Source organism: Lysinibacillus sp. RS10 (genome assembly GCF_041956855.1).
GTDB classification, from domain to species: domain Bacteria; phylum Bacillota; class Bacilli; order Bacillales_A; family Planococcaceae; genus Lysinibacillus; species Lysinibacillus xylanilyticus_A.
In genome coordinates this window covers 3455227-3512897 of the sequence record NZ_CP167122.1, presented here as the reverse complement: position 1 = coordinate 3512897, position 57671 = coordinate 3455227, and the positions used below count along the sequence as shown (strand labels likewise).

62 protein-coding genes (1 of these 62 running past the window's edge) are annotated in these 57671 nt (G+C 35.1%); 39 read left to right on the top strand and 23 right to left on the bottom strand.

Annotation, left to right across the window (positions count from 1 at the left end):
- Nucleotides 1-290: 290 nt before the first annotated feature.
- The 3 genes from ACB089_RS17970 to ACB089_RS17960 all read right to left on the bottom strand — a co-directional run bounded on the left by ACB089_RS17970 (nt 291) and on the right by ACB089_RS17960 (nt 4380).
- On the bottom strand, nt 291-1643 hold the full coding sequence (locus tag ACB089_RS17970) for a uracil-xanthine permease family protein (RefSeq protein WP_374963193.1): 1353 nt from the start codon (nt 1641-1643) through the stop codon (nt 291-293).
- A gap of 46 nt (nt 1644-1689) precedes the next feature.
- The gene (gene guaD, locus ACB089_RS17965; RefSeq protein WP_374963191.1) at nt 1690-3057 is read right to left on the bottom strand and encodes a guanine deaminase; all 1368 of its coding nucleotides are present in this window, start codon (nt 3055-3057) and stop codon (nt 1690-1692) included.
- A gap of 432 nt (nt 3058-3489) precedes the next feature.
- Entirely contained in the window at nt 3490-4380 is an 891-nt protein-coding gene (locus tag ACB089_RS17960; protein ID WP_374963189.1) for a LysR substrate-binding domain-containing protein, read from the bottom strand.
- 117 nt (nt 4381-4497) lie between these two features.
- Between ACB089_RS17960 and ACB089_RS17955 the strand changes: the two genes are divergently transcribed.
- From ACB089_RS17955 to ACB089_RS17945, 3 genes are all read left to right on the top strand, one after another.
- Nucleotides 4498-5700 carry a YbfB/YjiJ family MFS transporter gene (locus ACB089_RS17955; protein WP_374963187.1) on the top strand — a complete coding sequence of 401 codons (1203 nt, stop codon included), beginning with the start codon at nt 4498-4500 and terminating at the stop codon, nt 5698-5700.
- Between the two features lie 185 nt (nt 5701-5885).
- Entirely contained in the window at nt 5886-6647 is a 762-nt protein-coding gene (locus tag ACB089_RS17950; RefSeq protein ID WP_374963186.1) for a class I SAM-dependent methyltransferase, read from the top strand.
- 13 nt (nt 6648-6660) lie between these two features.
- Nucleotides 6661-7182, top strand: coding sequence for a DUF6886 family protein (locus ACB089_RS17945; RefSeq protein WP_374963184.1), 522 nt, complete (start codon nt 6661-6663; stop codon nt 7180-7182).
- Nucleotides 7183-7231: 49 nt separating this feature from the next.
- Here the strand turns inward: ACB089_RS17945 and ACB089_RS17940 are convergent, their stop codons facing one another.
- Nucleotides 7232-7717, bottom strand: coding sequence for an NUDIX domain-containing protein (locus ACB089_RS17940; RefSeq protein ID WP_374963183.1), 486 nt, complete (start codon nt 7715-7717; stop codon nt 7232-7234).
- 367 nt (nt 7718-8084) lie between these two features.
- On the opposite strand from ACB089_RS17940, the gene ACB089_RS17935 reads away from it, so the two are divergent.
- Complete coding sequence (locus ACB089_RS17935) at nt 8085-8543, top strand: DUF523 domain-containing protein (RefSeq protein ID WP_374963181.1); 459 nt, start codon at nt 8085-8087, stop codon at nt 8541-8543.
- 264 nt (nt 8544-8807) lie between these two features.
- On the opposite strand, the gene ACB089_RS17930 is transcribed toward ACB089_RS17935, so the two are convergent.
- The 6 genes from ACB089_RS17930 to ACB089_RS17905 all read right to left on the bottom strand — a co-directional run bounded on the left by ACB089_RS17930 (nt 8808) and on the right by ACB089_RS17905 (nt 14073).
- Nucleotides 8808-9467, bottom strand: coding sequence for a hypothetical protein (locus ACB089_RS17930; RefSeq protein WP_374963179.1), 660 nt, complete (start codon nt 9465-9467; stop codon nt 8808-8810).
- Between the two features lie 210 nt (nt 9468-9677).
- Nucleotides 9678-10385 carry an ABC transporter permease gene (locus tag ACB089_RS17925; RefSeq protein WP_374963177.1) on the bottom strand — a complete coding sequence of 236 codons (708 nt, stop codon included), beginning with the start codon at nt 10383-10385 and terminating at the stop codon, nt 9678-9680.
- 21 nt (nt 10386-10406) lie between these two features.
- Complete coding sequence (locus ACB089_RS17920) at nt 10407-11273, bottom strand: ABC transporter ATP-binding protein (RefSeq protein WP_374967590.1); 867 nt, start codon at nt 11271-11273, stop codon at nt 10407-10409.
- Nucleotides 11274-11741: 468 nt separating this feature from the next.
- Nucleotides 11742-12758: an ABC transporter permease gene (locus ACB089_RS17915; RefSeq protein WP_374963176.1), complete on the bottom strand. Its 1017-nt coding sequence runs from the start codon at nt 12756-12758 to the stop codon at nt 11742-11744.
- Nucleotides 12755-13483 (bottom strand): ABC transporter ATP-binding protein, encoded by a 729-nt coding sequence (locus ACB089_RS17910; protein WP_374963174.1) that lies wholly within the window; start codon nt 13481-13483, stop codon nt 12755-12757. Before ACB089_RS17910 ends, ACB089_RS17915 begins: the two co-directional genes overlap by 4 nt.
- 101 nt (nt 13484-13584) lie before the next feature.
- Complete coding sequence (locus ACB089_RS17905) at nt 13585-14073, bottom strand: HXXEE domain-containing protein (protein WP_374963172.1); 489 nt, start codon at nt 14071-14073, stop codon at nt 13585-13587.
- A gap of 115 nt (nt 14074-14188) precedes the next feature.
- Here ACB089_RS17905 and ACB089_RS17900 point away from each other — a divergent pair, with 115 nt between their 5' ends.
- Together ACB089_RS17900 and ACB089_RS17895 are read left to right on the top strand one after the other, a co-directional pair.
- Nucleotides 14189-14350 carry a TetR/AcrR family transcriptional regulator gene (locus ACB089_RS17900; RefSeq protein WP_374963170.1) on the top strand — a complete coding sequence of 54 codons (162 nt, stop codon included), beginning with the start codon at nt 14189-14191 and terminating at the stop codon, nt 14348-14350.
- 9 nt (nt 14351-14359) lie between these two features.
- Nucleotides 14360-14788: a TetR-like C-terminal domain-containing protein gene (locus tag ACB089_RS17895; RefSeq protein ID WP_374963168.1), complete on the top strand. Its 429-nt coding sequence runs from the start codon at nt 14360-14362 to the stop codon at nt 14786-14788.
- A 72-nt stretch (nt 14789-14860) separates the two neighbouring features.
- On the opposite strand, the gene ACB089_RS17890 is transcribed toward ACB089_RS17895, so the two are convergent.
- From ACB089_RS17890 to ACB089_RS17875, 4 genes are all read right to left on the bottom strand, one after another.
- Nucleotides 14861-15658 carry an ABC transporter permease gene (locus ACB089_RS17890; RefSeq protein ID WP_374963167.1) on the bottom strand — a complete coding sequence of 266 codons (798 nt, stop codon included), beginning with the start codon at nt 15656-15658 and terminating at the stop codon, nt 14861-14863.
- Complete coding sequence (locus ACB089_RS17885; protein WP_374967589.1) at nt 15655-16542, bottom strand: ABC transporter ATP-binding protein; 888 nt, start codon at nt 16540-16542, stop codon at nt 15655-15657. The genes ACB089_RS17890 and ACB089_RS17885 overlap by 4 nt, the downstream gene beginning before the upstream one ends.
- A gap of 11 nt (nt 16543-16553) precedes the next feature.
- The gene (locus tag ACB089_RS17880) at nt 16554-17201 is read right to left on the bottom strand and encodes a TetR/AcrR family transcriptional regulator (RefSeq protein ID WP_374963165.1); all 648 of its coding nucleotides are present in this window, start codon (nt 17199-17201) and stop codon (nt 16554-16556) included.
- A gap of 468 nt (nt 17202-17669) precedes the next feature.
- The gene (locus ACB089_RS17875; RefSeq protein WP_374963163.1) at nt 17670-18572 is read right to left on the bottom strand and encodes a hypothetical protein; all 903 of its coding nucleotides are present in this window, start codon (nt 18570-18572) and stop codon (nt 17670-17672) included.
- A gap of 220 nt (nt 18573-18792) precedes the next feature.
- On the opposite strand from ACB089_RS17875, the gene ACB089_RS17870 reads away from it, so the two are divergent.
- From ACB089_RS17870 to ACB089_RS17855, 4 genes are all read left to right on the top strand, one after another.
- Complete coding sequence (locus ACB089_RS17870) at nt 18793-19365, top strand: class I SAM-dependent methyltransferase (RefSeq protein WP_374963162.1); 573 nt, start codon at nt 18793-18795, stop codon at nt 19363-19365.
- Nucleotides 19365-19952: a DedA family protein gene (locus ACB089_RS17865; RefSeq protein WP_374963160.1), complete on the top strand. Its 588-nt coding sequence runs from the start codon at nt 19365-19367 to the stop codon at nt 19950-19952. Before ACB089_RS17870 ends, ACB089_RS17865 begins: the two co-directional genes overlap by 1 nt.
- A 142-nt stretch (nt 19953-20094) precedes the next feature.
- Nucleotides 20095-20796, top strand: coding sequence for a response regulator transcription factor (locus ACB089_RS17860; RefSeq protein ID WP_374963159.1), 702 nt, complete (start codon nt 20095-20097; stop codon nt 20794-20796).
- Nucleotides 20780-22300, top strand: a complete 1521-nt coding sequence (locus ACB089_RS17855) for a sensor histidine kinase (protein ID WP_374963158.1) — start codon at nt 20780-20782, stop codon at nt 22298-22300. The genes ACB089_RS17860 and ACB089_RS17855 overlap by 17 nt, the downstream gene beginning before the upstream one ends.
- Here the strand turns inward: ACB089_RS17855 and ACB089_RS17850 are convergent.
- Nucleotides 22284-22589, bottom strand: a complete 306-nt coding sequence (locus ACB089_RS17850) for a hypothetical protein (protein ID WP_374963157.1) — start codon at nt 22587-22589, stop codon at nt 22284-22286. The two genes, ACB089_RS17855 and ACB089_RS17850, sit on opposite strands and share 17 nt — an antisense overlap.
- A gap of 236 nt (nt 22590-22825) precedes the next feature.
- A complete protein-coding gene (locus ACB089_RS17845; protein ID WP_374963155.1) occupies nt 22826-23704 on the bottom strand; it encodes a LysR family transcriptional regulator in 879 nt (292 codons plus the stop codon).
- Between the two features lie 103 nt (nt 23705-23807).
- Between ACB089_RS17845 and ACB089_RS17840 the strand changes: the two genes are divergently transcribed.
- Nucleotides 23808-25004, top strand: a complete 1197-nt coding sequence (locus ACB089_RS17840) for a YbfB/YjiJ family MFS transporter (RefSeq protein WP_374963154.1) — start codon at nt 23808-23810, stop codon at nt 25002-25004.
- Nucleotides 25005-25283: 279 nt separating this feature from the next.
- Here ACB089_RS17840 and ACB089_RS17835 read toward each other — a convergent pair whose 3' ends face one another.
- Genes ACB089_RS17835 through ACB089_RS17825 form a run of 3 tightly spaced genes read right to left on the bottom strand, consistent with a single transcriptional unit; the run spans nt 25284 to nt 27698 of the window.
- The gene (locus ACB089_RS17835) at nt 25284-26018 is read right to left on the bottom strand and encodes an ABC transporter permease (protein ID WP_374963152.1); all 735 of its coding nucleotides are present in this window, start codon (nt 26016-26018) and stop codon (nt 25284-25286) included.
- Between the two features lie 13 nt (nt 26019-26031).
- Nucleotides 26032-26790 (bottom strand): ABC transporter permease, encoded by a 759-nt coding sequence (locus ACB089_RS17830; protein ID WP_374963150.1) that lies wholly within the window; start codon nt 26788-26790, stop codon nt 26032-26034.
- On the bottom strand, nt 26787-27698 hold the full coding sequence (locus ACB089_RS17825; RefSeq protein WP_374963148.1) for an ABC transporter ATP-binding protein: 912 nt from the start codon (nt 27696-27698) through the stop codon (nt 26787-26789). Before ACB089_RS17825 ends, ACB089_RS17830 begins: the two co-directional genes overlap by 4 nt.
- Nucleotides 27699-27974: 276 nt before the next feature.
- Between ACB089_RS17825 and ACB089_RS17820 the strand changes: the two genes are divergently transcribed.
- Nucleotides 27975-28667, top strand: coding sequence for a response regulator transcription factor (locus ACB089_RS17820; RefSeq protein WP_374967588.1), 693 nt, complete (start codon nt 27975-27977; stop codon nt 28665-28667).
- Nucleotides 28664-30109 (top strand): ATP-binding protein, encoded by a 1446-nt coding sequence (locus tag ACB089_RS17815; protein ID WP_374963146.1) that lies wholly within the window; start codon nt 28664-28666, stop codon nt 30107-30109. Before ACB089_RS17820 ends, ACB089_RS17815 begins: the two co-directional genes overlap by 4 nt.
- 148 nt (nt 30110-30257) lie before the next feature.
- Here the strand turns inward: ACB089_RS17815 and ACB089_RS17810 are convergent, their stop codons facing one another.
- Both ACB089_RS17810 and ACB089_RS17805 read right to left on the bottom strand, forming a co-directional pair.
- Nucleotides 30258-31118: a YitT family protein gene (locus ACB089_RS17810; protein ID WP_374963145.1), complete on the bottom strand. Its 861-nt coding sequence runs from the start codon at nt 31116-31118 to the stop codon at nt 30258-30260.
- Between the two features lie 33 nt (nt 31119-31151).
- Nucleotides 31152-31685 (bottom strand): transcriptional regulator, encoded by a 534-nt coding sequence (locus ACB089_RS17805; protein WP_368635248.1) that lies wholly within the window; start codon nt 31683-31685, stop codon nt 31152-31154.
- A gap of 184 nt (nt 31686-31869) precedes the next feature.
- Here ACB089_RS17805 and ACB089_RS17800 point away from each other — a divergent pair, with 184 nt between their 5' ends.
- The 5 genes from ACB089_RS17800 (at nt 31870) to ACB089_RS17780 (ending at nt 36188) form a co-directional block, all read left to right on the top strand.
- Complete coding sequence (locus tag ACB089_RS17800) at nt 31870-32121, top strand: PLD nuclease N-terminal domain-containing protein (RefSeq protein ID WP_374963144.1); 252 nt, start codon at nt 31870-31872, stop codon at nt 32119-32121.
- Nucleotides 32105-33007 carry an ABC transporter ATP-binding protein gene (locus ACB089_RS17795; protein ID WP_374963142.1) on the top strand — a complete coding sequence of 301 codons (903 nt, stop codon included), beginning with the start codon at nt 32105-32107 and terminating at the stop codon, nt 33005-33007. Before ACB089_RS17800 ends, ACB089_RS17795 begins: the two co-directional genes overlap by 17 nt.
- A gap of 4 nt (nt 33008-33011) precedes the next feature.
- Nucleotides 33012-33791 (top strand): ABC transporter permease, encoded by a 780-nt coding sequence (locus ACB089_RS17790; RefSeq protein ID WP_374963140.1) that lies wholly within the window; start codon nt 33012-33014, stop codon nt 33789-33791.
- 125 nt (nt 33792-33916) lie between these two features.
- Nucleotides 33917-34618 carry an ABC transporter ATP-binding protein gene (locus ACB089_RS17785; RefSeq protein WP_374963139.1) on the top strand — a complete coding sequence of 234 codons (702 nt, stop codon included), beginning with the start codon at nt 33917-33919 and terminating at the stop codon, nt 34616-34618.
- On the top strand, nt 34608-36188 hold the full coding sequence (locus ACB089_RS17780; protein WP_374963138.1) for a hypothetical protein: 1581 nt from the start codon (nt 34608-34610) through the stop codon (nt 36186-36188). Before ACB089_RS17785 ends, ACB089_RS17780 begins: the two co-directional genes overlap by 11 nt.
- Nucleotides 36189-36336: 148 nt before the next feature.
- Here the strand turns inward: ACB089_RS17780 and ACB089_RS17775 are convergent, their stop codons facing one another.
- On the bottom strand, nt 36337-37734 hold the full coding sequence (locus ACB089_RS17775) for a hypothetical protein (RefSeq protein ID WP_374963136.1): 1398 nt from the start codon (nt 37732-37734) through the stop codon (nt 36337-36339).
- A 394-nt stretch (nt 37735-38128) separates the two neighbouring features.
- On the opposite strand from ACB089_RS17775, the gene ACB089_RS17770 reads away from it, so the two are divergent.
- The 21 genes from ACB089_RS17770 (at nt 38129) to ACB089_RS17670 (ending at nt 57377) form a co-directional block, all read left to right on the top strand.
- Nucleotides 38129-38569: a GNAT family N-acetyltransferase gene (locus ACB089_RS17770; RefSeq protein ID WP_374963135.1), complete on the top strand. Its 441-nt coding sequence runs from the start codon at nt 38129-38131 to the stop codon at nt 38567-38569.
- 415 nt (nt 38570-38984) lie between these two features.
- The gene (locus ACB089_RS17765; RefSeq protein WP_374963133.1) at nt 38985-39410 is read left to right on the top strand and encodes a DUF4279 domain-containing protein; all 426 of its coding nucleotides are present in this window, start codon (nt 38985-38987) and stop codon (nt 39408-39410) included.
- Between the two features lie 240 nt (nt 39411-39650).
- Nucleotides 39651-39926: an inner-membrane translocator gene (locus ACB089_RS17760; protein WP_374963131.1), complete on the top strand. Its 276-nt coding sequence runs from the start codon at nt 39651-39653 to the stop codon at nt 39924-39926.
- A 67-nt stretch (nt 39927-39993) separates the two neighbouring features.
- Complete coding sequence (locus ACB089_RS17755) at nt 39994-40278, top strand: hypothetical protein (protein WP_374963130.1); 285 nt, start codon at nt 39994-39996, stop codon at nt 40276-40278.
- Nucleotides 40265-40585, top strand: a complete 321-nt coding sequence (locus tag ACB089_RS17750; RefSeq protein WP_374963128.1) for a hypothetical protein — start codon at nt 40265-40267, stop codon at nt 40583-40585. The genes ACB089_RS17755 and ACB089_RS17750 overlap by 14 nt, the downstream gene beginning before the upstream one ends.
- Before the next feature lie 261 nt (nt 40586-40846).
- Nucleotides 40847-41236 carry a GrpB family protein gene (locus ACB089_RS17745; RefSeq protein ID WP_374963127.1) on the top strand — a complete coding sequence of 130 codons (390 nt, stop codon included), beginning with the start codon at nt 40847-40849 and terminating at the stop codon, nt 41234-41236.
- A gap of 1216 nt (nt 41237-42452) precedes the next feature.
- Nucleotides 42453-42938 (top strand): hypothetical protein, encoded by a 486-nt coding sequence (locus ACB089_RS17740; protein WP_374963126.1) that lies wholly within the window; start codon nt 42453-42455, stop codon nt 42936-42938.
- Between the two features lie 209 nt (nt 42939-43147).
- A complete protein-coding gene (locus tag ACB089_RS17735) occupies nt 43148-43498 on the top strand; it encodes a 3-deoxy-8-phosphooctulonate synthase (RefSeq protein ID WP_374963124.1) in 351 nt (116 codons plus the stop codon).
- A gap of 1193 nt (nt 43499-44691) precedes the next feature.
- Complete coding sequence (ltrA, locus tag ACB089_RS17730) at nt 44692-46464, top strand: group II intron reverse transcriptase/maturase (RefSeq protein ID WP_374967547.1); 1773 nt, start codon at nt 44692-44694, stop codon at nt 46462-46464.
- 314 nt (nt 46465-46778) lie between these two features.
- Nucleotides 46779-47000: a hypothetical protein gene (locus tag ACB089_RS17725; RefSeq protein WP_374963123.1), complete on the top strand. Its 222-nt coding sequence runs from the start codon at nt 46779-46781 to the stop codon at nt 46998-47000.
- A gap of 510 nt (nt 47001-47510) precedes the next feature.
- Nucleotides 47511-47990, top strand: coding sequence for a hypothetical protein (locus ACB089_RS17720; protein WP_374963121.1), 480 nt, complete (start codon nt 47511-47513; stop codon nt 47988-47990).
- A gap of 534 nt (nt 47991-48524) precedes the next feature.
- Nucleotides 48525-50135, top strand: coding sequence for a spore germination protein (locus ACB089_RS17715; RefSeq protein ID WP_374963120.1), 1611 nt, complete (start codon nt 48525-48527; stop codon nt 50133-50135).
- A gap of 3 nt (nt 50136-50138) precedes the next feature.
- Nucleotides 50139-51329, top strand: coding sequence for a Ger(x)C family spore germination protein (locus ACB089_RS17710; protein ID WP_374963118.1), 1191 nt, complete (start codon nt 50139-50141; stop codon nt 51327-51329).
- 2 nt (nt 51330-51331) lie between these two features.
- The gene (locus tag ACB089_RS17705) at nt 51332-51568 is read left to right on the top strand and encodes a hypothetical protein (protein WP_374963117.1); all 237 of its coding nucleotides are present in this window, start codon (nt 51332-51334) and stop codon (nt 51566-51568) included.
- Nucleotides 51569-51604: 36 nt separating this feature from the next.
- Nucleotides 51605-52714 (top strand): endospore germination permease, encoded by a 1110-nt coding sequence (locus tag ACB089_RS17700; RefSeq protein WP_374963115.1) that lies wholly within the window; start codon nt 51605-51607, stop codon nt 52712-52714.
- A gap of 209 nt (nt 52715-52923) precedes the next feature.
- Nucleotides 52924-53301: an enoyl-CoA hydratase gene (locus tag ACB089_RS17695; protein ID WP_374963113.1), complete on the top strand. Its 378-nt coding sequence runs from the start codon at nt 52924-52926 to the stop codon at nt 53299-53301.
- A 20-nt stretch (nt 53302-53321) separates the two neighbouring features.
- A complete protein-coding gene (locus ACB089_RS17690) occupies nt 53322-54290 on the top strand; it encodes an MBL fold metallo-hydrolase (protein WP_374963111.1) in 969 nt (322 codons plus the stop codon).
- Nucleotides 54291-54866: 576 nt separating this feature from the next.
- Nucleotides 54867-55328, top strand: a complete 462-nt coding sequence (locus tag ACB089_RS17685) for a hypothetical protein (RefSeq protein ID WP_374963110.1) — start codon at nt 54867-54869, stop codon at nt 55326-55328.
- 16 nt (nt 55329-55344) lie between these two features.
- Nucleotides 55345-55653, top strand: a complete 309-nt coding sequence (locus tag ACB089_RS17680; protein WP_374963108.1) for a hypothetical protein — start codon at nt 55345-55347, stop codon at nt 55651-55653.
- Between the two features lie 2 nt (nt 55654-55655).
- Nucleotides 55656-56921, top strand: coding sequence for a glutathionylspermidine synthase family protein (locus tag ACB089_RS17675; RefSeq protein ID WP_374963106.1), 1266 nt, complete (start codon nt 55656-55658; stop codon nt 56919-56921).
- Between the two features lie 42 nt (nt 56922-56963).
- The gene (locus tag ACB089_RS17670) at nt 56964-57377 is read left to right on the top strand and encodes a DUF350 domain-containing protein (RefSeq protein WP_374963105.1); all 414 of its coding nucleotides are present in this window, start codon (nt 56964-56966) and stop codon (nt 57375-57377) included.
- Between the two features lie 146 nt (nt 57378-57523).
- On the opposite strand, the gene ACB089_RS17665 is transcribed toward ACB089_RS17670, so the two are convergent.
- Nucleotides 57524-57671 carry the 3' portion of an IucA/IucC family C-terminal-domain containing protein gene (locus ACB089_RS17665; protein ID WP_374963103.1) on the bottom strand. The gene runs 506 nt beyond the window's last position, so only the last 148 of its 654 coding nucleotides appear in the window; the start codon falls outside the window, past its right edge — the gene reads right to left on this strand; the stop codon is at nt 57524-57526.

The following is a 57671-nucleotide window of genomic DNA, read 5'->3' as shown; positions in this document are numbered from 1 at the left end:
ATTAAGTCAGGTGAATCCACTGAAAAGGACTTACGCATGGACAAGGTTAGGAACTTCATTTGGACAATGGTTGTCACCCATTTCTTTGTTTTGCGAAATTATAGCCCGCTACTATTCCCATTAATCTCTGCCTTATTACAATAGCGTTATATATAATTATAATCCCTACTTTTTTGCTATTGTATAACAAAACAAAAGGAAATAAGGCAGAAATTTCAGGAAATAATTTAATTAAGAAAATGCACAACTCTTCGTATAAAAATAGGAGAGTTGTGCATCGAGTTTAAAAGCTATTTCACACTAGGTAATAATTTATTCAACAATATAGCCACTATAGCAGCTGTTGCGATTGGAGAGCCGAATAAATATTGAACTGTTGTTGGTAATGAGTATAAGAAATCTTTAGGCAGTAATGTTAGGGCTAATGTTAAAATCACTGGTATTGCGATTACATACATTTCCTTTTCACCAATGTGTTCATTTTTCATTACTTGTAAACCACTGATCGCAATAATGCCACAAACGATAACGAATACACCACCGATAACTGCTGAAGGAATTGCAGAAATAAGAGCAGCTAATTTACCAGAGAAGCCGAATAAGACAAACCAAAAACCTGCAGCAATAAAAACACGGCGACTTGCGATACCTGTGATCGATATCACACCTGCATTTGTTGAATAGCCAGTGACAGGAGTTGAGCCTAGTAAGGAAGCAACGAAACAGCCAATTCCTTCCCCGATAACGCCTCGATTAATTTGTTTATCTGTTAATGGTTTGTCGATGACGTTACTCACTGCAAACCATGTACCTGTTGTTTCTGCCATTAAGACGATATAAATAATAACCATTGTAATGATGGCTGAAAAATTGAACGTAAAGCCGAAATCTGCAAATGGAATTTGAGGCATACTAAACCATTTTGCTTGTGATACCGCTGATAAATCTAAGACACCCATAAAATTCGCGGCAATACTACCTGCGATTAAAGCAATGATTACTGAAGTGATACGAAATACGCGACCTTTTTTATGAAAGACTGCACCTAACATAACGCAAACGATAAGAACGGTAGCTGAAATGAGAGCCAAATAGATGTTTTGGTTAATAGATGCACCCGCTGCGTTAAAAATGTTATTACTTAAACCTACAGGCATTAATGAAAGACCGACAACAAAGATAATTGTCCCTCCGACAAGTGGGGGAATGAAAGTATGGACGATTTTATTGAATATACCTGTATAACCTAAAATAATGACTAAAATGGCGCCGATTAAGCTTGCTCCTAGCACAGTACTCCAGCCAAGATCTCCACCACCACTTGTAGCATAAATACCTACAATGGCGCCAAGAGGAACATATGAAGGACCTTGTGCGATCGGTAGCTTCATACAAAAATGAGTTTGGATAATCGTTGCGATCCCTGCCGCAATAAATGTCGATTGAATCAATGCGCTTGATTGACCTGATTGTAAACCGATTAACATGGCAATTAAGAAAGGCACTACATAGACGTCCATTGCCATAACGTGCTGTAAACCAAGTAAGGCTGATTGACCGAATGACACCTTTTCATCTGGTAAAACTGTTAATTGCTGAGTTTTCATTTTATCGTTAGCTAATTTGTTATGTTGCGTTTCCACTAAGATGTACACCTCAAAATTGTAATTTTTTTACGCAAGAGACTATCTATGCTCTAGCGTGAACCTTATTTCCTTGTACCCAAACTTCACGGATATTTTCTGGGCGCACAAGATACATAATTTTTTGGAAGATATCCTGTAAATCTTCCTTGCTATCAAATATAGGAAGTTTTGCAGATGGTATGTTAGTATCGATGATTTGTACATCCCACGTGTAGTCTTCTTGTAATCGACCAATTGGTAGGCTCAAGCTTTCTCCGCCACCTGCTGTTGCTAAATAAAATGCTTCATTAATCGTAATACGTGAATTTGGGACACCACGTTTTTCAGTAGGAAGAGATGGATCAACACCGTCTTCTAGCATTCTAGATGACATAACTGCTTGTCTAGCATTATCGAAGAGGCTAGGGGAGAAACCGCCAGAAATATCTGACCCTAATCCGATATCAACGCCTTTTGCATGGAAGCGGGCAATTGGAATGACACTATTTGCAAAATAAGCATTGGAAATTGGACAATGACCAATTGCTGTGCCTGTTTCAGCAAATAACTGGGCATCGTCATCATTTAAGAAATTGCAATGTGCCATCACAGATTTATCGCCCAGTAGGCCAAAATCATGTAAGGCAAAGGCATCATTTTTCTTAAATCGTTCCTGTACGTAGCCATGCTCCCAATCACTTTCACTACAATGAGATTGGATATGTGTATCATATTTAGCAGCTAACTCTCCCAAACCTTTTAAAGCATCGTCTGTACAGCTTGGGATAAAGCGTGGTGTTACAACTGGATAAACACCCTGTTTCGTTGATTTGGCTAATTCTTTTACAGCTACAATAAATTCTTCTGTATCTTTTAATGCAGATTGCGTAGTTGCATCACGATAATAGTCTGGATTTTGTTCAGGATCGTCCATCACGACTTTCCCAACTAGACCTCGTTGCCCTTTTTCAGCGCAAATATTTGCTAATAGCAGGCTCGCTTCTTTATGGACTGTTGCAAAATAGAGTGATGTAGTAGTTCCATTTGCAAGAAGAGTGCTTACTAAATCTCCATAGACCTCTTGTGCAAACTCTAAATCGGAGAATTTTGATTCGATAGGGAATGTGTATGTATTTAGCCAGTCATAAAGTGGAATATCTAATGCAGTTCCAGCTTGTGCCCATTGTGGTGCATGTACATGCAAATCGATAAAGCCTGGTAAGAAATATTGACCGTCAGCTAATTGATGGAAATTTTCTTGATGTTGATATGTAGTTAGTAGATTTTGATAGTCTGCTTGCTCAGGAGCTACAGTCTTCTCAATCATCCCGTCAGCATTAATGAAGAATAGATGATCCTTTAAAATTTGTACTTCAGTAGGAGATTTACTTGAAAAAGCTGTCCCTTTGAAAATTAACGTATAATCAGTCATAAAAACCACCTTAATGTTCGTGTATTGATGTATGCATGGATTATTATAGGTCATTAAAACTGTTAAGTCTATATAAAAACGAATATTAATGAGGGTGGTTTTAGGTTTTTTAAAAAGTTTTGTCTGTTTCTACCTCTTTTTGGAATTATCGAGATGGTTCTTTTTTGTTAAAACGTATGCTTTGTATATTAGTTGATTGGAGTGGAGGCTGGGCGACTCCTTGGGGATCAGCGTCACAGATGAGACCCTGGAGCGAAGCGAAGCGGCTCATCGGACGCCCCCAGGAAAGCGCCCAGTCGGAACGGAAATCAACCACACGTTTTGGTAATGAGCAATTGAGATATAGTTAGTTACAAATTTTTGCAAAAAAAGACTACACTTCAATTCGTTGTTGTACAAATTTTGTGTAGTTCAAGCTTTAAAAAATGACTGTTATGAAATGGAGTCATTTACGATGTTAATAAAAGTATTAAAGGTCGAGGAGGTATTTTGTTCATTTTTCCGTGTGCATAGATAAATAGGACGCTGAATGTCGATGTCTTTTATAAAAACTCGGGCTACTTGCTGCCGTTGAAGAAAGCTTGAAGCTGCTATAGATGGGGCTAGCATCGTACCATATCCAGCAGCAATGGCGTGAATTGATTCATTGATACCATCCAGTTGCAGCCCTACTCTTGGTGGTGGGATTTTATGCACCTTACATAAAGCGTTTAAATATTCTTTTGTAGAGCTACCATCTTCTCGTGAAACAAATGGCTCTTGCATTAATTCCGCTAAAGTCACTTTTTGATCTGTCAACGGATGTCCATATGGGACGATAAACCAATAATCGAGATTCATGAGGAATTGATAATTAATATCTGGATGATGACCGTCCTCTTTTACGATAAAAGCAATATCAGCCTTATAGTGAAGTAATTCTTCAATAACTTGTTGGGAATTAGCCGATTTTATGTGGATATTAGTTGCCGGATAGGCATGCTTATATTTTGCGAGCCATTTCGGTAATAAAAAATGGGATGGAACATGGGTAGAAGCAATTTGTAATTCTTCATTACCGGTGTTTTTTAATTGCTCTAATTTGTGTTCAATATCCAATTCTAAATCAAATAATCGCTGAGCCTGTTGAAATAAAAACTCCCCATTTTGTGTTAAGGTAATTCCTCTACCTTTCGATTCTAAAAGAGTTAAGTCTAGTTCTTTTTCTAAATTTTTAATTTGAATGGTAACGGCAGGCTGACTAATCATTAGAGCTTGTGCTGCCTTTGAAACACTTTTGAGTTCAGCTACTTTTGTGAATAATCTAAGAGCATGTAAATTCATTAAGTATCCACCTTTTATAAAAAAATTTTATCCTTTTATATAAATTATATATTAGATTTATTAATTTTCCCTCTGTATCCTTTTAATTACAAAAAGTTTTTAGGGGGTGGGGACGAGATGAATCGACAGCATGTTGGAATTTTATTTGGAGGGGTGCTATTACTTGTAGTGGCAATGGGAATTAGCCGATTTGCATTCACACCAATTTTGCCATTTATGCGTAATGATGTCGGGTTTTCGTTTGAAGTTGCAGGATTTTTGGCATCAAGTAATTATATTGGCTATTTTATTGGCGCGTTGTGGGCAGGATTTATCAATCGCCAAAAAAAGAACTTTTTATTGTTAAGTGTTATTTTGAATGTCCTTTCTATTGTTCTTATGGGAATCATTGAAATATATAATGTTTGGCTTGCACTTCGTCTGATTGCAGGCATCACAGGGGGACTTATTTTTGTCTTAACATCGAGCATTATTATGGATTATTTAGCAAAGCATTCCCTTACACGATGGTCAGGCTATTTATTTGGTGGTATTGGATTAGGAATTGCTATTTCAGGTTTATTCGTACCTGCATTTGAAGCGCGTTTTGCTTGGCAAGGTACATGGATCGGCCTAGGGGTTTTATCTGCTGTGTTTTTAGTGATGACATTTATACTTTGGAGAGATTTGGATGTACAGGAAAGTGTGAGGACCGCAAAATCCTCCGATGCAAAAATGACAACGGGCTTTATGCCATGGCTGATTGTCGCATATGGCTTAGAGGGGTTAGGTTATATTATCACAGGTACTTTTTTAGTGGATATCATTCATAATATTCCTTCACTGCAAGAGTACTCTTCGTATAGCTGGGTCATTGTTGGGGTAGCGGCCATACCGTCAGCACCTGTTTGGACTGTATTATTAGAGAAATTCTCAGCAATTAAAATTTTGTTTGTGGCATACATATTGCAAGTTTTAGGTATCTTGTTACCAGTATTTTCACAAACAGCATGGAGCGTATTATTATCGTCCTTTTTATTCGGCTTAACATTTGTAGGAATTGTGACGTTAACGACATCTTATGCACGTCAGCTATTCCCAACGCAAAGTGGTCCAGTAGTATCATTGTTAACAACGTTTTATGCATTTGGACAAATTATTGGTCCAATCATCGCTGGTCAGCTTGTGGCCGTTTATAATAGCTATAAGGCAGCGCTTATCTTTGCAGGAGTCATTGTATTTTTTGCATTGATTGTGATGGTATGTGGAAGATGGATCACTGTTAAACGACAGGCGACTTTAGATCATGCATTGCCTATCAAAACTCAATCTAGTCCTTAAATTAGAAAAGCCAGAAATCCAATTAGGATTTCTGGCTTGAATATTTACCTAAAGATGGCGTGCCTCTATCTACATGATATAAAAAAATAAAATATAAGTCTATATCTTTTTTTACATATATGAAAAAATATTGATGTGCACAAAAGACGTAACGTTACGATCCTATAAAGAAATGAGGAAATAGAATGAAAAGAACAGTAACAACGGAAGAGGCGATTAGACGCTGGAATCAAAATGCAGAAAGGTTTACAGCAGACTATGATGAGCATGGTGGTATTCACCGTGAAGTATTATTGAACCCAGCTATTTTTTCTTTATTGGAAGAGGTGGAAGGGAAAAGTCTATTAGATGCAGGATGCGGAGAAGGTTATCTAAGTAGAATACTTGCTCAAAAAGGAGCTATTGTCACAGCTGTTGATTATTCAGAAAAAATGCTGGAAATTGCTAGGGAAAGAACACCTGGGGAAGTCACTATACAATATGAATATGGAAATTGTGAAAAACTAAATTTTTTAGCAGATGAACAGTTCGATTGTATTGTTTCCAATATGGTACTGCAAGATTTAGAGAATTATCAGGCAGCTTTGAGTGAGATGTATCGCCTGTTAAAGCCAAATAGCACATTCATCTTTTCGATTCTTCATCCTTGCTTTATTACGCCTAATAGCGGATGGATCAGAAATGAAAAACTTGACCAACAGTATTGGAAAGTTCAGCGATATTTTTATGAAGGTGTATATGATCAAAAGCTTCCGCTAGATTCTGATGAAAAAATTGTCTTTTATCATCGAACATTAACGAACTATATGAAAGCAATTATTCAAGCAGGATTTACGATAGAAGACGTTATCGAACCGATGCCTTCAAAAGAGATGCTTACAAAGTATCCACAATTCGAGGAAGATTTACATTGTGCAGATTTTATCGTATTTAAATTAAGAAAATAAAGGAGGGAAACATGTGCGCATATTTCATGTCAGTGAGGAAAATGATATTACAGTTTTTCATCCCCGATTACCTGATCGACCAGATTTAGATCCGAAAAAAGGGCTAGTATGGGCAATCAACGATACATGTTTGCCTAACTTTTTAACACCTAGAAATTGCCCGCGTGTTTGTTATCATATTGGTGCTACTACTACGGAACAGGATAAACGAGCTTTTATAGCATCGACACAATGTTCACACGTTATTGTTATTGAAAGCAAGTGGTTTGAGACGATGAAAAATACGAAACTTTACTTATATGAATTTGATCGTAATGGATTCACACTACAAGATCAAAATGCTGGCTACTATGTAAGTGAAACAACACAATTTCCTATTGTTAAATTTGAAGTGGAAAATTTATTTGAGGAACTGTTTAAGCGCAATGTTGAATTGCGGGTAGTCGATAATTTGTGGGATATTCATGATGAAATTCAAAAAACATCATTTAACTGGTCGATGTGTAGAATGCGATTTGCACAGCCAAGAAAATAACAGCCAAGCCTCGTAAACGTTACAGTCGCGTTTACGAGGCTTGTTGTATCTAAACAATAATTGTTTGTGCTAATGGAGTAGAAGTCACGTCAATCAATTTGCTTTCTTTATATGTAAATATATATTCATAGTTGTTTGTTTCTTCTAGCATTTTCGGTAAGTAATATTTAAGATCTGCTATTCCAACATTTTGAGGGTGGAAAATCCATGAGAGATCTTTCCAATCGAGAATGCCTTCTGCGACTTTAATCGGTGTCACATATGAATAGGACTCTGGTAATTCCGCAATAAAGGCATACATGCAGCCAAAGTTGATGGTACCGTCAGTCCACGTTATTTTTCCTTTGTATGTAATATCCTGAAGTGCAATGCCTGTTTCTTCTTTAATTTCTCGTAATGCACCAGCCAGTGGAGTTTCATTTTTCTCAATCTTTCCCCCTACACCATTCCAAGCTCCCATCCACTCTGGAAAATCCCTATTTAGCAATAATATTTGGTTACCCTTTTTAAGAAAACAGATTGTAAATTCAACCAAGTCTTTTTCCTCCTTTTAAAATGGCAAAGCGAAAATTTCAAGCATCTGAATTTGGCAGATTCCAGTCAGTACGCTTCCTCCATTTATCTGCTTTTAAATTAAATATATTTGCATTTTTGATAACTTCTCGTTTTTTTCATGCATGTATTACTAGTTCAAAAAATCTAGATAAAGAAATAGTAGCACAAATCTGTGAAATGAATGTGCTACTTAAATAATAAAAGTCAGTTAAAAGAATCAATATCGCTTATTAAAAATGAATAGAGGGGCAAGGAAGCAATTTAAGTCATTGTAAGAGCTGTTGACGGACTTTTCTAATGAGTTATAGTGATACTTATACGAAATTGCTAAAAAATGAGGTGCGCATATGATTTTAATAAGCTCCTGCTTAGCAGGATTAAAGGTACGTTATAACGGAACAGATAGTTTAGATGGAAGAATTCAACGGCTTGTGTTAGAAAATAGGGCAGTAACTGTGTGCCCTGAACTTATGGGCGGTTTTTCGACGCCTCGTGAGCCAGCAGAAATAGTTGGCGGAGATGGTGAAGACGTTCTTGATGGAAGAGCGAGAGTGATTGAAAAATCTGGAAGTGATGTAACGGAGCTTTATTTAAAAGGTGCATATGCAACATTACAGAAAGCACTCGAACTAGGTGCAACTAAGGTTATATTAAAAGAGTATAGTCCATCCTGTGGCAGTGCAATGATTTACAATGGAGATTTCAATGGGACAAAATTAGTTGGCGTAGGCGTAACGACTGCATTGCTCAGAAGAAATAATATTGAGGTCTTTTCTGAAGAAGATTTTTTCTCAGATATCAAATAATTTTATCATTGTAAAGTTATGAAAAGTTGAATTCCTTTCGATACAAAAAGGAATTCATTTTTTTTGAGAGAAATGCAAAGTATTTTCGTTGTATAGTTTGATCTATTGATATCGTTTGTTTTATCTCCTTACCTGTTCTTTGCTAAAAATTTTCGCTCTGTTTGATACTAGTTTTCTTAAAGAGCCTTCCAGACGAACCGAGATGGGGAATCACACGTCAACTTGATTTAAAATACGTCTGAGAGCTCGTTTAATTTTTAGTGGTTAACTAAAAAAAACTCTTGTTAAAGAGGTGAAATTTGGATTCGATTTAAAGGCGAAACCCTCACACATCGGGATGAAAGGTTTGCCAGGTGGATAGTCTTTTTCATTGGATAATAGGCTAAGCCCGTTATCGAAAATAGGCGTCAGCTCCCAAGTTTTTTCTTTTGGATCGTATAAAAATAAAATGTTATTTGTATGCCGATCTTCATTTAGAATAAGGGCATCAAAAGCAAATAGCTGTGCAATCTGATCATGTACAACGAGTCCTGTATACTGCTCAACCTGCGCCATTAATTGCTCGAATTTTTCTTTAGTAGAAAGTGTTTTGTTATTTGTAATAGGGTCCGTAGAGCTGAAATTTGCTTCAAACAAGCGCTCAAGTGTCACTTCCTGTTTTGTACCACGAAAGTCGAGTGAATTGCAGCCTTCAAATTGTTCACCGTCAGCCAACTGAATGATACATGGCTGATAGACGACATATTTAGAGCGATCAAGAGTTGAGCATTCAAGAATGAGGGAAGCTAATACTTCTGCTTGCCCCTCATAACCTCGTGCATTTTGTTTGACCCACTTGTTGCCGATACGCCATTTCGATTGATTGCCTTTGCTAGAGGTACTAATAATATGTTGAGCGTCGATAGGAATATGAACTGTTTCCATGTCATCACAACCAATCTAGTTTGAATTTCTTTTATTATATAGTGGCAACATCATTTAACGCACGAAAAATTGCCACAAACCAGTATTGTTTGAAACGTCGATCCAATTTACTGTTTGCAAATTCTGACATACCGTATTTAAATCACCTTCATCTTCTATAATTAGCACTTTAGCTTTTTTAACATAAAATGTCTCCCTTTCTTTAAAATCTTATTTCCTTTTCCGATTTGACAGGAGAAAGAACAACGCTATAACTAGGCTTGCATAGATAAATATCCAAGCAAACTGCCAATAAAAGTTGTTCGGTATTGTTTTTATAGAATCTTCTGAACTCATCATTTCCAATGACAGGTGGACAGGTGGAAACAGCCAAATCAGTCCCTTTATCTGAAGAATCGACTCTTTTAAGGTAGCGATCACAACAGAAACAATTAAGATGCTAAGTACACCCCACCAAGTATTTTGATTGTTTTTGACGAGTTCTCTTGTAAAGATAGCTGAAAGTGCAATGGCTAGTACAGATAAACTAAAATGTGAGAGGATTCCTAGTAATTGATGGATAAATCTTGGATCTTCTCCAAAGGCACCGATTAGAGTAGGGTAGATTACGGATACACAGCTTAAGCCTAAACCGATTAGGCCACAGATAATAAAAATCCCTAAATTGTACTGTTTTCGACTTTTTGCATGAAGCGTGGTAATTACTTTTTGCTCTTCATCTTCTGCGTGAAATAGTGTGATTGTAAACCATCCCATTAGAAAGAAGAGAATGATAGCTGTAAACGAATAGCTATCTAAAATTGGATTGGGGACAAAGGTATAGTTTACAACAAGACATAAAATGAAAATTGAAAAGGGTGGAACATATTTATAGGTTCTTAAATAATTGATAAATTGATAGCGTAATAAACTAGTCATGTCGGCGTCTATTCTTCCTCATTAAAAATGGGTATAGAATTGTTCCTCCTTTACGTTTATCGGGATTAATTGTTTAATTGAGGCTTTTTTATGTAGTAGCTCTAATAATACTGGGTCTGTATCCTGTGCCTTAATAAAGGTAATTACCTCAAAACAACCGTTGTTTAAAAGACTTTGTTGTTGAATTTCAAGAATAGGTAATAGGTTATCTACTAATTCCTCACTTGAAATTTCAAAAATTAATTTATTTTTCGATGTATTCCACTTATGTGTTGAATCACTTTGAATGACTTTGTTATTTTGAATAACAAGGACGGTATCAACAAGATGTTGAAGTAATTTTGTTTCATGACATGTTAAAACGATACTTAACCCTCTGTCCTTTAAAATAGAGAGAGTTTCTTCTAAATCGCTCTGTGCTTTAGGATCCAGTCCTGACAATGGTTCATCTAAGATTAGTAGATCTGTATCTTCAAGCATTGCCTGCATGATCATAACCTTTTGCTTCATACCTTTGGAAAAATTATCAATCCGGATATTCCGTGCATCCTGTAAATGAAATAATTCAAGTAAGTCATTTATTCTTTGCTGTAGTTGTTTTTTGGTCATACCTCGAATGCTGCCCATATGATAAAGATATTCTTCAGGTGTAAACAGAATATGTGAAGGCGTCACTTCTGGCACATACCCAATTTTTAATGATTGTCGATGTTTCACAATAGAACCACTGTCAGCATCGACTAATTCTGCAATGATCTTTAGAAGGGTACTCTTACCTGACCCATTCTTTCCTACAAGAGCTATTATTTGATTGGCACAAATAGAAAATGTAGCATTCTCTAAAATTTGCTTACCTCTATACTGTTTAGAGATGTTCTGGATTTCCATAATCGTATTCATCTTTACACACCTTTATTTTTAAGCATTCTTATTCTAAATCACTGCTATTTCTATATATGTATACTTACGGTTTATCACCAAAGTTGTGGGTGACTTTTTTAAAGACGTATGCTTTGTATATAAGTTGATTGGAGTGGAGGCTGGGCGACTCCTTGGGGATCAGCGGTTCATCGGAGGCCCCAGGAAGCTCTGCTCTGCGCGAAAGCGAAGTGTCAGCAACAAAATGTTTTATCTGTGCGAAAGCGAAGCGACAGCAACAAAGCGCCCGGTCGGAACGGAAATCAACCACAAGTTATGGTGATGATTCATACTTACGATGTACAAAGTCCAAGACCAGTAACTGTAAATTTAGTATAGATGAATATTAGTTCTATTGCTAATGAAAATTGGTTTAATTTCCTGTTTTTGGTTAGTTTACAATAAAGGGTCTGCCCAATTTTGAGCAGACCCTTTTGATTATAATGATCGATATTTTTTTAGACTGACAATATTTAATGTAATAAACACAAGAGCGAAGGAAGCGAGAATGGCTAAGTCCGGTAAAATGTCACTAAAGGAATATCCTTTATACATAACCCCATTCAACGCGTCAGCTGCATAATATAATGGCATGATTCGACCTATATTTTGTAGCCACTCAACCATGTTATCGAGTGGGAAAATACCTGAAAAGAAAATTTGCGGTACAATGACAAGCGGAATAAATTGCATCATTTGAAACTCTGAAGCAGCAAAACTTGATAAGAGAGCTCCTAATGATAATGAAACAAGTGCAACGATAATATTGATTAGTAGAACGAGCCAGATGGAGCCAACGTGCACGATATCCAGGACATAAATCCCGAATAGAACAATAATAGTCGTTTGAAGTAAGGCAAACAAACCATAACCAATCATATAGCCAGCAACAATTTCAGAACGTTTAATCGGCGTAGCTAGTAAACGTTCCAGTGTCCCTGAAGTTCGTTCTTTTAACAAGGCTATACCTGTGATTAAAAAGACGAAGAAGAAAACAAAGAAACCTATAAGCATCGGGCTAAAAATATCAAAAATAGCGGTATTTTCATCACCGTATACATAGTCAGTCGTCAACTTCATCTTTGAAGATTGCTCTGGCTGCAAAACCTGAGAAAGCTTCATCTTTAAAGCTTTGGCTGTAGATGGATCATCATTTAATAATGTGAGCTTCAATTGAGTTTGATCGAAAGCTAACCAGCCATCATATTCTTCTTCTTTTAAGTTGGTAATAGTAAAATCATTGTTTTCGATGACATGAAAATCTGCAGCCTCAAGTTTTTCAATTAGCTGTACAGGACCATTTGAAACAACGAGTGTTACTTCAGGCTCATCACTATTAAAAACAAAATACATTAGCGAAAGTACAAGAAGTGGTGCCAAAAATAATAAGGCAAGTGTACGTTTATCGCGAACCATTTGCTGAATAATTCTTGTAACAATTGCGCCGATTCTCATAGTGCTTCACCTCCAGCCTTTAAAAATACTTCATCAAAATCTTTTGCTTGATAATGAGCTTTCAAATCATGAGGGGTTCCATGTGCGATGATCCGGCCATTGCGTAGCATAGCCAACTGGTCGCAGCGCTCTGCCTCATCCATTGCATGTGTCGTTACTAAAATGGTTTTATGCTCATCGTTTTTTAAACGAATTAACTCCTGCCAAATTTCTTTTTTTAGTACGGGATCAATTCCAACAGTTGGTTCATCTAAAATTAACAACTTTGGATTTTGAATAAGGGCAATTGCAAGGGATAGTCTCCGTTTCATCCCTCCAGAATAATTCATCACCTTACTGTTTAAATCATCCGTTAAATGAACAAGGTTTGCAGCATAATTTACACGTTCAGCTCGCTCCTTTTTCGATAATCGATATAGCTTTGCAAAAAAATGGAGATTTTCATGACCTGTTAAGTCTAGATACAGTGCATCAGATTGTGCCATATAGCCAATATCCATCAGCAATTGCTTATGAGGAACGACTAAATCTAATACTTGAATACTACCATTATCCGGTTTGATCATGCCCATAATCATTTTAATCAATGTCGTTTTCCCACAGCCAGAAGGGCCAAGCAAGCCAATAAGTTGCCCCTTTGGAATTTCTAAGGAAAGCGGGGCAATTACTTGTTTTTGATGAAACTTTTTTTCAATCGAGTTTAGTGAAATTGCGTTGTTTCCCATGTATTCATCTCTCCTTTTACTGAACACAGTGTTGATAACTGAAATTGTAAGGCAATGATTAAGCGATTACAATAAACAGAATAACAAAAAGTGTTCATTGATTACGTTTTTGAGTTAAGAGTAATCATCCCGCCTAACTTAAACAGAAATGGAATAAGCGTTAACAAACTTAAACCTACCAGAATCGTTGAAAATACTAGCTCTGTCCATCCAATTAAATGAGTCTCGAACATCCTATGAATGATTAGGGAGTTGATTGGAATATTAAGTAGTAATGCTGTTACAAGTCCAGGTGCATATTTTTTCATTACTAATGTTGCTAGAAGATGCGGAAAAATAGCATTGATCATCATCGCGCCTAAAAATCCAATGAAAAACCATTTCGCAAAATTAGATTGGGGCAAAAAGATAAAGAAAAATGCCGATAAATAAGCTAAAGCTGTAATCACAAACACTGCGAAATGAAATTCATTTGGCGTCACAGCTTTTTGAAACTTTGAACCGTGCTTTGACCATTGAGGTAACCATATAGCTTCTTCAATATTGTGTAGGGTAATGGCTAAACAAAAGAAAACGACTAAAGCTTCCATAAATTTTCCTCTCCTTTACTGAACACAGTGTTGATACTAATGAAATTTTACGTTAGCATATTGGCAATTACAATGAACAAGTTGGTATAAAGTGTCAATAGAACGGAGGGTATACATGTCTATCCATAAAATGATGAATTTTGAAACAAAGTCAGCTATAAAAAATGCATTAATTATACAAATAGAAGAGGTAGGCTTTGAACGAGTAACCGTTAAAAATCTGGCTTCTACTGCAAACATTAATCGAGGAACGTTTTATTTACATTATAAGGATTAGTTTGAAGTAATGGAGGATTTGCAGCAGGAGCTATTAAATGAACTAGAAAGTTATGTTAAACATGTGCAACCATTAGAAGCCTTTCACATATTAAAAACGGGGCAGCTATATCAACCATTTGTTGAAGTCATTACATGCATTAAAGAGCATGCCACAGCTTTTCGAGTTATCTTAGGGGAGCAGGGAAGCCCAGCATTTAGCAAAAGGATGAAGGAAGTATTTAGTAATCAAATATTAGACAGACTATCCGTTATTGGAGAGGAATTACAAGATTCAGGTTTCCAGCAATATTTAAAGGCTTTTATAGCTTCTGCAATTTTGGGAGTTATTCAGGAGTGGCTAGACAGAGGAAATGAGGATGTAAGTGTGGAGGAATTGGCAACAATTCATTCCCGTTTAGTGCTGTTTATTTGTAATTTAACGTCTACGCAGTATTGAATGTTAACACAGGTTTCACGTGTATTAGCAATAAAAATCTGCTTGTTCAGAGAAAGCAAGCAGATTTTTACATTATAAATACAAATCCCTTTTAACAAAAACACGAATAGCCAACATATAACATAGCATCCCGATTAAAAATAATGCTCCTAGCATCCAAATGGACGAGCTATCTTGAGCCATTAATTTTTCTGGGTCAAACAACGAATAAATCGTAAAGTACTGAAGCTTTTCTAAAGAGCCCCCCATATTGCCAAGTGCCTCAATTAAGTAAAACAGTATGGGCACTCCGGTACTATACGCGTAAGTAGTTCTTAAATCCTTGCTACTGCACGAAACAAGAAAACAGTAGCCACTAATGGCAAAGTGTAAGAAAAAAAGACCGATATTTAATGTCAGAAAAGCAGTGATATCCAATTCATTTGGAAATAAAATCTCGGAAAATATAATTGTAGCCAAAGTTGTCGTCGAGAGAAGTATAAAGAGGCTAGCAACTAGAAAGAAAGCTTGTGTGAAGACAATTTTAAAACGTGTATTCGGTGTTGCAATTAAGTATGCCATAGAACCATTATCTATATAGCCCATTATGAGCTTATTTGCTAACATGATCATGAAAACTAACGGAAGAATTAGTAATAAAAATCCATACAGATAGGTAGATAAAAACTCAATTAATGAATCACCTATATTACTCATACCAAAAGCCGCCATCATTTCGGGCATCGTTTCAGTAAGTTGTTTAAGGGTATTGCTCATTTCAGGGTTATACATATAGACAATACTAATGATATATAGCATTAATACAGCGAGTATAATACTAAATAGTTTTACAGTAGCTAGCATTTCATGTTTTAGCAAAGTAAAGTTCATGATTCTGTACCTCCTTTTTCGTAGTAATGCATGAATATATCTTCAAGAGATTGAGAAATCACATCAAGGTCAATAATTTGATAGTTTGCTAATGTTGGAAGCAATGTTTGGACATTACCCTGAACTTTTACAATGGCTTGTGTTGGCCCGATTTGTTCAATTTTAAATGGTTCTTTTAGGAAACGAGATAGCTCCTGCTCGTTGTGCAATTCGATTAAAAACTTTTTTGATTTGCGTTTTTTTAAGTCAGCAATTGTTTCGGTTGCAACAATCTTCCCAGCATTAATTATGCCTACACGATCACAAGTTTTTTCGATTTCCTCAATCATATGAGAGGACATAAAGATCGTCGTTCCTTTTTCTTTTTCAGCTAAAATAAATTCAATAAATTTTGTTTGCATTAGAGGGTCTAATCCACTTGTTGGTTCATCTAGAATGACGATCTCAGGGTTATGCATAAACGCACAAACTAAGCCAACTTTTTGTTTCATCCCTTTTGACATTTTTTTTATAAGCCCTGTAGCATTTAATTCAAAGTATTGCATGAGTTCGTGTGCTCTTGTTAAATCGTTTAATCCTCGCATTTGCGCAATAAATTTAATAAATTGTTGACCCGTCATTTTATCAATAAAAGCTATTTCACCTGGTAAATAGCCAATAAATTTTTGTATTTCAGCCGTAGATTGACGACAATCTAATCCTTTAATGAAACAACGTCCTTCTGTCGGTTGTAAAAAGCCCATTAAATGCCGGATTGTTGTAGATTTACCTGCACCATTGGGACCTAAAAATCCGAACACCTCACCTTTATTAATTTGTAAGTCCACATTTTGTATGCTATAAAATTCTCCAAATTTTTTAGTCAAATTAGTGACCTCAATCATTGTCATACAATTCACCTCTTTGTGTTTTTGTATACTAATTGCTTTAAAAATTGAAAATAATCGTTTGCTTCCTCCATGCATTGTTCTAAAAGTTGGTTAAAGGCCTCACTGTTATCTACATTACTTTTTAATTGTTCTTCATATCGATCACTTATTCCATCCGTAACCCACCGAATGGTATCTATTGCTTTTTTACTATCTATATTTTTATGAAACAAATCGTAATCAATTCCTGCAAACACACTTTCATAGGAACTATTTTGTAAAGTTAAATTATATTGATCGAGCTCACTTCTTACTTCTAAACTTGTTTCGATATACGTCTTTTTAAGAAAATCAAATAAAGTATGGTACTGCATAATTAATTCCAATTTTATTTTCATGATTTGTTCATAGCGTTTAAATATGTCAGGCTCTTCTAAATCTAAGCGGCTATTGATTGCATCAATGAAAATCGTTGTAACGTATTCATATAAGTAAAGATATAAATTTTTTTTACTACCAAAATAGTGATATAAAATACCTTTTGAAATTTTGGCATCTTTAATGATCTTATTTGTTGAAGCGGTATCGTAATTATTGATGGAAAATTCTTTGAGTGCAGAGTTGATAATTTTATGTTGTTTTTCAACCTCTAAATTAAGAAATGTTCGATACAAGTTTTTTCTCCCTTCAGTTTATTATAAACACGATTATATATGAGTTGACCATGGTGGTCAATTGAAGATATGGATATTTTTTCAAAAGGGGTCAAGGAGTTATCAAGTGAATTTTAGGGTGGGGTGCCTTGTGTGTAACAGATAGGGGAGAGAGGGAAGGAAAATATCGTGATATTCTTCGGAAATAAGGAGAAATGCAGAAGGGGTGACGAGTCCTGTAGTTGAAGTAAACAATTTCCGATACAATGTTTTTCGGGTAAAAGCGGGTAATCGAGACCCCTCAGGTAGGATTAAAAGTAACTTCCTATGACAACGCCTTCGTGACCAACATCACGTTACCTGAGGAGGCTCATTATTTTCTCACGAAAAACTTCTGACTGGAATCAAATGTCTTCTAGGTCAAATGCTTTTAAGTATTTAAAGAATGATGATTTGGAAAAAATCATGTGATTTCTAAAGAACAGGTATTTAATTTCCATAATAATTATGCAGTGCTACCTCTAAACGTTCTTCCAGGTGCTTCGAAATATAGCTCAACACAAATTGCTCTTTTTCCATCTCAATTTGTGAGGAGCGGAAAATTTTTGTAAAGAAACTTACCTTGTTTTCCGTAGAAAATTGCTGTAATGCTTCTGTCCGCAATGTCGACACAATTTCATTTTCAATATGACGCTCACGAATTTTTTGGACAATATCCTTCACGCTATCCTCTTGCAGCTCTGAAATTTGCCTTTGTAGATTTTCGTTTTCTTCTTTAAGTTCAGCTGTTTCCTTTTGAATTTCTTCAACTTGAAGACTAGATTCGGAGGATAGTAATTGAAATTTTTGCGCAAGAAAATCTTGATTAATCGTGACTTGTAATGCTCCGTGCTCTTCAGTTGGAAAGATATTAAAGAGTCCTGTTTGTATCATTTGCTGTAGCACGTTTCCGAGAACATCGACTTTGTTGGTTAAATCATCAGTACCTAAAGTTGTTGCAGTTATTTGATGGTTAATGAGTTGAGCATGATCATCAAGACCAAGTAAAAGCTTCAAACCTTTGACGCGATGTTCATCCTTTAGCAGTAATATCATACGAAGTCTTAAAATGGAAGGAAGGTTCAAACGAATATTGGTGTTTGGGCTATTCGTAGCATTATCAAAAATATATTGTTCAAATGGTTTAATGTAATAACGAAGCTTCGCATCAGTTATTTCAAACCAGCCAGCGACATCTGAAGTAGAATAATAATTTGATTCCTCAACATGCGCTAAATAGTCGTCATTATAAAGTATTTCTTCTAGAGGCGGCGTATTTTGTATTACGACAAATAATGGGTCATGTTGCACAATTCTGAGTACCATTTCTTTTGCATCATTTACTTTAAGCATCCTTTCACACCCCACTTTATTTTTCCGTAAATGTATCTATATAGGTTTCTATTCCATTGGAAGCAATTGTATGCCTATTTTCTTGAGGAAAATATTATTAGAACTAGTGACCTTTTATGACTCTTAAGAAAAAGTTAAGAAATTCCCTCGCAATTCTTTAAGAAATGCTCGGTATATTTAAAACATTCAAATATTACTCATGAGCGGGGAGAAAAAAGTAATGCAATTTATAACGTTTCTTACTGAATTTATAAAAAATCCAAAAAATATAGGCGCAATTTCACCTAGTTCTAAAAAATTAGCAAAAAAAATGGTTGAAACGATTTGCTTTGAAAAAGCCCAATGTATTGTTGAACTAGGCCCAGGCACTGGCTCCTTTACAAAAGAACTAATGAAAAGAAAAGAGAAGACTACGAAGCTAATTCTTATTGAATATAATGAGATTTTTTGTGAAAGGCTCCGTCAACAATTTGAGCATGAGCCAAGTGTAATTGTTATACATGGATCAGCTGAGGATTTATGCATGTATATGGCAGCATTAAATATCGAAAAAATTGACTATGTCGTATCTGGGTTACCTTTTACATCGTTGAATCCAGCCGTTTCATCACGAATTTTACATAATGTAAAGGATTGCTTAGAGGATGGAGAATTTATTACATTCCAATATTCACTTGTAAGAAAATCCTTTATTCAACAATTTTTTGAGAACATTTCACATGAAAAAGTGTGGGTTAATCTTCCGCCAGCTTATGTGTTGAGCTGTAAACTAGGAAATAAGAGGGCTAGCTAATGGGGTTACAGGATCTTTTATCATTTATTGAGCAGTATGGTTATTTTGCTTTGTTTTTTAGCTTATGGCTAGGAATTGTGGGTATGCCGCTTCCTGATGAGATGATCGTTATGAGTGGTGGATTTCTATCATCATTAGAAAAAATGAGTGTGATTAAAGCATTTATATTAACGTATTTAGGTGTAGTGTCAGGACTTTCTTTAGGTTATATCCTAGGTAAAGTATTTGGTCATAAAATACTTGATAAATTGGTGAAGAAGAAAAATGCTAAACATTTATTGAAGTCAAAAGAACTAATAGATAGGTACGGGCATTTTGCTTTAGTCGTAAGCTATTTTATACCATTCGTAAGACATATCATTCCTTACTTAGTGGGTATGAATAACATGTCATTTAAAAAATATGCGATGTATTCCTACACAACAGGTTTTGTTTGGACATTGATTTACTTTACACTTGGTTTGTTCTTTGGAAAACATATGGAATATATTTCTGCGCTAGCTACGAGATATGGAATATATTTTGGGGTTTTCGTCGCTATTGTAGGGTGTTTTTATTATTTTTATATACGAAAATTAAAAAAATAGTTAAAATTAGGAACGGAAATTATTGTAAAGGAAATAGTTTAACAGGTAAAAAGCGCTCAGTCGGAACGGAAATCAACGTTATGGTGATGAGCCTGGTTAACACATTTGATAGTTTAATATATTTTGAAATTGGTGGGATTAGATGAGTAAAGAAACAATTCTTATTGTGGATGATGAAAAAGATATTAGAAATCTTATTGCTATTTATTTAAAAAACGAAGGCTTTGATGTACTAGAAGCAAGTGATGGAGAGGAAGGTCTTAATCTTTTAAAGAAGCATAAAGTACATTTAATTGTCCTAGATATTATGATGCCAAATGTGGATGGTATTGAGATGTGTATGAAAGTAAGGAAAATAGCCGAGATGCCAATTATTATGTTGTCCGCAAAATCACAGGATATGGATAAGATTACTGGATTAACTTTAGGGGCAGATGACTATGTAACAAAGCCATTTAACCCTTTAGAGCTAATTGCTCGAATAAAATCTCAGCTTCGTAGATACATCAAAATGAATCGACTTGATATGATGGACGAGAATGAGATAGAAATTGGCGATATGCGAATTAATACTGCCACACATGAAGTAATCGTTAACAATGAAAAAGTGAAGCTGACGCCAAGGGAGTTTTCAGTACTTGAATTACTCGCAAGAAATCAAGGAATGGTCATGAGTGCTGAGCAAATTTATGAAAGGGTTTGGAAGGAAGAAGCCATACAGTCTGAAAATACGGTCATGGTACATATTCGTAAAATTCGAGAAAGAATTGAGACAAATCCAAGAAATCCTCAATATATTAAAACCGTATGGGGAGTAGGTTATAAAATTGAGAAAGATCATTAAGCCATTTAAATACTTACTAAGCAAACTTAAATTATTTTTAGTGAATACCATTACAAAAGTTCGGGAAAGTATTAGAATTCAACTTTTAACAACCTTTATCCTTTGTGCATTTCTCGGTTTACTTGTTGCACGATTTACTCTACCGTATGTTGGGAATCCAACACCTACCATTGACTACAGTGGAGATATGCAGCAAATAAATTTTCAAGCAAAGCAAGCGGCAGATTTGGCTGTTAGTGAAAATAGTGTCGAAACTATACTGCAAATGATTGAAGCAGAAAATGAAAAACTGAAATCGACAGAGCGAGCGCTGAAAGTGTTAGTTACCGATGAGCACGGTAAAGTTTTGTATAAAACAAAGCAAGCGGAAGAGGAACAAATTGATGTACATAATAAGATTCGTCAGGTAATGGATTTTGCAATCAATAATCCACTCTATAATTTTAATTATGATATACCTACAGTCGAGCAATCGCATAAAGAAATTATCGCCTTTAATCCAATAACTATAGAAGATAAAAATTTATATTTGTTTGTCAGTGGTATTCCAACAGGCGTACTTATTACAAGCATTACGGAGGGTCCTTTTCCCGTATTAATTGGTATTGCTGTTTTTGCCCTGTCATTCTTTTACTTAACAAAACGAAAAATGAAACAAATTGAGTCGTTGGCGGAGGGGGTTAAGGAAATCGCAAAAGGTGATTTAACTTATCGAATTGAAAAAAAGGGGATAGATGAAATAGCTTTATTAACAGAGAACGTCAATCATATGGCCGAAGCAATTATGACGAATATAGAGATGGAACGAAGGATTGAAAAACAAAAAAATGAATTAATTACTAATGTTTCGCATGACCTACGAACACCACTTACTTCGATTATGGGCTATTTACGATTGTTAAGAGATGAAAGGTATGACACGAAGGAGCAGTATGATGAGTATTTAAAGATTGCTTTTTCAAAATCTGAACAATTAAAAAACCTAATTGATGATTTATTTGAGTATACGAAGCTAACGAATGAAAGCATTGTCCTTGTGCAACAAGAGGTATGTATCAATGAGCTTCTCGATCAATTAATTGAGGAGTTAATCCCGCAGGCAGAGGAAAACCATCGTTCATTTATAAAAAATTTCTCTGAGGAACGGATCTTTACTACGGTCGATTCCGAAAAAATTGTCAGAGTTTTTGATAATTTATTAATGAATGCCATTAAATATAGTACAGGTGACGGTAAGATTTTTGTTTCTCTTGAAAGACAAGAGGGCAATGTTCGAATCTGTGTTGCAAATGAAAGTGATGAATTTACATCCGAAGAGCTAATGAATTTATTTGAGCGATTTTATAAAAAAGATCAGTCTAGAACAAGCGTAGCGGAAGGTTCAGGACTTGGACTTGCTATTGCAAAGAGTATAGTAGAACTACATGGTGGTAAAATTGATGCAAAATATGCAGATCACTTGCTGAAGTTTTTCATTGAATTACCTGTTACACCTGCTGAATAGTGATCGTGTGATTGGTCAACGTATTGTTAGTAAGCATGTCTTGGATATTAGTTAAAATATATGTGTCTTTTATTAGTATTTGAATTTCTGTTTGTTTGTACTGTCGTTGGAATTCAAAAATATATTCGATTATTATTTGTAAGTTTACACGGTTTTTAATTTCCACCTCGACAAAAAACGGTAATGTTAGTTGGGGAAGTTTTGTACTGCCGCCGCGACGAATCCAAATTGCTTCATTGACGTAATAACGTATAGGTAGTTGACGATTACTTGCGATAAATATATCCATTTAATACTCCTTTGTATAAACCGATTTAATAAAAGCCTATAGGAAATTAGATTAATCGTCAAAAGATATACTACGTGGAAAATATTTGGATGTTTTGTCAACCGAACTACTAAAGTGATTGTAGAATTTAAAAAAATGGCAATTAAGCAAGCCTAGGAAACTAGTAGAAACTATAATTACTCAAAAAGAGAGCTGTTCAATGTTGAATAGCTCTTTTTTGAGTGTTGGGTAGCCCCTCAAACTGATGAAAAGTCGTATTCATCAATCGTCTCTAAAAAATATGTAAGCGCAGGTGACTGCACTTCGTCATTGCGGTAAATAAACCAAGTGGGGATTTGAGCCTGCTTTGTCGTTAAAATATGCAATGAGAGTGACTGTGTCTCCATATATCTTTGAGCAATTGCACGGGGCAGTAATGTTACACCTAGTCCAGCGGCTACACAGCCAATGATTCCATCAAGGGTGCCAAATTCCATGCGTTTTTGTGGTCGTACACCATCCTCATGCAACCAATGCTCTAAAATGGCTCTATATGAGCAGCCATTGGGAAAAGTAATAAACGTACTGTCCTCTAAATCTCGTAAGCTATCAATCCGTCTATGCTTGTTAGATGTGATCACAACAAGCTCTTCACAGATAAATTCTTTCGCAAGGATATTTTCTTTGTAAACGGGTCCCACTACAAATGCACCATCTAATTCATAGTTTTCTAACCGTTCTATATTTTGTAGAGAAGGGCTTGTTAGAATCGTTATATCTATCTGTTCATGAGCTTTATGGAAAGTTCCTAATAGGGCAGGCAAGTGTAGTGCTGCGGTTGTTTCCATCGAACCGATGCGTAAAAGCCCTCTATTTTCCTCTGTATCATTAAGTATTTCAAATGATTTTTCATAGAGGTGTAGCATTTTTAACACCATCTCATAAAATTGTTCTCCTTTTGGTGTCAATCGGATCCCTCGATGTCCTCGATAAAAAAAGGTCGTATGATACATGGCCTCAAGATTTTGTATTTTCATAGAGATATTGGATTGCGTGTAATTAAGTTCTGCAGCAGCCTTAGAGAAGCTACCTGTTTGCACGACCGTCCGAAAAATAGTGAGATCATTAATATTCATATTTTTCCTCCAGACATCAATTTATTTGATATCTATTATAAAGAATTCGTGTTATTTGTGATACCTGGACTTTTGTTATAGTGAGAAGAAGGGGAGGGAAAGTATGCACAAGCAGACGTTTCTATATTTAATAGGGGGTATTTTGGCATTAGTCATCGCCATGAGTATTGGTCGTTTTGCATATACGGTTATCCTACCGTATATGCAAGATACTTTTGCCTTTAATCGTGCCACAGCAGGTTTTCTAGCAACAAGTAATTATTTAGGATACTTAGTAGGAGCATTAATTGCCGGTCGCTTACAAATAGGAGATAAGCGTATTCCTTTTTTACAATTAGCACTCGGTATTAGTATTTTGACAACAGCTATGATGGGCTTTACCGATGCCATTATCGCATGGTATGCACTGCGTTTTATGTCAGGGGTTATGAGTGCATTTATCTTTGTAGCTGCTGCTAGCCTTGTGCTCGATCAGTTAGCTGGGAATGGAAAAGCACATTTATCAGGGCTTTTTTATAGCGGGGTAGGTACAGGAATTGCCCTAAGTGCGGTTATTGTGTCACCCATACATGCTATGTTTGATTGGAATGGAACATGGATTGCTTTGGCGTTGTTTTGTGCCGTATTGTTTGTATTCATCGTATTATTAATAAAACCAGTTATTCAACAGACACAAGAGAAATCAAGTCAAACCATAGTACCGCAGAGAGTCCCACCTACGACATGGATGAAGTGGCTAATTTTAGCCTATAGCTTAGAGGGACTTGGCTATATTGTTACTGGAACATTTATCGTGTCAATTGCTGAAGAGTCAACAAGCTTTCATGGTGATGCAGCCATTGTATGGTTTGTTGTTGGGATTGCAGCGATTCCATCGTGTATTGTTTGGTCAAAGCTTGCTCAGAGATATGGCTATGTGAGAACATTATTTATTTCCATGTTATTCCAAGGGCTTGGCATCGTTTTGCCAGCATTTGCGACAAATACGATGACACTTTATGCAAGTGCCTTTATTTTTGGGGCAACCTTTATGGGGATTACAACTGTGGCTACAACGTTAGCAAGACAAATAGTGCCGGTGAACAGTCATCAAATATTAGGTTATCTAACTGCTGGTTATGCTTTAGGTCAAATGCTAGGTCCCTCACTTGCAGGAACATTAGCTAATTATACAAATAGTTATCAGAATGCTTTATTTGGAGCAACAGCTGTTGTAATCGTTGGAGCTTTATGTCTGATTAGCGGATTAAAATATGAAAAAGTGAAAGTAGGAGAGCTAGATGTCATTCGTGAATTTTAAAAATACAACAGAGAAAAAGCTGAGCTAATTGCTGGGCGCCATAACTTTTGAATATGCAGCTACAAATTGAAGAGGTAGTGAATTGTAGCAAAAGAATCATACAAGATGTGTAGCTAGCTAGTCTCTTTAAGTGTCTTAACGCCTAAGTTCATTTTGAGTATTTTTTTGGTGATGAGGTGGGTGACAGTATCTCTTAATATAAAAAAAGATCCCCAAACGGTGCAGTGAACTAACCAAAGGGGATCTTGTCATTCCAAATTATAGTATTGGTCAAAACAGTTAAATTATGTCCTGTTTACTAAAACTTCTCAAACCATAAACTAGTAAAATGATAAAAGTTCCACCTAATAGTGTATAAAATAAGAAATAAGATTGAATAGGTGATTCGTCCTTAGGTGACATTGCTAACATTGGCTGTGTCCATGGATAAATCTGGCCTAATGGTGTGCTGGCAACAATAATCGCTGGAAGTGTAAAAACAATACTAATGGCCAATGGTATGCCAAATGTTTTAGCTCTTATGGAAATAATTAGTTGTAAAAGAATTAAAGGTAGACACGCTATAATACCGTTAATTATATACCCCGATATTGTAAAGATCGGAAGGGTGTCTTTGATTCCGTTTATATAACCAAATCCAATGAAAAAGATTAATAAAATTAACATCGTAATGATTACCATGTGAACCACTGTAACAAATTTACCTAGAAAGATGTCTGAGTGTTTAACTGGTAAAGCTAGTAGTTGTTTCCATCCGCCTCCCGCATGTTCACTTCTACAAATTAGTGCTGAATATATTCCTACTAAAATTGGTAATACAAAAGGGCCAATAAATAATGCAGCTTGTGTCCACACTTCTATCCAAGCATTATCTCCAGGTTGCATTAGGAGATCATAGTTTTTAAAGAAATTAATATAAGCTAATGACACACCTAATATAGGACCAATAAAGTAAAGTAACCATGAATTGGAGCGTTTTAACTTTAATCGTTCAACAAATAAGATATTTTTCAAAATTAGCCCTCCCTTATTGGACATTCCGTTTGGCAAAATGCATGGACCCCATAAAAAACAGGATGATACCTAATATTAGATTAACAACAAGAAATGCCGAAAAATCTGGGTTATACCCTATTCCCTCATACTGCAATATAACCGTTGATGATTGAATTGGATAGGCAAATGGTAACCATCTAGTCGTTTGAGCAGCTGCTAAAAACAGACCCATAATAGAGGAAACTGATCCGATAACAATAGAGAAGGCCTGATTTTTAATGCTCATAGATAGCCAAAATTGAAAAGCCATAATTGGTAATACTGTAATTAACATACCGTAACAATCGCCTATCAATAAGCCCCAAGGAATATCCCCTTCAAATGATAGTACCTTTCCTAGAAAAACCATGCCAATCAGAAAAATGGTAGTGGAAAGAAATAGACTAATCATTAACCAAATAAATTTACTCAAATAAATTTTTCCTCTTTCTATAGGCATTGAAAGGGTTTGTTTCCATCCATTTGCCTGATGTTCAATATTTGCAATCACTGATGCAGCAAGTGTAACGGCTAATGGAAAACCTAGACCAAATAACAAACTATTGTCATACATTAAATACATCCACATTGAACCTGCACCGAACATCTCAGCTTGTTTTTCCGCAAAATCAACGCGATAGGTGAGATTCACCAACTCATATGCAAAGATAAGTAATGGAACCAATGAAACAATAATCAATATCGACGAACGTTTTAATTTGATTTTATCTGCCCATAAGATATTTTTCATAAGCTTCCCTCAGTACCAGTTAGTTCTAAGAAAATATCTTCAAGTGTTTTTTTCACTTCCTCAAGTCGATACACAGATAGTCCTGAGTGAACTAGAATGGAATTGATTTCCGAAACAAACTCTGGCTCTGTTTGGTGAAGCCACAAAAAATCTTTTTGCAAATCAGTCTTTAATCCTTTTCCTTTTAATAGTGTATTTGCTTCAACTAAATCACTAACTCCTACTTTTAATAACGGTTTCCTTTTTCGTCTTAATTGCTCAATTGAATCTTGAAAAATCATTTTTCCGCAAGTAATAATCCCAACTTGTGTAGCCATCTGGTCTATTTCACTTAATAAGTGACTAGATAAAAGGACGCTCATGCCAGACTCAGGCAATTTTTTTATTAACTCTCTTATTTCTTGAATACCCGACGGATCCAAACCATTTGTCGGCTCATCTAAAATTAATAAATCCGGCTTGCTTAATAGTGCTGTAGCAATCCCAAGGCGCTGCTTCATTCCAAGTGAATATTCTTTTGTTAATCTGTTCGCAACTTTAGTTAATCTTACTACTTCCAATACTTCGTTAACGCGATTTTCTGAAAGATTTCTTAACCTACGAACAGCCTCTAAATTTTCACGTCCGGTTAAGTTCCCATAGAATGTTGGAGACTCCACTAATGATCCAATTCGTTGTAAAATTTGTAGCCGATCTTTTTTTAGACTTTGACCAAAAATTTCAATATTTCCCTTTGTCGGTTTTATTAAACCTAGTAACATTCGAATTGTTGTAGTTTTTCCAGCTCCATTAGGGCCAAGGAATCCATAAATTTGTCCACGTTCAATTTGTAAGTTTAATCCTTCGACAGATGTATGCTTTTTATACTTTTTGGTAAGCTCATTTGTCACCACTATTTGATTCTTCATCTATTTCCTCACCTCATTTCAATCGTATATGAAACTTAATGAATACGAATGAAACTCTTCCTAAACATTTGCTAAACGGCTAGTTCTAAAATTTTTATCTATTTTAATCAACCTACATGGAATGCTAAGGAATTTGCACTCTGATTTTTCAGAAATTTAAACGGAGTATTAATTCTTTTATTAACGACTTTTTATATTTCTGTTTAAGGTAAAATAATAATTGAGATAGAGAGGATGATATAGGTGACTTTTAAAATCGAGAATCATAAAATTCTGATGGTTGATGATGATCATTACATTTTAGATTTATTAGTAACAGTCTTTGAAAAGGAAGGTTTTCAAAATATCTTAATTGCCACTAATGGAGCAGAAGCACTTTCTATAACAACTCAAAAAAAACCAGACATTATATTGTTAGATGTAATGTTACCTGATACAGACGGCTTTACTTTATGCAATAAAATTCGTTTCGAGACAGATGTACCAGTACTGTTTCTTACAGCTAAAACTACCGATTTAGATAAATTACAGGGGTTTAGTTTTGGAGGAGACGACTATATTACAAAGCCTTTTAATCCATTAGAAGTCGTTGCTCGTGTAAAAGCACAATTAAAACGTTTTACTAAAATTCCGTCACAGTATGTAAGAAAACAGATTTACGATTTTGCCTACTTTTCTCTAGATCCCAATATGGGCAAACTTATTGTTAATGGCGAAAGAATAGAGTGTCCTACTCAGGAAATGAAACTTTTGCTATATTTTTGCGAGCATCCCAACCGAATTTTAAGTAAACATCAAATCTATAAGGATGTATGGGGTGAAATATATGGTGGAGATAGTACAGTGATGGTACATGTACGACGTTTACGTGAAAAAATAGAAAAAGACCCTAGTAGACCTAAATGGATAAAAACCATTCGAGGATTAGGCTATATTTTTGAAGTAGACACAAAAGAGGACTTATTGTGAAATTAAAAAATCGTGTTGCCTATTATTTCATTTCACGCATTTTCTGGTTAATGCTTACTTGGAGCTTACTTATTGTAATAACCATTGTTTTTTTCAGTTTCTTTCTTGGATATAACAAAACAGAAAGTACACAACTATCAATTAGCGATGTTGTTGAACATACCAGTGTCGTAGATCAAAAACTTACAATAAGTTCTAAGATTAAAGATGCTTTATTAAAAAATAAAATGTGGATGCAAATATTAGATGAAAATGGCGATGAAATAGTTTCCTTTAACAAACCCCAAAATATAAAAGAACATTATACTCCAGGAGAACTAGTTTCTGATTACCTGTATCCCGCTAAAAAAGGATATCAGCTGTCAACATGGTATAAAACTATTGATAGCCAGAATCTCACATGGGTTTTAGGAAAGCCGATGTCAAATAATAATCCTTTTTTCTATTGGGTAAATAATCTATGGATTCTCTCAATCATGATAATTGGAATACTGCTTGCTTTATTTTTTGGAAGACAACTTGGTGCTCCTTTACTACATACTGTATCGTGGATTGAAAATCTATCTAATGAAAAATATGAAGAACCTTTTTCTAAATGGAAATTTAATCGAAAAAAACGGTGGAGGAATAAAACTAAATATAGTACGTATGAAGAATTGACGCAGGCTCTTTCTAATCTTACATCAACTCTTCAAAGAAATTCAGAAGAACGGAAGTTATTAGAAAAGACTAGGGAAGAATGGCTGACAGGAGTCTCACATGATCTTAAAACCCCATTGTCTGTTATTAAAGGTTATATTGTTTTATTATCTTCACGTGAATACGAATGGGAACAAGATAAGATACGTCAATTTTCCAGAATCATGGAGAATCGTGTAGAGTATATGGAACAATTAATTGAAGACTTCAACTTAACATTTCAATTAAAAAATGATTCTATTCCAATACAATTTGAACAAAATAATCTTGTAAATATTCTTAAAGATGTTCTAGAACAACTCTATAGATTGCCTGAATCGAAAAATAAGATGTTTTCATTTGAATCAAGTAAGAAACAAATCATCCTTAATATGGATACAAGATACTTGAAGCGGGCATTTGAAAATTTAATTGCTAATTGTATTAAGCATAATCCCCCTGAAACCAACATTGAAATTTTCCTACATGAAGACTTGTCATATCCAAGACAAATTCGTGTTGTAATTAAAGATGATGGAGTCGGTATGGATCAAGAAACGATTGAGCACTTATTTGATCGATATTACCGTGGAACTAGTGCATCATCTAATAATCAGGGAACAGGGTTAGGAATGGCAATTGCAAAACAAATTATTATAGCTCATGGGGGAGAGATTGATATAAAGAGTAAACCTCAATTAGGAACCAAGTATAATATTACTTTTCCTCTCGAGTGTACTAACCTTGAAAAAATTCCAAAATAATTTTGTCCGTAAAACAAAACTATGAATTCTAAAAAATAGATTTATTGAATATCCTATTTATTAAAAATTAATATACCACGCTATAAAAAAATATCCTCATTGGACGTAATCCAATGAGGATATTTTTTATCAAAACATTACTTTTGATTTAGTGAATATCACGTTTTTTGAAGTTACCACCGCGTACCTCTGAAACATCAGAAATGACGACAAAAGCACTTTCATCGATACCTTTAATAATTGAAACAATCTTATTTTCTTCCATACGGTTAATAACACAGTTTAAAATTTCAGTTGGTTCATTTGAAAAACCACCACGCCCCTGTGTATAAGTAACACCACGACCTAAACGAGCTTGAATCGCATCTCCAATCTCCTCTGACTTCGCACTAACAACACGAACGTCTTTTGATTTTTCTAAACCATCTTGGATAATATCGATAACGTTTTTCGCAATATAGTACGTTAAAGCTGAATACAATGCGCTCTGCAATCCAAAAATAAAGCTTGCCCCTAAGAAAATAAAGGCATTAATAAATAATATAATATCCCCGACTGAAAATGGAATCTTTCGAGATAGTAGCACGGCTAAAACCTCAGAGCCATCTAAAGCTCCACCGTTACGTAAGACAATCCCAATCCCAACACCAAGTAACATACCACCAGCTAAAACAATTAGTAAAGGATCTTCTGGACCTAAAATTGTTTTAACATCGTGTAAAAGGACTGTGGAAACAGATAAAGCTGCTATTCCAGCACTACTCATCAATGCAAAAGTTTTACCTACTTGTTTGTAGCCAATCCAAATAAAAGGAATGTTTAATACAAAGAGCAGTACGCCTAATGGAATACCAAAGAGTTCTGCTCCCATAATACTAATACCCGTTACGCCACCATCAATGACATTGTTCGGTATCAATACCGCTTCAAGTCCATATGCTGCGATGACAGCGCCAATGACAATCAAAATAAATTTTCGTGTGTTTTCAACTAACTTTCTTTTTTTCATTCATCTTCTCCATTTCTGTATGTAAAATAATACTTAAGGTTTTGGAATAATATTTACAGCAATTGTTTTTGTCTCAGTCTCTTCAGTTGAGTCGGCCATATTATAGTATTTAGTTACTAAATTGTTCAATTCATTTTCAAAGTTCTTAAATTGATCATTCGTTAATGACAAGTCAAGAAATGAAAAAGTTGCAAAATCTGCCGTGCTTTCTTTTTCATCAAGTGAATTTAAATAATTTTGATATTGAGATAGTAAAGCTAATTGATAGTAGGAAACATAATTTAATTTTTGTTTGATTGTTAGTTGTGACCAATCCTCCTTACTCAGTTTTGCTGCTCCTTCATTTAATGCATAAAATTTCTCTGTAACAGAACGTACTTTTCGCTCTTTTACAATTTTTATAATGTTTTCATCCACCAAAATTTGGATATGGCGATATAAAGTAGCTTGAGGTACATCCTTAATGACAGTAATCATCTCCAAAGTGCTTAAGCCTTCTTCTTTATTCAGAGCTTGTAAAATTTTCATTCTCACAGGGTGCATTAAGACCTCTGCTTTATTACGCATAAAACGATCCTCCTATAGAAAAAATGAGATGGTATCAAGGGTAGTATTCAAATGTTATCAATATGAGAACATTCTCAAAAATATAATATATATTTTTTAAAAGGATGTACAGTAAAAAGGTAGTGAAATTTTTAAATCCTTCTGTTATCATTATCGATAATGATAATGAATGGAGGTTTTAGTAATGAAATTACACTATGGTTTTGATGATTTAAATCAACTGGATTGGGCAAGTATACTGCCCATTATTTTGCCATTTTTATTCGTAGGATTTGTTCTAATCATTGTTGCTTTATTCGATTTATATCGGCACCGAGATACAAGAGAAAACATTCTTATGTGGGCGATTATTATTTTGTTCTTTAATACGATTGGTTCTGTTCTATACTTCATTATTGGTAGAAAGGATGTAAATAAACGTGCGCTTAGAAATTAAAAATATTACGAAAAAATTTAAACATAAAACGGCTGTGAATGGTTTTTCAATGGTCATTGATGCTAATGAGTGTGTTGGGTTAATTGGTCCAAATGGAGCAGGGAAATCTACATTAATTCAAATCATTGCCGACATTTTGTATGCGGATGAAGGGGAAGTTCTACTTGATGGTCAAAAGAATTCATCTATGAAACATCAAATTGGTTATTTACCTCAGTATCCTAATTTTTTCTCGTGGATGACAGCATTTGAAACATTGTCCTTTATGGGGACACTTTCTGGCATAGCAAAAATCGAATTGCAGAAAGAAATTCCATTGCTTTTAGAAAAGGTAGGCTTAGGGAAAGAAGCACATAACCATGTCGGAACATTTTCAGGTGGTATGAAGCAACGCCTTGGCATCGCACAAGCATTATTGCACAAACCAGCTTTAATGATTATGGATGAACCGGTATCTGCACTAGATCCAATAGGTAGGAGGGAAGTGTTAAATCTATTAAAAGAGATAAAAAAAGAAACGACCATTTTAGTATCAACGCATATATTGAGCGATGCAGAAGAAATTTGTGAGCGCTTTGTGGTGATTAAAAATGGTCACAAAATAGAGGATGCTACAAAATCAGAATTGCTTAAGCGCCATCAAGAATCAGCTATCTTTTTAATGATTCGAAAGGAAGATTTTAAGTGGGTAACAATGATTGAACATTTGCCATATGTGAAGAAAATCGAAAGCTGTGGAAATGGCTTTAAAGTATTTGTAGATCATTTGGAAGGTGATGCCCACCGATTATTACAGTATGGACTCGATTCAAAAGTGTTGTTTACTAAATTTGAAGTGGGTATTCAAGACAATCTAGAAGAAATATTTTTAGAATTGGTGGTGTAAGGGAATGCATGCTTTTATCGCGTTAAGCAAAAAAGAAATAAATCAAATGACAAGAGAATATAAAATATTTTGGCTCCCAATTGTCTTTATCTTACTAGGGCTAACTCAGCCGATTATGATGTATTATTTACCAGTTATTTTACAATCGGCTGGTGGGGTTGAAGGTATAACGATTGATCCTAACATGGCAAAGCCCGAGGGAGGTGAGGTACTTGCCTCAACATTAAATTCACAATTTGACCAACTAGGCATTATTATTCTGGCAGTTGCCACGATGAGTATTATTCAAGGGGAAAAAGCGAATGGCATGATGGCATTTATCCTAACAAGGCCAGTATCGATATCATCTTATTTAAATAGTAAAATCATTATCCATTATATATTGGCAGTTATATGTATGGCTCTTGGCTATGCAGTGTCTTATGGCTACTCAGCGTATTTATTTACTACTGTTCCTATGACACAAGCTATTTGGGCATTAGTATTCTATTGTGTTTGGCTGTTATTTGTCATAACGTTTGTGGCGATGATGAGTACATTTTTTACTAGTCCTGCATTTATTGCATTAATAAGTATCGTTGTCCTATTAATATGTCGTTTCACTGCGGGGTTACATCCATTCTTAGACGTTATTAATCCTGCAGGTAATAGTATGTATGCAACAAATATTTTGATGACAGGTGAAGTGGGAACTTGGTATGGCATTAATGTTGTCGTAACATTGCTGTTGGTTTTATTGATGATCATGACTATGCAAAGTTTTATTGCTAAAAAGAAATTTTAACTTCTTTCAGCAAATGTCTTTTGTACCAAAAGCATAGCGACAGGTACAGAAGTTTCCATAAGCACAAAGCCGATTCCGGACGCAATTATGCCGAGGCATAATTGAGATGAAATGAGGTGAAGAAAATGTTATCAATACAAAATTTACGGAAATCGTATGGACAGCATGAGGTACTAAAGGGAGTAGAGTTAAAAATAGAAAAAGGAGAAATACTGGGGTTTGTTGGTGGGAATGGTGCAGGTAAAACAACGACATTAAATTGTCTTACTGGATTAGTTGAGCAAGATTCAGGAAAAATCATGATTAATAATGTGCCAAAATCGCAGTCACTCGACTATAAAAAACAATTCTATTTTATTCCTGATACCATTCATGTATTTCCAAATATAGCTGCATATGATTGGATACATTTCGTTTTAAAGCTATATGAAAAGACTGATGATGAAAAATTACAAAGCTTCATTAACGTCTTTGATATGGAAAAAAGTATTTATAAACCAATTGGAACGTATTCTTATGGAATGCTTCATAAGATGGCGTTGATTACTGCTTTTACAATTAGTCCGCCCATTCTAATCATGGATGAGCCGTTAAATGGTCTGGATCCACTTGCGGTCGTTGCTTTTAAGAAGTGTATGAAGGAGTATGTTGAAAATGGTGGGACCGTATTCTTTTCTACTCATTTGTTAGATGTTGCAGAAAAAATTTGTCAATCAATTTCATTTTTAAAAGATGGAAAGATTGTCTTACATGAGCGTGTTGAGAATTTGCTAGTCGATGGGAGCTTAGAAACTATTTTTATGGAGAAACAAACCAATGAAGGATAATATGCAATTAATTAAATTCTTTTTAACATCTTTTTATGCAAAGCCAAAGCAGCCAGTAATTCAAATACTCCTAATTATTGCATTTATTTATGTAGCGATTCAGTATTTTGCACTTACTCTCATGATCTACTTTATAGCGACCCCAGAGGAGTATTTATTATACAATGTTCTTCTTTCTAATGGTGTGACGTATTTATTGATTTCATATTTTGCCATTTCGGTAGTGTTTAGTCAAAGCGATTTTGCTATTTTTGCTCATTTGCCCATTTCAGCAAAGCGGGTTGTCATGTCGAAGATAATAAGTGGCGTAGCTTTACCGATAATGGTTGTCAGTATCTTAACAATACCGACATTTTTTATATTACTGATAGAGTTTAAGCTAGCTGTTGCTGTAAAATCAATTGCATTTTTACTTGTCATGAACGTTTTAATTGTACTGTTCCTTTTGTTAATGTTATCCATTTTAAATCATTTTCGGAGTGAATTTACCAATACATCCGTGTATTTGCTTGTTAGGATGATTCTTATACTAAGTATTGGAATAAGCCCAATAGTGTACTTTTTAATAAAAAATTATCAAGCAATCAGCATTGTTTTAGCAAAATTAGATGCTTCAACAATAGCATCCTTAAGTGCTTCCATTTCAGATTTTCTCGATATAGGTTATCGTTTTGCAATGCAACAGTCATTGGTGGAGACGCTTTTGTCATTAAATACTGTCATAAGTTTTATCTTATTATTCGCACTATGTTATTTATTGTTAAAAGTAACGATAAAAATGATTGCGTCTAAGTATTATGAACATGGCTTGCTTGTCAGCAGAATAGAAAAAACGACTAAAGTTTGGGGGAGAGATATCAAAAGTAGTTGGTTCAATTATTTGCAGCGTGAATATTGGATTATTCAGTCTGAACCGTACTTTAAAATGCAAGCTATTTTGGGGATTGTTTTAACCCCAATCTGTACAATCATTTTTTTAATGCTCGTACAGACAAATATCTTAAGAACTGAATGGATTGTTAACTATGAATCTTTTATTTTTCCATATATGGTTTTGTTGATGAGTTGTATGAACAATATAAGTGGAACTCCTTATTCAAGAGAGGGAAAATACTATGCATCTAGCATAACATTGCCATTTGATACACAAAAAATTTATATGGCAAAAGTCGTGATTTCATCATGCATCAGCACAATATCGGTCGTAATAAGCTATATCATTTACATGCTATTTGGCAGAGGCGATATTATTACGGGACTGCTTTTATTGATTACAATACTATTAGTCATTACTTATAATTTATTGTCTCCTCTTTATGATAGAAGGCATCCATTACTTGAATGGTCTAATCCATCGGAGGCAATAAAATCAAATCCTACAGTATTAATAAGCCTGCTATATGGATTACCTTTATTAATTGTTATGGGACTTCTTCATTTTAGCTTACTTACTTTCAATGTTTCTCCATTAATGACAGCCGTAATCATTTTGATTGTTGTAACTCTATGTACGATTACATTAATTTATAAAATATTTGATAAGAAAAATTCGGAATGCTCATCACCATAACGTTGACGAGGTCTATTTTGAGATGACCAAGGATGTATTTAATGAACTATATATAGAAAATACATTCTAACAATAAGAGATGGCATCTGTACTTTACAGAAGTCATCTCTTTCTTTTCTTTTGGACGACGTTGTTTACCTGCACAATGTTAAATCAAAAACACCGCCACAATGGTTGTAATAACAAGCCCGATTATCACGGGCAATAAATTACGCCTTGCAAGTTCGAAGGGGCTGACGTTACAGATTGCAGCGGCTGGAATTAATGCCCAGGGAATGATCGTTCCGCCTCCAACCCAAATTGCAGTAATTTGCCCAAGTGCTGTTAAAGTTGCTGTACCTCCACCAATAGCATTGCCGAACAAACTACCAACGGAGCCTGCTAAGGAAATGCCTGAGAAGCCTGAGCCGTCTAATCCTGTAATGGCGCCAACGACTGTTAAAGTAATGACCGCAATTTCCTTTGTTAATGGTACGACAGCAGCTAGACCAACGCCGAGATCGTTGACGATACCATGTGAAGCGGCTGGTAAGTAGTCGCCGATAATTTGTGTGAAGCCAGAGTCCCCTAGATAGAAGAAGGCCGCAATGGGAATAACTGGCCCAAACACTTTAAATCCGAACTGGAATCCTTGAATTAAATAGCTTGTTGTCTTTTCAAGGCCTTGGTTTTTATGAGCTACAACACAAAGCAACAATAGTATAAAGACGGATGTTCCACCTATTAAAGCTGTAGCATCTCCACCTTGTAATTTTAAGATGGACATGGCAATGACATCGAGGACAAAGGCAATTGGAATGAGAACTGCGAAAAAGCGTTTTTGTCCAAGTGTCAGCAAGTGTTCAGCGGTTACTTGTTCAGCGTCTTCACTTGTGTTGTTTGTAGCGTTCAAATATAGTGCTCCACGTTTCATATCGCGTCGTAATAAAATATAGGCGACTAATGTTGTGACAACGCCCATCGTAATGACAAGAGGGATACTAGCAGCTACTACCTCACCAACTGGAATACCAGCAGCATCAGCAGTCAGTTTCGGAGCCCCCTGTATAACAAAATCACTCGAAAGAGCAATTCCATGACCAAATAAATTCATCGCCATTGCCACTCCAAGTGCTGGCAGACCTGCGCGTATTGCAACTGGCAAGAGAACGGCCCCTAAAAGCGCCACAGCTGGTGATGGCCAGAAAAACCAGGAAATAAACATCATTAACAGACCAATCGTCCAATAAGCTAGTGCTGGTGTTTTAATGATTTTCGTAAAAGGAGCAATCATGACTTCGTTAATACCTGAAGTCATTAAAACGCGACTCATGGCAACGATAATAGAAATAATTAGAATGGTTGATAAAAGCTCTGTAATCGCATAAATAAAGCTGTTAAAAACACCGCTTATAGATGAAGTTAAATCACCTGTAGCTACGATTGCTAGCATGAAGATGCCAATAATACAAATGAGGGTGGTATCGCGACGTTTAACCATAAAGCCAATGATAAGGATAATAAAAACAACGTAAATCCAATGGAGAGCAGTAAATTCAATCCCCATACGTTTCCCCCTCAAAATTCGGTCTGATTATAGAATATGAAGAGAAAAAAAGTTGGTGATGATTTTGGAGAACTAATTTGATGATTAAGTTTTAACTTCTTTCAGCCAATTTTTTTGTACCGAAAGCGTAGCGGCAGGTACAAAAACTTAAATTGGCTGTTTGGAGAAATATAGAAGGGATTTGTCTGTGGGTGTCGAACTAAACGAGAGTACAAATGGAGAGCAAATCGTTTGCTTTTTTTAATTGTACGGTTTAACGTTGACAATCCATCTTATGAGGAGTGATGTGCTATGTATATCAGAACAATAAGTTATTTTATCGGCAAGGGAAAACTAATTTTGTAGAGAACTCATGACAATGGATTTCTCTACTACTAGGGGAGGAATCTGAAATTTGATTAGTTTAAAATCGATTGATCAAAGTAATTGGGAAGCTTGTATTAAACTGAAACCTAAGCAAGAACAGCAAGGGTTTATTGCCTCAAATCTGTATTCAATTGCAGAAAGTAAATTTTTTCCTCACATGAATATAAAGGCGATTTATGGTGGAGAAAAGCTTCTCGGTTTCGCGATGTACGGGATAGATTTGGATGACGGAAACTATTGGATATACAGATTTATGATTGATGAGCAATATCAAGGGCGTGGACACGGCAAGAGCGCGATGAAGTTAATTATTCAAGACATTGAGAGTCGAGAAGATCGCACTGATGTCATATGGCTTGGATATCAGCCGGACAATGAGCAAGCAAGAAAACTATATGCTAGTGTAGGTTTTAAAGAAGCAGGAATGGTTCCCTGGGGAGAGATGTTAGCAAAGTATAGTTTGAAATAAAGTCGTACTGTTTTAGATAGATACACCGTTTAATTCCTTTTCGATTAAAGGATGCTAAGTGAATATTAATCAAACTTTTTAACTTAAATCAGCAGAAGTCACCCACCTCTATAGATGGGAGACTTCTGCTGTTATAAGGGTTACTTTTCTCCTCAAAGAGTATTACGCCCGATGTTGTTGAGATAAAGTCAAGACGTGTAAAAAATAACGCGCTGCTGTATTTTTTACATTTAGAAGTAGAAATGAGTTTTAATGTGAAGATATGTACTTAAACTCCCATGAAAGAACGTAATAATCTTTCATTTTCTGTGGTGTAGCGTTGATTTTACGCGACATGGATGGCTAACGGAGTTTAGTTGAATAAGGAAGGATATTATAATTGTTAAAATGAGACTAATTGGAGGCGAAATTACACTTGAATAAGACCCAAGTAAAGATTTATTTCAGCTTGTTTGGAGATGACTTTCCAATAGATGATGTAACAGAAAAGTTAGAAATTACACCTACCGACACCTATAAAAAAGGCGATTTAATTCAAAATCGTTCGACTTTTATTAGAAAAGAGACAGGGTGGGATTTAGGAACAGGCTACCAATTTTCGCTTGATGTAAATGACCAACTAAAGCAAATTATAGGTATGCTACAAAATAAGTCATCAATAATTAACGAAATAAAAGAGGCTTATTCCTTGGAGTGTAAATTCTTTATTGTAATTAAAATAGAAAAGGGAAATACCCCTGCTTTATATCTGGATAAAGACATCATAAAATTTGCTTCAAGTATTGAAGCTGAAATTGATGTAGATTTGTACGCTAATCCTTATGATGATTTTGGCGAATAAGAGTATAAACTTTATTACACTCCCATGAAAGAACGTAATCATCTTTCATTTTCTGTGGTGTAGCGTTGATTTTACGCGACATGGATGGCTAACGGGTGCTTTACTTCAAGATGGGATTCCACAGAGATCCCATCTTTTTCTTAGGCTGATTTCGAAAAGATTGTTGCTATTCAATTAAAAGTCAGAATAGTTAAATTGATATTATGGTTAATTGTGGTAAAATGATGCGAGAGGGGTATTGTGGAAAATTTAATTTTGATATTATATGTCTTGATCTTAGTATCACTTAACGTTGTTTTCTTTACGTTGTTTAGAAAAGGAATATTAAATCGTATGATATCGGGCATCATTATGATGGTACTTGCTCCAGTGATTGGTTTTTCAAGTGGTGCTTTATTTCTTCATTTTTACGATTGGAGTTCTGGGGGAACAGGAGATGGTGCAGGCTATGGTGGGGCATTTTTAGGATTTATAACAATAGCTAATGGTATTCTCATTCTGGGATTGGAGTTATAAGGTGGATTTTAAATTTCGTAAAAAAGTGAAATGATGTTTCGTTATTCGAGTAATCGGAGGGATTTTGTTGAATGGTAAAAAAGTTTTAGTTATAGGTAATGTTATATTTACTGGTTTTGTTGCATTATTTATTTCTTGGTTTTTTGCAGAAGGGGCATTAGGTGAATCTGATACTTTGACACCAGAATTCTTTTTAGTCATACCGATATGGGCTTTTGGAGTACTACTGATGTGGAGATTCGTTTCCAAAGACAAATTAGAAAATGCTTCTCATTTTAAAATAATATTGGGTAATTCTCTGCTTTGGTTAACTATCCCTTTAGGTTTAATGTTTGCGTTTGAATTCATATAAGAATATTGGGAAGAAAGATATTATTTCCAATTCACAAGAAAATTCAACCGTTCATTTAGGTGGAGAAGGTAATGGAGATGTCTTTGAATTAGGGGATGAAAATTACTACTGTTTTGGTGGTTTTAGTATAGTTAGTGCTGATGATACAAATCAAATTATAGAGTATAACGCTATCGTATACAACTATGTGGAAAACTATATTGAAACTAACTATGGCATTGGTAGAGAAGATTTAAAATCTGAAGAAAACAATTACCGAAGAGGAATGGCGTTGTTTGAAATAGAAGTTAAAGATAATAGTAACTAAAAATTATTACTTTTTTGAAGTGAAAATTAGAGATGACTATTCATTAATTTCTATAAAAGATCTTTCTGAGCTTAATCGTAAAAATCATCATAAAAATCAAGCTGATTAAAGAAAGTTTATTTCAACAGGTATCAGCAATATTTTGAGAAAGATATAAAGTTTTACATACAACAATATATCCTGACTTATAAAGCATTCTTGAGAGAGTGCTTTTTTATTATGTTTAAAATTAAGAAGTATAATTTTATAGGTGGGGACAAAATGAGGAAACCAATTGTTAACTTTACTGATTATAATCTTAATTGGGAAAATGAATTTGAATATGAGAAAAAAAGAATTGTTGATGTTATAGGTGATAAAGTTGTTGGAATTGAACATATTGGAAGCACTTCTATAAAGGGTTTAGAAGCGAAACCAATAATTGATATTATTGTGGGTGTACAAGATTTAGATGAAGTATCCAACTTTGTTATTCCTCTTAGTGAAATTGAATATGAATATGTTCATAAACCTGAGTTTAAAGATAGAAGGTTTTTTAGGAAGGGTTTATGGGGACAGGGTACTTGTTATCTGCATATCTGTGAAATTAACAACAGTGAGTGGATTGAAAAATTATTGTTTCGAGATTATCTTAGGTTACACCCCATGTAGCTAAAGAGTATGCTTCATAAAAAAAGAACTTGCTTCTAATATAAGTTCGATAGACCAATATATACAAAGAAGAAAGAACCGTTTATTAAAACTATTATCGAAATAGCTATGAAGGAAATGTACAGTAAATAAACATCTCTTATTAAAGTAACGGGGGCTTTACTTGGTGCGACACGTTCCTGGCTCAAATGAGATGTGGATAACACAATCTTGGTAAAGGTCAGGCAATTTACGATTTAAATTGAAGGATATTATCAAGGAGCCGAATGATGAGGTAACGCTCAGAAAGGCTCCCCCTGCGTCGAATAGCACGCTATTTAGTAAGGGAAAGCGTGTTATAAGCTCGGCTAATAGGCGTGAGAATTTACCGTAACAGTTCGGCTGACGAAAGCCTACCCGATGGGGTGGTGTAAATCATGGTGCTTGGGTTGAACAAATATGGTGAGAATGCAATGAAATACAATAAGATACTGTATTACTGACGAACTTCTGAATGTACGGGTCTAGACGCGCGTTATATAGAAATGTATTTACTACTAAATGTAGGGTTAGCTATGGGTGAGTAAGAATCAAGAATATAAAAATCCATCTTGTGTTACAGGCACATGCGATGCTAACAGGCTCATAGGGAGCACCTAAGTTTGTTCCATAATAGATAATGTTCAACGTGGTAAGCTGATAACGTGGAGAGCTTACTCTTGATGAAGCGTTGAGAAGGAAAATAATCGTGAGATTAGCGAGTGTATAACTTCTCTTTATATCAGTGAAAGTGGTGGTATAGTACCGTTGAAGCGTGTAATGAACGTGGAGGGATAGCCACTAGACTAATGAAGAATCACTTAATCATGCATGGCAAATCTTTATCGGTTAATAAGGTTCTCGTGAGACTAAAAGAGGTTCACCTCCCAAGGGAGGCACCGACTTATTGAAACGGAAGAATTGAGACATAGAAGGTATTCTGATATCAGAAGTGTTGATGATTAATTGAATTGGATTAGTTGGAACGCCGTATGCGGTGAAAGTCGCACGTACGGTGTGAACAGGGGGAAAAGCTGGCGATAACTTCAAAGGCTTACCTATCTGTATAAGATCATTGAGTTGCATAGGCAGCTCTTTTTTCTTTATTAAGCTAACGAGGCAGTTTGGTTGAACAAACTATTTGAAAGAAATACAATTAACCTCAGTTAAGAAGGTTCGTTAAAGTTAGGAGTATTAAATGGAAAATTTAACTTTATTATTATTTGGACATAAACTTCCACCACATCGACATTTGCATAAACTATCAAATAAGTTCATCAATATTTTCCTTAAGGAACGAGAAAAAGAAACGTTTAATGAGTCTGATTATTATGTAGTAATTATAGAAGAACGTTATTTTGGAGATGAACAACGAGAATATTTATATCGGCCTGTTATTCCTGTACACAAAGATTTTTTATATCAAGTTCAATCAATTTATGGGAAATTAAATGCTGAGACGATTCTTTGCACAATGCAACACGAACATCCATTTGTAGCAATCAATAATATCGAATACGAAGGATATTGCTATTATGCGAAAAATTCAAATGAAAAAATTCTATTTTTTGATACTGTCAAAGAACCTTTAACAAAATCTTTCATAAAGATGCCAAAAGAAGTGAACGCAGAAAAAGTTATGAGAAATTGGTTGAATGACCAAAATATAAATAAATTTAATTAAACTAACGGTGCTTTACTTGAAGATCATTGAGCTGCATACACAGCTCTTTTTTCTTTATTGAACTAACGAGGCAGTTTAGTTGAATAAGAACTTTGGTTTTCCTTCTTCTGTAAAGTATGTTTATAATTAAATACATTTTTATCCAATGAATTAATTATATACTTTTTGTTAGTATTGTTTATGTAATTATTCATAGGAGTGAAAAATATATGGAGCCACTTGTTTACAGAGGTTTTTCAGTTGTTCCAGAAACGGAAGCTGATGGTTTTATTTATGGTGATATTACTGACCATTTTTATTTTGACACTGAGGAAGCCGATGGTTGCATATCAGGGGACGGGTTTGTTCAAGCTCCTGATGGGAGTAGAGCAGGAATTGTATGGGAGTTAAATAAGGAGCCCTCTGTATCAGTTATTCTTGAACCAGAAGAAGATAGATGGGGAGTTTACAATGTAGGCTTTGTTAAACCAATAAAAACAATGGATGATTTAATATTCAATTTTAGAACAGTAATACCATTGTTAAAAGAGGCGTACTATGATGCACAATTTAGAAAATAAATAGTAAGTTCTAAAATAAAGGGAACCCTGTATAGGTGTTTCCTTTTAATATAATCAGAAATATGAGGTGTACGAGGTGAAAAATAATGTATCAATTCCAACACGAGAGACAAAGAAAAGAAAAGATATATAAAGTATATGTCATTTTATTTATTATATCTGTATTGATAAATGCAGTTTCATTATTTGTAGATGGTCGTATCCTTCGTGGAATACTCTGTCTTTTATTTTTTTCTATTGTTCATCACTATGGTTTACGAAAGAATGTTTGGGCGGTATTAATCGTAAAATTTATAGTATGGATACATATATTTTTATTGTTTATTATAGTTCTCAATATATTAATCGATGTTATAAAGTAAGTACCTTATTCAACTAACGGAGTGCTTTAGTTGTGCGAAATGTTCCTAGTTCAAATGGATGATGGTTACATCAATCTGGTAAAGGCTAGGCAGTTCCTTTCGGAATTGAAGGGTTATATCGAAGAATCAAATGACAGGGTAACGCCTGAAATGGTTCTCTCTTAGTCGAATAGCACTTGATTTAGTAAGAATGATGGTGTTATAAGCTCGGCGAAAAGGTGTGAGAAATTACCGTACCAGTTCGGCTGACGAAAGCCTACCTCGATGGAGTGGTGTAATTCATGGTGCTTGAGTTGAATGAATATGGTGAGAATGCTAATTATAAACCTATAAGAAAAGGTTAAGCTGACGAACTTCTGAATGTACGGGTCTATAAGCACGATACATAGAAATGTGTATATCACCAAATTGTGAGGTTAGTTGTGGGTGAGTAAAACTAACTAATATGAAAATCCATGATACGTTACAGGCGTATGAATACTAACAGGCTTAGAGGAAGCACCTAAGTTCATTCCATAATAGATATAATTCAACGTTGTAAGCTGATAACGTGGAGGACTTACTTCCATTGAAACGGTGGCAAGGAAAATATTAATGATAATAGTTACTGTATAACTTGTCTTAATATCAGTGAAAGTGGTGGCACAGTACCGTTGAAGCGTGTAATGAACGTGGAGGGATAGCCACTAGACTAATAAAGATTTATTCAACCAAGTAAGGCAGTTCTTTATCGGTTAATAAGGTTCTCGTGAGACTAAAAGAGGTTTAACTCCGAAAGGGGTCACCAACTTATTGAAACGGAAGAAATTGAGGCATAATGAGTATTATAGTATGCAAGATTGTTTTGATACACTTTATGCTCAAAGTGTCAGTGGTCATCACTTCTATGACTTAACAGAATTAATGAGTTCTAAAGACAATATACGTCTAGCCTACCGAAACATCAAAAGAAATACAGGTAGCAAAACTGCTGGAACCGATAAATTAACAATCAATGATATCTTGCATTTAACTGTAGAAGATGTAATAGCAAGAGTTCAAGCTATGTTTAAATGGTATGAATCACAACCAGTAAGACGGGTTCTCATTCCTAAAGGAAAGGATAAAACTAGACCTTTAGGGATACCAACGATTTGGGATAGAATCTTTCAACAATCCATACTGCAAATTTTAGAGCCAATTTGTGAAGCAAAATTCCATAAACATAGTTATGGGTTTAGACCGAATCGGAGCACTCATCATGCCAAAGCTAGACTTGAGTTCCTTATCAATCAGACTGGGCTTCATCATTGTGTTGATGTAGATATTAAGGGTTTCTTTGATAATGTTAATCATAGTAAGCTTTTAAAACAAATATGGTCTCTAGGCATAAGAGATAAATCACTCCTCTCTATTATATCTAGGCTACTAAAAGCAGAGATTGAAGGAGAGGGTATTCCTACAAAAGGTACTCCGCAAGGAGGTATTTTGTCACCGTTATTATCCAACATTGTATTAAATGAATTGGATTGGTGGGTTAGTAACCAATGGGAAACGTTTGAAAGCAGATATACATACTCCACTAATGGCAGTAAATATCAGCATTTAAAGAAAACAGCTTTAAAAGAGTGCTTCATTGTCCGATATGCGGACGATTTTAAAATAATGTGCCGAACTAGGTCAAACGCAATAAAAATGAACTACGCATTGAAAGACTTCTTGAGAAAAAGGCTTCATTTGGAGTCAAGTGAAGAAAAATCAAAGGTCGTTAATTTAAAGAAAAACTCATCGGAGTTTCTAGGCTTTTCAATAAAAGCCATAAGAAAGGGTAAGACCAGATTTGGTTATGTAGCAAAGTCTGATATGTCTAAAAAAGCTAAAGCAAATGCTTTCCAAAAGATAAAAGAAGCCATAAGGGTTATCAAGAGAAAGCCTTGTATTCAGACAGTTTGGAATTTTAATACCGTTGTGATGGGAATACAAAACTATTACTCAGCTGCAACTCAAATTACAATTAATCTGAATGAGTTAAATCTCCACCTACGCAAGACGTTATACAATCAACTAAAGAATATTAGAACCGAGGCAAGGTTCCATGAGATGACTAAGACTTTACAGAAGAGGTACAAGGGATACAAGGCTAAACTGTATAAGATACAGAACATGGTTTTTGTCCCTATCCATGCACAACGATGGAGAAAGACACTAGGTTTTTCACAAATAATTTGTAATTTTACAGTCGAAGGTAGAGCGAAAATTCATAATAGCTTAAAGGCTATCAATAAAAATACTCTTTCTTACATCATGAGAAACTACATTCCAAATAGATCTATTGAGTACAACGACAACAGAATCAGTAAGTTCATTGCCCAGTATGGCAAATGTGCCATTTTAGGTGAAGAATTAGGTATTAATGATTGGCATTGTCATCATATCAATCCGTTGAACATTTCAAAAGATGATAGTTATTCGAACTTAATAATTTTGAATAAGACTATACATCAACTTATACATTTGAAAGACAAGGCAAAAATTAAAACACTCTTAAAAGCTGTAAAGCTTTCGAATAAGCAAATAGAAAAAGTAAATAATTTACGACTGAAATGTAACAATGAAATAATCTAATAATGGAAGAAAAGCACTCGTCTGCTTAAGACATAGAAAGAATAAATTGGATTAGTTGGAACGCCGTATGCGATGAAAGTCGCACGTACGGTGTGAACAGGGGGAAAAGCTGGCGATAATTTCAAAGGCTTACCTATCTGTATGAAGATCATTGAGTTGCATAGGCAGCTCTTTTTTTATTGAACTAACGGAGTTTAGTTGAATAAGATTCATACCAGATGGTATTGTAAATATTAGGAATATAGTAGAATAAACCATATAAAACATATTAAAAGATACGGAAAATATTGGCGATTTGATAGGGGGTTGAACATATGAATGATAAGAAGAAGGGGAAATTACAAGTCTCGGTAATAGTTATAATGATATTACTATTGGTTGCGGCGTTTGTTTTATTTTTCAAAGGTCATTACAGTGTGGCGTTTGTTTTATTTGGAATTTTTATAGTGATTATTAATTTTATTAGTAATTGGACCGGATTAAAAAATGCAGATTACGTTTATAGAAAAAATCATAAGAATAATGAGAAGTGGTAATGACGCTTAGGTACGCCTAAGCTTTCTTAGAATTAAGTTTGTGAATAAATGTACTTAAACAAACAGGGTACTTTAATAAAATATTCGATTCACGAAATATCTGAACAAAAAGACAGAGTTCATTATACAAATTTTGTAGATTAATGCGGTCTTTTTGTTTTAACAGCAACAACATTTGAGAAAACGGGCTCTAATTAATACTAGGATTACTTTTAAAAAGTAGGTGTGAAAATGAAGGAATTGTATACGTGTGTATTAAAAAACGGTGATGTTATTTCTTTTAAAACAGATATGCCAAAAGAGAATATTAAAGATTTACCGACTTTTTCAAACCAACATAACTTTAATAGTTATTTTAAGTCGAGTGGTTACAACTTAGAAATTGATATAATAACAAAAACTCTTTGATTAAAAAGTTGTTTTCGAAAAGATTGCTGCTATTCAACTAACCAAGCAGTTTAATTGAAGAAATATATAATAACGGTTTCCTGAAGTATGGGGGTGAACAGGATGAAAAAAATCATTTCAGGAATGATCATAGGAATTGTTATCGGATTCGGTCTTTATTGGCTATTCACTCACAAGGTCTATGACGAAGCATTCTATTTCCAAGATGGTTACGAAGGTTGTGCCTATGTTGTTTACAATATAGAAGGTACTCCTCAACTAGAAATTGAAGATGACACGATCCAATACCATTTTGATGAAGATGGTTTAGTGCTTACTAGTTCTCCTGAAGATTTTGGTTGGGAAGGGAGAGAAACTTCAGGATCTCATGAAACCAAATACTTCTACGTAAACGAGAATGGCGAGAAAATAAAAGAAATCCCTGAAAGTGAAATCGGGTTTGTCTCTTTAGGTAGTTATAGTCAAGATGGAAGAGTTCAAATTACTAGACTGTCTATCCCAGTGGGTAATAAGGCTAAGGCTTGTGACGAGAAGTACGAAGAATTAGAAGAGAAATTGGATGAAAAACTAAAAAATAGTTGAGTAAAAGCGGAGAATTCAACTATTAAGGTGCGTTTCTACAATAAGTGGAGACGCTTTTTTACAAAAGTTCAGTTTAGTGTTATGGATAGGCTACACGAACGCTTTTGGAATGGGATAGCAATAAAACGGTGTTATGAGAATGAACAAAAGGTTATTCAATCGAATTTACGCAAAGTAAAAGTTTTGATAGAAAATACTTAAGCTAGTAGGGGCGTTTGTGGGATAAAACTCATTGAAATGATTTCACTTTTTTATAAAAATCTTATACTTCAACTCCATTTTGATCTATTTTTCCAAAATGGAGTTTTTCCATTTGCTTTTTTTGTTCATTAATTAGAAGTTTTGTCGAAAAAATCCTGCTATTTAATAAAAGTAGTATGATTTATTTAATTAGAAAATATTTGTTAAAAGGAGATTCCCATGCTAAAGAACATGAGAATCTATATCTCATCAACATGCTTAATAGAAAAGTAAACGGCTCCATCGATATTTTTCTAATTAGTCAAAAAATAAAAAGTAAATGTGAGGTAGTCTATGGGCTTTTTCAGAAAGAAAAGTAATTCTAAAATGCATTCCAATTCTATTTCAACTAGCCAAATGATGAAGACAAATTTAGCAAACGAATTAAAAACAAATCTTCAAGAAAATTTACAAAGAATAAAAGATTCCCTTGGGAAAAGCTCGGATATTATCATTCGAGAAATTCGAGTAGGAAAAGAAGAAACTATTAAAGCCGGTATTATCTATACAGATGGATTAACCGATACAATCTCATTACAAAATTTCATTTTAGAAACGCTCATGCTAGATGTCGAAGGTACTGAATTACAGAAAAAGCTATCTCCTGAACAAAATCTGATTAGCATATTAAAAGATTTTGCCATGACAGTGGGAGAAATTAAAGAACTAACTAATTTTGAAGAGCTTCTTACTGGACTATTATCAGGGGATACGATTATTTTAATCGATGGATATGCCCAAGGTTTAATTATTTCCAATAGGCATTGGGTTGAGCGTGGAGTTACGGAAGCATCAGCCCAAGTAGTTGTAAGAGGACCTCGCGAAGGATTCTCCGAAAATTTGCGTGTCAATACCGCCTTAGTTCGTAGAAGACTGAAAGACCCAGATCTCTGGATGGAATCAAAAGTTATTGGAAAACGTACGAAAACGAATGTTGCTATGATGTATATTAAAGGAATTGCAAATGACAAAATAGTGAAAGAAGTCCGTTTGCGTTTGGATAAAATAGATATTGATGGAATTCTTGAAAGTGGAAATATCGAGGAATTGATTCAGGATGCACCTTATTCACCTTTTCCAACCATATTCAATACGGAACGTCCAGATGTAGTAGCTGCAGCATTATTGGAAGGACGCATAGCCATTTTGGTTGATGGAACACCATTTGTCCTAGTAGTTCCAGCATTGTTTGTTCAATTTTTTCAATCTTCGGAAGATTACTATCAACGAGCGGATATTGCGAGTCTCATTCGACTCCTTCGTTTTTTTGCATTTTCAATTGCAATGCTTGCACCTGCATTATTTATTGCAGTTACAACTTTTAATCATGCAATGCTACCCACTGGACTCCTTATAAGTCTGGCAGCCCAACGAGAAGGTGCCCCATTTCCGGCATTTGTTGAAGCCATCATAATGGAAGTCACCTTTGAAATCTTGCGTGAAGCAGGCTTAAGAATGCCACGAAGCATCGGTTCAGCCATTTCTATTGTAGGAGCATTTGTAATTGGAACAGCAGCGGTTGAAGCAGGCATAATCTCTGCTGCGATGGTAATCGTGGTTTCAATAACCGCCATTTCTAGTTTTGTTTCTCCAACATACAACCTAGCTATCTCGGGAAGGATGCTACGCTTTGGATTTATGGCATTAGCTGCTTCTTTTGGTTTATTAGGAATAACGATTGGTTTAATCGCTTTACTTCTGCATTTATGTAGTTTGCGTTCATTTGGCGTGCCTTATATGTCTTCACTAGCGCCATTTAATCTTTCCGATCAAAAGGATACGTTTATTCTCTTGCCTATATGGAAAATGTTTACTCGGCCTCGTCTAATCAGTCAACAAAATATCGTTAGGCAACAAGATTCAGCCTCTGCAAAACCACAACCGCCAAAAAATGAGGGGGGTTAAACGATGAAAAAGTGCATGTTTGTTCTCTTAATTCTTAGCCCCATTCTTACCGGATGTTGGGACAAGAGGGAATTAAATGAACTTGGTATTACGTTGGCAATAGGAATCGATAAAGTAGAAGATGAATACCGAGTAACTGCTCAAGTGGTTGTACCTTCGGAAATTTCCACGAAAACAAGTACTGGGCGTTCACCAGTTATTCTGTTTCAGGAGAAAGGCGAAACGGTATATGAAGCTCTTCGAAAAATTACAAAGACATCGCCTCGAAAAATATATCCAGGACATCTTCGAATGCTTGTGCTTGGTGAGGATTTAGCTGAAGAAGGGATAGCGAAATCCTTAGATTTTCTGTCAAGAGATTGGGAACTTCGATCTGATTTCTTTGTTGCAATTGCTAAGGATGGGACCGCAGAGGAAGTACTGAATGTTAGAACAACGATTGAAAGTATACCTGCCAATAAAATGTTTAACAGCCTGCAGACGTCAGAACATTATTGGGCTGCAACGAACGGCATTAAGTTAGATGAGTTAATCGCTTCTCTGACAAGTGATGGAAAGGAAGCTGTATTAACAGGGATTCTAGTAACAGGGGATCCAGAAATAGGATCAAGTAAACAGAATGTAGAATCGATTAATCCTCCTGCGCGAATTGTATATGATGAAGTAGCAGTGTTTAAAAAAGATAAACTGGTGGGCTGGTTAACTGAACGAGAAAGCAGAGGGTTTAATGGCATCATCAATGAAGTGCAAAATTCTGTAACTGCTATATCTTGTCCGGAAGAGGGGAAAGCCACTATAGAAATTATTCAAGTAGATTCTAAAATGAAAGGCAAAATAAACAAAGGTAAGCCTGAAGTAGATGTCAATATTAAAGTAAAAGGAACTGTTGGAGAAGTAGAGTGTCAAATTAATCTTAATGAACTAGATACGATTGTTGAGCTAGAGAAGATTACTGAAAAACAGATGGAAGAGACCGTTAACCTGGCCATTGAAGCGTTACAAAAACAATATAAATCAGACATATTTGGATTTGGTGATGCCATTCATCGATCTAATCCGAAAGAATGGAAAAAGATGAAAGAGCAGTGGGATGAGGAATTCGCTGAGATGAAAGCGAATGTTAAAGTAGACGTAGAACTTAAGCATACGGGTACAGAAGGTAATTCCTTCTTAGAAAAGATAGAGGTTGAATAATAATGATAAAAACTATAGGAATACTTCTGATTGCGGCAGTTATTGTGTGGATTGAAGTTCCGCCTCTCTTGGAAAAAAAGTATAAAAAAGAGTTATTTGTATTTTCAATACTTCTTGCAATTGGGGTAGGTCTAAGTATTACACTTTTTGGATTTGAAAGACCTATTCCAAATCCATTTGATTTACTCACTTTTATTTTTAAACCGCTTAATGATTTTATTTCTCATTTGTTGAAATAAAAGAAAAGTGTAGAGGGGAAGGGATGATATGAAATGATGCAAGACGTTAAAATAAATTCGTACCAATTTCTGGTTTTAGTTATTTTATTTACGATTGGTACGAGCATCTTAACTGTACCATCGGCATTAACAACCGGCGCAAAACAAGACGCCTGGATTGCGGCAATAATTGGTACGGGAATCGGTTTATTATTCATCTGGCTATTCATCACTATAGCACTTTGGTTCCCTCACCTCACCTATGTCCAAATCATAGAAAAACTATTTGGGAGATGGATAGGTAAAGCCTTAGCTGCTTTTTTTGTATTAATAGTTCTTCTTTATGCTTCAGAACTTTTGTATTATTTTGGGCTATTCCTAAACATCCATATGATGCCAAATACTCCAATGGTAGTCCTTAATATTCTTATGGCGGGGATCGTAGTAATGGGCGTCCGTCTTGGATTGGAAACCTTCGCTCGTACTGCAGAAATATTAATTGTCGTGTTCTTTGTCTTTTTTTTCATTTTAGTGGTGTGTCTTTCACCTGAAATGAAGATTGAAAACATACAGCCTGTATATGAGATGGGGACAAAAAAAATTATTCAATCATCCATTTTTTATGTCATTGTATCTTCAGTAAATGCCGTGGTTCTCTTAATGATTTTTCCTTCTTTTGTTAATAAAATGAAACAAGGGAAAAAAACATTTTTAATTGGAAACTTAATAGGCGGCATCGTCATCATCATTATTACATTTTTATGTGTTACAGTATTAGGTTCTGAGAAAACTGCAGGAGAGATTTATCCAAGCTATGAATTGACCAAAAGGATAAATATCGGGAATTTTATACAGCGTATTGAGGGATTAATGGCTTCTCTTTGGGTGATCACTCTCTATTTTAAGACGACCCTCTATTTTTACGCTTCCGTTTTAGGAATGGCACAAATTCTGAATTTGAAAGATTACCGCCCTTTAACTTTACCGTTGGGCATGATTGCCGTTGTCCTTTCTCTCGTGATTTATCCTAATATCATCTACCAAAAACAATTTGACGATACAACGGGTAATTCTTTAACATTGTCAATCGGATTTTTGTTACCTCTTTTGTTGGTAATCGCATATGCAATACGAAAAAGAATGGAAAAGAACGAAATAGAAATATGAGATGCTTCTTATTAGATAGACAGTTTAATAAAGAGGGAGTGCCGTACTATGCGGCTATCAGATGACTTCGGTATGCTGCCGGCGTCATCTTGTTATGTCCATTGCTTTCGAGTGGTTGTTTCGTAGGTTGATATGTATAATGGTTGATTTAGAGATTGAATAGTTTTATTATTCAGTCTATAAGTGTGTTTTTTACAGGGGGGACATAGATGGCATTACAAGTAGGAGAAAGAATTACATTTGAGCGTAAGTTTACAACAGAGGATGTTGAATTATTTACGAGGGTATCAAAAGATGAAGGGACTCATCATATCACACCAGACAAACAAGGTCGGTTTGTCATACATGGGCTTTTAACAGCAACGCTTCCAACGAAAGTTGGAGGTGATTATAACGTGTTAGCGCGTAGAATGGATTATGAATTTTTACGTCCAGTTTTTAGTGATGACACGATTCGTTGTGAAGTAATAATTGAACAGTATGAACCAGATGGAAAAAATCGTACGGCAATTACTGCAACATTTATGTGTACAAATCAACTTGAAAAAGAAGTGTTAAAGGGAAGCTTTTCAGGTATTATTCTATAACATTTAAAGGAGTTTACCATATGAAAACTGCAGAAATCCTATTTTTTGAGCGTCCATTTCCGAGTGCCAATAGTATTGTTATTCAAGATAATCAATCATTTTTAATTGATACCGGATTTGGTAGCGATATAGTTCGAACTGAGAAACTTTTAATCGAAGCAGGGATATCACCAAAACAGTTAAATGGCATTATTAACACTCACTATCATAGCGATCACGTTGGAGGAAATCATTATTTTCAGCGGCAATATAACCTACCGATTGCAGCACATCTTTGGGAAGGAAAAATGGTTAATCGTTGTGATTTCGAAACTTGTAGTGCCCACTATTTAGATCAACCAGTGGAACAATATGTTGTGCAACAGTTACTTGTAGATGAAGAAGAGATTCATACGGGTCATAGTGTTTTACAAGTTTTACATACACCAGGACATACATTAGGACACATTTCTTTATACGAGCCAAAACAGCAGATTTTAATTTGTGGCGATTTATTTCATCACAATGATGTTGGATGGTTAAATATTTTTCGAGAAGGTGCAAACAGTTTAGGACGCTCTTATGAAAGTCTAGAGCGACTCGCTAAACTTTCGATAAAAAAAGCATATCCTGGTCATGGGCGTGCTATCGACGACCCATTAGTAATGATTGATAAAGCAAGAGAACGCATTGAAAAATGGATGGAATCACCAGAAAAAATGGCTTGGCATGCATGTAAACGAATTTTTTCCTTTACGCTAATGTTGAAAAATGGATTAACGAAGCAAGATATTGCGCCTTATTTACTCAGCTGTGGGTGGTTTTACGATTTTGCTGTTCACGCTTTTCACACTGAGCCAAAGGAATTCGTGCAACCATTGCTTGATGAAATGATTCGCTCAAAAGCTGCGATATGGGCACAAGACAAATTAATGGCGTCAGCACCATATGAAGAGCCAGATCCACAATGGATAGCAAACGATTGGAAACCAAATAATTGGATTAAATAAATTTGCAATTTTGTACGATAAGGTTTTAAGAAATAGATGTAATCATTCAAAGAGATAAACTTGAAAGGGAGTTTACTCGTGAATATTACATCTTTTTTAATTTACTGTTTTATTATAATAATATAACAGGTGTGTTGATAAACCATTTTTATCCGCCACAATTAATTAGAAAGCTCTAATTTCCGCTACGGGCTACTCGCTTTGTCGCTGACGCTTCGCTTTCGCGCAGAGCAAGGCTTCCTGCGGGCGAGCGTCGAGCCGCTTCCTCCGCTAAAGGAACGAAGGCGAAGCGAAAGGAGCACTCGAGTAGCCTACGCTACAATCAGTTAAAAACTAGAATGTATCAGGGAAAATAGCAAAAAAATCCTTTTATCGCTCAATTAAACTCTAAATTCATTGGCCAGTAGTTAAAGGTGGGGTTTAGTTGAAAAATATGAAACTATTTATCATTCACAGTCGTATAAAAAATTAAAAGCCAATGGATAAGAAAATCTACCATAAATATAAAAATACATGTAGTTATTTTTAGTAATGGCAATTCGAAGAGATAACAATATTTATAAAGGGAAGTGTGTTATGCAATTTGAAGGTGCAATGTTAGAATATCGTTTGCAAAAAGATAAAGACAAGTTTGAACCAATCTATTACTATACTAATATTGATTTACCACAAATTTTAACAAGAAGAGAATGTGAATTTTTTATTAAAGAAGGGAAGACCTATAAACAGCTGTCTTCTGCGATTGAGGGTGAGCTCTTCGTCATTTATGTACAATTATACGAAGAAACACCAATTGAAATGCCAGAACACGTACATGAAGGGATTAAACTTGAAATTCGTGAATTAAATGCCTATAAAAATTATCCGCTTATTACATTTGAATATATGACCAATCATTTAGATATTTTAAGCATTATTGGCAGCGTATATACATATATCGAAGGCAAGGAGTGGGAGCGGGACTCAGCTGAAATTGATGAAGACCAAGGTGTGTATGTTTTATATGTTAAGCCAACAGGATATACGCTTATAACATAGGGAGGGAATTTTTAGCATGAATAAGACTAAGAAAATGATGACAGGAGCATTGGCAGCTGCGGCTTTGTTAACGTTAACTGCTTGTGGGGAAGAAAGGGGATATGCAGAGCCAACTGGAACAGATTGCGATGATTGGGATTGGGATGATGAAACGGGTACGTATTATTGTGATGATCATCATTCCACTCATGCAGGTAGCTACTACTATGGTGGGAAATATTACGGAACAAAAAATTCATTACAAACAAGTGCTGACTATAAAACTTATAAAACGAATTACAAATCAGGGATAGGTAGTGGTTCAAAAGGCAGCTTTGGAGGGTAAAGATGAACCGATTTCGTGAGAATCGACAACAATTTTTTAGCCAGATAAAAGATTTTTGGCATGATATATATGGTATGGAATATGCTCTATTTGATATTAAGAGAGAAAGTGCTGAAACGATCAATAAGATTCGCCAGGCGACCGAACAGATTGGCCATATTTTTTATAAATCGGCTCCTTTGTTGCGGATGCTAGATGATGAGACGTTGTTGCGTCTTGGATTTCCAACTGAAACGCACTCTTTCATCCGTTTGCAAACACTCCCGGTAGAAAGTGTCATCGCTCGTTTAGATTTAGTAGTGACGGATGAACAAGTGAAATTGCTGGAAATAAACGCAGATACACCTACATTTATAAAAGAAACCTTTTTTGTGAATGGAAAAGTGTGCGAACAGTTTGAGCTGAAAAATCCAAATGACGGATGCGAAGATCAGTTAAAACAAGCAATGTTGAAAGCTGTAACGTCGTCGCTTCGTTCGATGGGAAGATCTGGAGCTAACAATATTGTTTTTGCAGCCCATTCGGAACATGAAGAGGATAAACTGACAACCATGTATTTAAAGGAGCTCATTGGATTAAAAAGTCAGTATATGGACTTTCATCAATTACAACTTGTAGATGAGCCGATTTTAAAAAGTGAAGAAGTTGTTATAGCACAAGGTCTATATGATATACACGGAGAAAAAATCGATGTTTTATATCGACAAACGTATCCTATTGAACATTTAATACATGATGTAGATCCTATAACGAAAGACAAAGTAGGTCAATCGTTAATGAAACTAGTGGAACAACAACAACTAGCCGTTGTGAATCCTCCTTCTGCTTTTTTACTACAATCCAAGGCAATAATGGCGCTTATATGGGGGCTTCATGAGGAGCAACATTCTTTTTATACGCCTCAAGAACATAACGCAATACATAAATACTTTTTACCAACCTACCTAGATTCAGATGTTTTTTTACAACAGGGACAAAGTTTTGTGAAAAAGCCTACATTTGGTCGCGAAGGAGACACTGTCGAAATTTTTTCAAATACAGGTAAAAAAATTGCGGAAGATTTTCATAAAACATATAAAGATGAACTTTCTGTTTATCAACAGTTTATCGAGTTACCACAAACGATTATTCAAACAGAACAAGGACCCAAACGAGCGCATTATATGTATGGTAGCTTTTATATTAATGGTCAGGCAAGTGCAATTGGCATTCGCGCAGGGGGACAAATTACAGATAATGGATCTTATTTTTTACCAATAGGCTATTAGAAAATAGTAAGAATTTTCTGATATAAAAGGAGAGTGTATGGAATGGGATTTTTCTCAGCAGATAGTTTTTTAAATTTTTTATTATATACAGGAACCGGATTTATTCTCATTTTGATTGGTATTGTTGCATTTGCTTTTACAACAAAATTTTCAGAGTGGAACTTAATTAAAGAAGGCAATATGGCTGTTGCATTAAAGCTATGGGGAAAAGTGATTGGATTAGGCATCACATTATATACAGTATGGTCTTCAAGTGTTCATATACTGGATGCTATTATTTGGGGGTTAATCGGAATTGCCACACAAGTAGTTGTGTATTTGATTATTGAATACGTGTTAACACCAAAAACAAGCTTGGAGAAAAAAGTGGAAGAAGGAAATACTGCAGTAGGCTTCAGCTTATTTGCAGTGGGCATTACGGTAGGGTTAATTATAGCAGGAAGTTTGTCATATTAATAAAGTATATTTGAGAGAATTATAATAAAACATTAGAGAGAGCATGTTAAGTGAAAAAACATGCTCTCTCTTTATGTGATCTGTCCAAAGTAAAAACTCTACAATAGCACATGATCTAGCGTGTTGGTTAGGAAAACATAGGTTTATTATGTCCTCAATGGACAGTTCTTACAATATGGAATATCCGCTTTTGTATTTACTTGATAGTATCGGCAACATGTTTTTCGAACTGGTACTTCACTCCATGTCTCTTTTCGCTGAAGAAAAGTTTGCAAAGGATTTTGTTCCATACCT

Excerpts from the sequence above, each read along its gene's own strand:
- ltrA (WP_374967547.1), top strand. The coding sequence starts at position 44,692 with ATGCAAGATTGTTTTGATACACTTTATGCTCAAAGTGTCAGTGGTCAT.
- ACB089_RS17890 (WP_374963167.1), bottom strand. The coding sequence starts at position 15,658 with ATGAACTTTACTTTGCTAAAACATGAAATGCTAGCTACTGTAAAACTA.
- ACB089_RS17800 (WP_374963144.1), top strand. The coding sequence starts at position 31,870 with ATGAAATTACACTATGGTTTTGATGATTTAAATCAACTGGATTGGGCA.
- ACB089_RS17685 (WP_374963110.1), top strand. The coding sequence starts at position 54,867 with ATGCAATTTGAAGGTGCAATGTTAGAATATCGTTTGCAAAAAGATAAA.
- ACB089_RS17960 (WP_374963189.1), bottom strand. The coding sequence starts at position 4,380 with ATGAATTTACATGCTCTTAGATTATTCACAAAAGTAGCTGAACTCAAA.
- ACB089_RS17700 (WP_374963115.1), top strand. The coding sequence starts at position 51,605 with ATGCAAGACGTTAAAATAAATTCGTACCAATTTCTGGTTTTAGTTATT.
- ACB089_RS17830 (WP_374963150.1), bottom strand. The coding sequence starts at position 26,790 with ATGAAAAATATCTTATGGGCAGATAAAATCAAATTAAAACGTTCGTCG.
- ACB089_RS17790 (WP_374963140.1), top strand. The coding sequence starts at position 33,012 with ATGCATGCTTTTATCGCGTTAAGCAAAAAAGAAATAAATCAAATGACA.
- ACB089_RS17710 (WP_374963118.1), top strand. The coding sequence starts at position 50,139 with ATGAAAAAGTGCATGTTTGTTCTCTTAATTCTTAGCCCCATTCTTACC.
- ACB089_RS17930 (WP_374963179.1), bottom strand. The coding sequence starts at position 9,467 with ATGGAAACAGTTCATATTCCTATCGACGCTCAACATATTATTAGTACC.
- ACB089_RS17820 (WP_374967588.1), top strand. The coding sequence starts at position 27,975 with ATGGTTGATGATGATCATTACATTTTAGATTTATTAGTAACAGTCTTT.
- ACB089_RS17780 (WP_374963138.1), top strand. The coding sequence starts at position 34,608 with ATGAAGGATAATATGCAATTAATTAAATTCTTTTTAACATCTTTTTAT.
- ACB089_RS17740 (WP_374963126.1), top strand. The coding sequence starts at position 42,453 with ATGGAAAATTTAACTTTATTATTATTTGGACATAAACTTCCACCACAT.
- ACB089_RS17690 (WP_374963111.1), top strand. The coding sequence starts at position 53,322 with ATGAAAACTGCAGAAATCCTATTTTTTGAGCGTCCATTTCCGAGTGCC.
- ACB089_RS17860 (WP_374963159.1), top strand. The coding sequence starts at position 20,095 with ATGAGTAAAGAAACAATTCTTATTGTGGATGATGAAAAAGATATTAGA.
- ACB089_RS17735 (WP_374963124.1), top strand. The coding sequence starts at position 43,148 with ATGGAGCCACTTGTTTACAGAGGTTTTTCAGTTGTTCCAGAAACGGAA.
- ACB089_RS17695 (WP_374963113.1), top strand. The coding sequence starts at position 52,924 with ATGGCATTACAAGTAGGAGAAAGAATTACATTTGAGCGTAAGTTTACA.
- ACB089_RS17825 (WP_374963148.1), bottom strand. The coding sequence starts at position 27,698 with ATGAAGAATCAAATAGTGGTGACAAATGAGCTTACCAAAAAGTATAAA.
- ACB089_RS17785 (WP_374963139.1), top strand. The coding sequence starts at position 33,917 with ATGTTATCAATACAAAATTTACGGAAATCGTATGGACAGCATGAGGTA.
- ACB089_RS17725 (WP_374963123.1), top strand. The coding sequence starts at position 46,779 with ATGAATGATAAGAAGAAGGGGAAATTACAAGTCTCGGTAATAGTTATA.
- ACB089_RS17920 (WP_374967590.1), bottom strand. The coding sequence starts at position 11,273 with ATGGAAATCCAGAACATCTCTAAACAGTATAGAGGTAAGCAAATTTTA.
- ACB089_RS17840 (WP_374963154.1), top strand. The coding sequence starts at position 23,808 with ATGCACAAGCAGACGTTTCTATATTTAATAGGGGGTATTTTGGCATTA.
- ACB089_RS17870 (WP_374963162.1), top strand. The coding sequence starts at position 18,793 with ATGCAATTTATAACGTTTCTTACTGAATTTATAAAAAATCCAAAAAAT.
- ACB089_RS17875 (WP_374963163.1), bottom strand. The coding sequence starts at position 18,572 with ATGCTTAAAGTAAATGATGCAAAAGAAATGGTACTCAGAATTGTGCAA.
- ACB089_RS17775 (WP_374963136.1), bottom strand. The coding sequence starts at position 37,734 with ATGGGGATTGAATTTACTGCTCTCCATTGGATTTACGTTGTTTTTATT.
- ACB089_RS17915 (WP_374963176.1), bottom strand. The coding sequence starts at position 12,758 with ATGAGAATCGGCGCAATTGTTACAAGAATTATTCAGCAAATGGTTCGC.
- ACB089_RS17670 (WP_374963105.1), top strand. The coding sequence starts at position 56,964 with ATGGGATTTTTCTCAGCAGATAGTTTTTTAAATTTTTTATTATATACA.
- ACB089_RS17865 (WP_374963160.1), top strand. The coding sequence starts at position 19,365 with ATGGGGTTACAGGATCTTTTATCATTTATTGAGCAGTATGGTTATTTT.
- ACB089_RS17745 (WP_374963127.1), top strand. The coding sequence starts at position 40,847 with ATGAGGAAACCAATTGTTAACTTTACTGATTATAATCTTAATTGGGAA.
- ACB089_RS17910 (WP_374963174.1), bottom strand. The coding sequence starts at position 13,483 with ATGGGAAACAACGCAATTTCACTAAACTCGATTGAAAAAAAGTTTCAT.
- ACB089_RS17900 (WP_374963170.1), top strand. The coding sequence starts at position 14,189 with ATGTCTATCCATAAAATGATGAATTTTGAAACAAAGTCAGCTATAAAA.
- ACB089_RS17935 (WP_374963181.1), top strand. The coding sequence starts at position 8,085 with ATGATTTTAATAAGCTCCTGCTTAGCAGGATTAAAGGTACGTTATAAC.
- ACB089_RS17885 (WP_374967589.1), bottom strand. The coding sequence starts at position 16,542 with ATGATTGAGGTCACTAATTTGACTAAAAAATTTGGAGAATTTTATAGC.
- ACB089_RS17705 (WP_374963117.1), top strand. The coding sequence starts at position 51,332 with ATGATAAAAACTATAGGAATACTTCTGATTGCGGCAGTTATTGTGTGG.
- ACB089_RS17715 (WP_374963120.1), top strand. The coding sequence starts at position 48,525 with ATGGGCTTTTTCAGAAAGAAAAGTAATTCTAAAATGCATTCCAATTCT.
- ACB089_RS17850 (WP_374963157.1), bottom strand. The coding sequence starts at position 22,589 with ATGGATATATTTATCGCAAGTAATCGTCAACTACCTATACGTTATTAC.
- ACB089_RS17680 (WP_374963108.1), top strand. The coding sequence starts at position 55,345 with ATGAATAAGACTAAGAAAATGATGACAGGAGCATTGGCAGCTGCGGCT.
- ACB089_RS17810 (WP_374963145.1), bottom strand. The coding sequence starts at position 31,118 with ATGAAAAAAAGAAAGTTAGTTGAAAACACACGAAAATTTATTTTGATT.
- ACB089_RS17925 (WP_374963177.1), bottom strand. The coding sequence starts at position 10,385 with ATGACTAGTTTATTACGCTATCAATTTATCAATTATTTAAGAACCTAT.
- ACB089_RS17675 (WP_374963106.1), top strand. The coding sequence starts at position 55,656 with ATGAACCGATTTCGTGAGAATCGACAACAATTTTTTAGCCAGATAAAA.
- ACB089_RS17720 (WP_374963121.1), top strand. The coding sequence starts at position 47,511 with ATGAAAAAAATCATTTCAGGAATGATCATAGGAATTGTTATCGGATTC.
- ACB089_RS17895 (WP_374963168.1), top strand. The coding sequence starts at position 14,360 with ATGGAGGATTTGCAGCAGGAGCTATTAAATGAACTAGAAAGTTATGTT.
- ACB089_RS17955 (WP_374963187.1), top strand. The coding sequence starts at position 4,498 with ATGAATCGACAGCATGTTGGAATTTTATTTGGAGGGGTGCTATTACTT.
- ACB089_RS17805 (WP_368635248.1), bottom strand. The coding sequence starts at position 31,685 with ATGCGTAATAAAGCAGAGGTCTTAATGCACCCTGTGAGAATGAAAATT.
- ACB089_RS17905 (WP_374963172.1), bottom strand. The coding sequence starts at position 14,073 with ATGGAAGCTTTAGTCGTTTTCTTTTGTTTAGCCATTACCCTACACAAT.
- ACB089_RS17845 (WP_374963155.1), bottom strand. The coding sequence starts at position 23,704 with ATGAATATTAATGATCTCACTATTTTTCGGACGGTCGTGCAAACAGGT.
- ACB089_RS17950 (WP_374963186.1), top strand. The coding sequence starts at position 5,886 with ATGAAAAGAACAGTAACAACGGAAGAGGCGATTAGACGCTGGAATCAA.
- guaD (WP_374963191.1), bottom strand. The coding sequence starts at position 3,057 with ATGACTGATTATACGTTAATTTTCAAAGGGACAGCTTTTTCAAGTAAA.